Annotated in this window: 39 protein-coding genes, 4 tRNA genes and 1 pseudogene; 18 read left to right on the forward strand and 26 right to left on the reverse strand. The window is 67.5% G+C overall.

Going from position 1 to position 43,831, the window contains the following annotated elements; all coding sequences use genetic code 11:
• Positions 1-41: 41 nt before the first annotated feature.
• From ACFWF2_RS20540 to ACFWF2_RS20550, 3 genes and pseudogenes are all read left to right on the forward strand, one after another.
• Positions 42-503 (forward strand): annotated as a pseudogene (locus ACFWF2_RS20540) (carboxymuconolactone decarboxylase family protein); the annotation flags it as partial.
• Positions 504-518: 15 nt separating this feature from the next.
• Complete coding sequence (locus ACFWF2_RS20545; RefSeq protein WP_379029928.1) at positions 519-854, forward strand: GNAT family N-acetyltransferase; 336 nt, start codon at positions 519-521, stop codon at positions 852-854.
• Positions 851-1,840, forward strand: a complete 990-nt coding sequence (locus ACFWF2_RS20550) for a pirin family protein (protein WP_379309028.1) — start codon at positions 851-853, stop codon at positions 1,838-1,840. The genes ACFWF2_RS20545 and ACFWF2_RS20550 overlap by 4 nt, the downstream gene beginning before the upstream one ends.
• A gap of 36 nt (positions 1,841-1,876) precedes the next feature.
• Here the strand turns inward: ACFWF2_RS20550 and ACFWF2_RS20555 are convergent, their stop codons facing one another.
• Together ACFWF2_RS20555 and ACFWF2_RS20560 are read right to left on the reverse strand one after the other, a co-directional pair.
• Entirely contained in the window at positions 1,877-2,356 is a 480-nt protein-coding gene (locus tag ACFWF2_RS20555; protein ID WP_379309029.1) for an SRPBCC family protein, read from the reverse strand.
• Positions 2,353-2,685, reverse strand: a complete 333-nt coding sequence (locus tag ACFWF2_RS20560) for a metalloregulator ArsR/SmtB family transcription factor (RefSeq protein ID WP_189025626.1) — start codon at positions 2,683-2,685, stop codon at positions 2,353-2,355. The genes ACFWF2_RS20555 and ACFWF2_RS20560 overlap by 4 nt, the downstream gene beginning before the upstream one ends.
• Positions 2,686-2,810: 125 nt before the next feature.
• On the opposite strand from ACFWF2_RS20560, the gene ACFWF2_RS20565 reads away from it, so the two are divergent.
• The 3 genes from ACFWF2_RS20565 (at position 2,811) to ACFWF2_RS20575 (ending at position 5,642) form a co-directional block, all read left to right on the forward strand.
• On the forward strand, positions 2,811-4,067 hold the full coding sequence (locus tag ACFWF2_RS20565) for an FAD-dependent oxidoreductase (RefSeq protein ID WP_379309030.1): 1,257 nt from the start codon (positions 2,811-2,813) through the stop codon (positions 4,065-4,067).
• 175 nt (positions 4,068-4,242) lie between these two features.
• A complete protein-coding gene (locus ACFWF2_RS20570; RefSeq protein WP_379309031.1) occupies positions 4,243-4,887 on the forward strand; it encodes a hypothetical protein in 645 nt (214 codons plus the stop codon).
• 68 nt (positions 4,888-4,955) lie between these two features.
• A complete protein-coding gene (locus ACFWF2_RS20575; RefSeq protein ID WP_379309032.1) occupies positions 4,956-5,642 on the forward strand; it encodes a hypothetical protein in 687 nt (228 codons plus the stop codon).
• Here the strand turns inward: ACFWF2_RS20575 and ACFWF2_RS20580 are convergent.
• Positions 5,639-6,169: a CGNR zinc finger domain-containing protein gene (locus tag ACFWF2_RS20580; protein ID WP_379309033.1), complete on the reverse strand. Its 531-nt coding sequence runs from the start codon at positions 6,167-6,169 to the stop codon at positions 5,639-5,641. The two genes, ACFWF2_RS20575 and ACFWF2_RS20580, sit on opposite strands and share 4 nt — an antisense overlap.
• A gap of 38 nt (positions 6,170-6,207) precedes the next feature.
• Here ACFWF2_RS20580 and ACFWF2_RS20585 point away from each other — a divergent pair, with 38 nt between their 5' ends.
• From ACFWF2_RS20585 to ACFWF2_RS20595, 3 genes are read left to right on the forward strand one after another with little or no spacing between them, the layout of a single operon-like run.
• Positions 6,208-7,182 (forward strand): EamA family transporter, encoded by a 975-nt coding sequence (locus tag ACFWF2_RS20585; RefSeq protein WP_379309034.1) that lies wholly within the window; start codon positions 6,208-6,210, stop codon positions 7,180-7,182.
• 47 nt (positions 7,183-7,229) lie between these two features.
• On the forward strand, positions 7,230-7,601 hold the full coding sequence (locus ACFWF2_RS20590) for a type II toxin-antitoxin system RelE/ParE family toxin (protein WP_379309035.1): 372 nt from the start codon (positions 7,230-7,232) through the stop codon (positions 7,599-7,601).
• Positions 7,598-7,927: a helix-turn-helix domain-containing protein gene (locus ACFWF2_RS20595; protein ID WP_379309036.1), complete on the forward strand. Its 330-nt coding sequence runs from the start codon at positions 7,598-7,600 to the stop codon at positions 7,925-7,927. The genes ACFWF2_RS20590 and ACFWF2_RS20595 overlap by 4 nt, the downstream gene beginning before the upstream one ends.
• A gap of 27 nt (positions 7,928-7,954) precedes the next feature.
• On the opposite strand, the gene ACFWF2_RS20600 is transcribed toward ACFWF2_RS20595, so the two are convergent.
• The 6 genes from ACFWF2_RS20600 to rplJ all read right to left on the reverse strand — a co-directional run bounded on the left by ACFWF2_RS20600 (position 7,955) and on the right by rplJ (position 19,639).
• On the reverse strand, positions 7,955-8,998 hold the full coding sequence (locus ACFWF2_RS20600) for a DUF3558 family protein (protein WP_379309038.1): 1,044 nt from the start codon (positions 8,996-8,998) through the stop codon (positions 7,955-7,957).
• A gap of 237 nt (positions 8,999-9,235) precedes the next feature.
• On the reverse strand, positions 9,236-13,189 hold the full coding sequence (locus tag ACFWF2_RS20605; RefSeq protein WP_379309040.1) for a DNA-directed RNA polymerase subunit beta': 3,954 nt from the start codon (positions 13,187-13,189) through the stop codon (positions 9,236-9,238).
• A gap of 101 nt (positions 13,190-13,290) precedes the next feature.
• On the reverse strand, positions 13,291-16,791 hold the full coding sequence (locus ACFWF2_RS20610) for a DNA-directed RNA polymerase subunit beta (RefSeq protein ID WP_379309041.1): 3,501 nt from the start codon (positions 16,789-16,791) through the stop codon (positions 13,291-13,293).
• Between the two features lie 556 nt (positions 16,792-17,347).
• Complete coding sequence (locus tag ACFWF2_RS20615) at positions 17,348-18,433, reverse strand: ABC transporter ATP-binding protein (protein ID WP_379309042.1); 1,086 nt, start codon at positions 18,431-18,433, stop codon at positions 17,348-17,350.
• A gap of 228 nt (positions 18,434-18,661) precedes the next feature.
• Complete coding sequence (rplL, locus tag ACFWF2_RS20620) at positions 18,662-19,048, reverse strand: 50S ribosomal protein L7/L12 (protein WP_379309043.1); 387 nt, start codon at positions 19,046-19,048, stop codon at positions 18,662-18,664.
• Between the two features lie 60 nt (positions 19,049-19,108).
• The gene (rplJ, locus tag ACFWF2_RS20625; protein ID WP_189025604.1) at positions 19,109-19,639 is read right to left on the reverse strand and encodes a 50S ribosomal protein L10; all 531 of its coding nucleotides are present in this window, start codon (positions 19,637-19,639) and stop codon (positions 19,109-19,111) included.
• Positions 19,640-20,042: 403 nt separating this feature from the next.
• Here rplJ and ACFWF2_RS20630 point away from each other — a divergent pair, with 403 nt between their 5' ends.
• Positions 20,043-21,656, forward strand: coding sequence for an MFS transporter (locus tag ACFWF2_RS20630; protein ID WP_379309044.1), 1,614 nt, complete (start codon positions 20,043-20,045; stop codon positions 21,654-21,656).
• Positions 21,657-21,746: 90 nt separating this feature from the next.
• Here ACFWF2_RS20630 and rplA read toward each other — a convergent pair whose 3' ends face one another.
• From rplA to ACFWF2_RS20680, 10 genes are all read right to left on the reverse strand, one after another.
• The gene (gene rplA / locus ACFWF2_RS20635; protein WP_336084266.1) at positions 21,747-22,460 is read right to left on the reverse strand and encodes a 50S ribosomal protein L1; all 714 of its coding nucleotides are present in this window, start codon (positions 22,458-22,460) and stop codon (positions 21,747-21,749) included.
• A gap of 78 nt (positions 22,461-22,538) precedes the next feature.
• On the reverse strand, positions 22,539-22,973 hold the full coding sequence (gene rplK / locus ACFWF2_RS20640) for a 50S ribosomal protein L11 (RefSeq protein ID WP_019049397.1): 435 nt from the start codon (positions 22,971-22,973) through the stop codon (positions 22,539-22,541).
• A gap of 238 nt (positions 22,974-23,211) precedes the next feature.
• On the reverse strand, positions 23,212-24,018 hold the full coding sequence (nusG, locus tag ACFWF2_RS20645) for a transcription termination/antitermination protein NusG (RefSeq protein ID WP_379309061.1): 807 nt from the start codon (positions 24,016-24,018) through the stop codon (positions 23,212-23,214).
• A gap of 113 nt (positions 24,019-24,131) precedes the next feature.
• Positions 24,132-24,509, reverse strand: coding sequence for a preprotein translocase subunit SecE (gene secE / locus ACFWF2_RS20650; RefSeq protein WP_379309045.1), 378 nt, complete (start codon positions 24,507-24,509; stop codon positions 24,132-24,134).
• Positions 24,510-24,540: 31 nt separating this feature from the next.
• A tRNA-Trp gene (locus ACFWF2_RS20655) sits at positions 24,541-24,613 on the reverse strand.
• A 197-nt stretch (positions 24,614-24,810) separates the two neighbouring features.
• On the reverse strand, positions 24,811-25,878 hold the full coding sequence (locus ACFWF2_RS20660) for a fused (3R)-hydroxyacyl-ACP dehydratase subunits HadA/HadB (RefSeq protein ID WP_379309063.1): 1,068 nt from the start codon (positions 25,876-25,878) through the stop codon (positions 24,811-24,813).
• Positions 25,879-26,022: 144 nt separating this feature from the next.
• Positions 26,023-26,193, reverse strand: coding sequence for a 50S ribosomal protein L33 (gene rpmG / locus ACFWF2_RS20665; protein ID WP_019049401.1), 171 nt, complete (start codon positions 26,191-26,193; stop codon positions 26,023-26,025).
• Positions 26,194-26,229: 36 nt separating this feature from the next.
• Positions 26,230-26,305 (reverse strand) — tRNA-Met (locus ACFWF2_RS20670).
• A gap of 58 nt (positions 26,306-26,363) precedes the next feature.
• Positions 26,364-26,436: transfer RNA gene (locus tag ACFWF2_RS20675), tRNA-Thr, on the reverse strand.
• 330 nt (positions 26,437-26,766) lie between these two features.
• Positions 26,767-26,849, reverse strand: a tRNA-Tyr gene (locus ACFWF2_RS20680).
• Between the two features lie 177 nt (positions 26,850-27,026).
• Here ACFWF2_RS20680 and ACFWF2_RS20685 point away from each other — a divergent pair.
• Complete coding sequence (locus ACFWF2_RS20685) at positions 27,027-27,518, forward strand: YajQ family cyclic di-GMP-binding protein (RefSeq protein ID WP_379309046.1); 492 nt, start codon at positions 27,027-27,029, stop codon at positions 27,516-27,518.
• 15 nt (positions 27,519-27,533) lie between these two features.
• Here ACFWF2_RS20685 and htpX read toward each other — a convergent pair whose 3' ends face one another.
• Together htpX and ACFWF2_RS20695 are read right to left on the reverse strand one after the other, a co-directional pair.
• Positions 27,534-28,397, reverse strand: a complete 864-nt coding sequence (htpX, locus tag ACFWF2_RS20690) for a zinc metalloprotease HtpX (RefSeq protein ID WP_379309047.1) — start codon at positions 28,395-28,397, stop codon at positions 27,534-27,536.
• A 173-nt stretch (positions 28,398-28,570) separates the two neighbouring features.
• Positions 28,571-29,593 (reverse strand): polyprenyl synthetase family protein, encoded by a 1,023-nt coding sequence (locus tag ACFWF2_RS20695; protein ID WP_379309049.1) that lies wholly within the window; start codon positions 29,591-29,593, stop codon positions 28,571-28,573.
• Between the two features lie 145 nt (positions 29,594-29,738).
• Here ACFWF2_RS20695 and ACFWF2_RS20700 point away from each other — a divergent pair, with 145 nt between their 5' ends.
• Positions 29,739-31,004: a geranylgeranyl reductase family protein gene (locus ACFWF2_RS20700; RefSeq protein WP_379309050.1), complete on the forward strand. Its 1,266-nt coding sequence runs from the start codon at positions 29,739-29,741 to the stop codon at positions 31,002-31,004.
• Between the two features lie 51 nt (positions 31,005-31,055).
• Here the strand turns inward: ACFWF2_RS20700 and ACFWF2_RS20705 are convergent, their stop codons facing one another.
• Positions 31,056-31,553, reverse strand: a complete 498-nt coding sequence (locus ACFWF2_RS20705) for a DUF2505 domain-containing protein (RefSeq protein ID WP_379309051.1) — start codon at positions 31,551-31,553, stop codon at positions 31,056-31,058.
• Between the two features lie 39 nt (positions 31,554-31,592).
• Between ACFWF2_RS20705 and ACFWF2_RS20710 the strand changes: the two genes are divergently transcribed.
• The 4 genes from ACFWF2_RS20710 (at position 31,593) to ACFWF2_RS20725 (ending at position 38,415) form a co-directional block, all read left to right on the forward strand.
• Positions 31,593-32,033: a DUF3592 domain-containing protein gene (locus tag ACFWF2_RS20710; protein WP_379309052.1), complete on the forward strand. Its 441-nt coding sequence runs from the start codon at positions 31,593-31,595 to the stop codon at positions 32,031-32,033.
• 72 nt (positions 32,034-32,105) lie between these two features.
• Positions 32,106-33,248, forward strand: a complete 1,143-nt coding sequence (locus tag ACFWF2_RS20715; RefSeq protein ID WP_379309053.1) for a glycosyltransferase family 4 protein — start codon at positions 32,106-32,108, stop codon at positions 33,246-33,248.
• 26 nt (positions 33,249-33,274) lie between these two features.
• Complete coding sequence (locus tag ACFWF2_RS20720; protein ID WP_189025588.1) at positions 33,275-33,988, forward strand: demethylmenaquinone methyltransferase; 714 nt, start codon at positions 33,275-33,277, stop codon at positions 33,986-33,988.
• A 185-nt stretch (positions 33,989-34,173) separates the two neighbouring features.
• On the forward strand, positions 34,174-38,415 hold the full coding sequence (locus tag ACFWF2_RS20725; protein ID WP_379309054.1) for a molybdopterin-dependent oxidoreductase: 4,242 nt from the start codon (positions 34,174-34,176) through the stop codon (positions 38,413-38,415).
• A gap of 1 nt (position 38,416) precedes the next feature.
• On the opposite strand, the gene ACFWF2_RS20730 is transcribed toward ACFWF2_RS20725, so the two are convergent.
• The gene (locus ACFWF2_RS20730) at positions 38,417-39,460 is read right to left on the reverse strand and encodes an aldo/keto reductase (protein ID WP_379309055.1); all 1,044 of its coding nucleotides are present in this window, start codon (positions 39,458-39,460) and stop codon (positions 38,417-38,419) included.
• 82 nt (positions 39,461-39,542) lie between these two features.
• Between ACFWF2_RS20730 and ACFWF2_RS20735 the strand changes: the two genes are divergently transcribed.
• Positions 39,543-40,154, forward strand: a complete 612-nt coding sequence (locus ACFWF2_RS20735; protein WP_379309056.1) for a TetR/AcrR family transcriptional regulator — start codon at positions 39,543-39,545, stop codon at positions 40,152-40,154.
• Between the two features lie 70 nt (positions 40,155-40,224).
• Here the strand turns inward: ACFWF2_RS20735 and ACFWF2_RS20740 are convergent, their stop codons facing one another.
• Entirely contained in the window at positions 40,225-40,824 is a 600-nt protein-coding gene (locus ACFWF2_RS20740; protein ID WP_379309057.1) for a TIGR03086 family metal-binding protein, read from the reverse strand.
• A gap of 158 nt (positions 40,825-40,982) precedes the next feature.
• On the opposite strand from ACFWF2_RS20740, the gene ACFWF2_RS20745 reads away from it, so the two are divergent.
• Positions 40,983-41,228, forward strand: coding sequence for a hypothetical protein (locus ACFWF2_RS20745; protein WP_379309058.1), 246 nt, complete (start codon positions 40,983-40,985; stop codon positions 41,226-41,228).
• Positions 41,229-41,299: 71 nt separating this feature from the next.
• On the opposite strand, the gene menD is transcribed toward ACFWF2_RS20745, so the two are convergent.
• Together menD and ACFWF2_RS20755 are read right to left on the reverse strand one after the other, a co-directional pair.
• Positions 41,300-42,931, reverse strand: coding sequence for a 2-succinyl-5-enolpyruvyl-6-hydroxy-3-cyclohexene-1-carboxylic-acid synthase (gene menD, locus ACFWF2_RS20750; protein ID WP_379309059.1), 1,632 nt, complete (start codon positions 42,929-42,931; stop codon positions 41,300-41,302).
• A 226-nt stretch (positions 42,932-43,157) separates the two neighbouring features.
• On the reverse strand, positions 43,158-43,436 hold the full coding sequence (locus ACFWF2_RS20755) for a hypothetical protein (RefSeq protein ID WP_379309060.1): 279 nt from the start codon (positions 43,434-43,436) through the stop codon (positions 43,158-43,160).
• Positions 43,437-43,831: the final 395 nt, after the last annotated feature.

Consider the following 43,831-nt stretch of genomic DNA (forward strand, 5'->3'; position numbering starts at 1 on the left):
CGGTCCGACAGGCCGCGGCGCGCGGAGCTAGCATCGCGAGGGTGACCGAACGCCCCCAACGCGTGTGGATCGACAAGCAGCACCCTGCGATCTTCAAAGCACTCAGCGCGACCGCCGCCGAGATCCGTGCCGCCGCCGCGGCCGCGGGCATCGAGCGCAGGCTGATCGAGCTGATCAATCTGCGGGTCTCCCAGATCAACGGCTGCCCGTACTGCCTCGACGTACACGAACACGCGGGCCTGGGCGCCGGATTGTCCGCGCAGGAGATCGCGGTGCTGCCCGCGTGGCGGCGCGGCGGCACCTATTGCGCGGCCGACCGGGCCGCGCTCGGGCTGGCCGAGGCGGTCACCACCCTGCCCGACGAGGAGCGCACCGATCGGGAATACGAGATCGCGCGCGAGCATTGGTCCGATGAACAGATCTCGGTGATCGTCTGGATCGCCGTCGCGATCGGTGCGTTCAACCGCGTATCGATCCTGAGCGCGCACCCTGTTCCGGTGCGGAAGGAGCGCAAGAAGATGCCCGAGACCACCCCCGCCCAGCCCGCCTCGACCGAGCCGCAGCGCCGGGTCGCGCGCAACGCGGACAAGAACCGCTACGACGTGTTCTACGACGGCGAACTGGCCGGCTTCGCCGAGTACGTCGAGCGCGACAACGACACCGATTTCATCCACACCGAGATCGACGGCGCCTTCGCGGGCAAGGGCCTGGGCAGCGTGCTCGCCCGCCAGGCCGTCGAGGACGTGATCGCGCGCGGTCGCACCATCACCGCGCACTGCCCGTTCATCCGCGGCTGGCTGGACAAGCACCCCGAGTACGACGCGCATGTGGTCGGCAAAGGCATCGCGAAGTGAGTGACCTGGAGGCCGATCCCGCCGAGGCGCTGTGTGAGCCGTCGCCGAGTCCGGGACCGATCACCGAGTTGTACCCCGCCAGGGAGGTACCGCTCGGCGGCGTCCGCGGCGTGTACGTGGAACGCACACTGCCGCAACGTGATCTGCCGACCGTCGGCGCGTGGTGTTTTCTCGACCGGTTCGGCTCGCCGACCGTCACGCGGACCGGGGCCTCCCCCGATATCCTGCCCCACCCGCATATCGGGTTGCAGACGGTGACCTGGCCGTTCGACGGCCGGATCCGGCATCGCGATTCGGTGGGCTCCGATGTCGAGATCGAACCGGGTCAGCTGAACCTGATGACCTCGGGTCGCGGCATCGCGCATTCGGAGTTCGGCGTTCCCGGCGCGCACGCGGGCAACGGCCTGCAACTGTGGATCGCCCTGCCCGGCACCGCGACCGGTGTCGAACCGCACTTCGAGCAGCATCGCGAACTGCCCGTGTACGAGGAGCCGGGGCTGCGGGCCACCGTCCTGATCGGCTCGCTGGGCGGGGTCACCTCACCGGCGAAGGCCTACACCCCGATCGTGGGGGCCGACATCGTGCTCGATCCCGGTGCCGAGGTGCACCTGCCGCTCGAACGCGCCTTCGAGCACGCGGTACTGGTGATCGAGGGCAGCGTCGAGGTCGACGGGACCGAACTCACCCCGGGCCCGCTGCTGTACCTGGGCACCGATCGCGCCGACCTGCGTCTCTCGGCCGCCGCCGGTGCGCACTTCGCGCTGATCGGCGGCGAGCCGTTCGCCGAGGAACTGGTGATGTGGTGGAACTTCGTCGGCCGCAGCCACGACGAGATCATCGCGGCCCGCGAGGCCTGGGAAGCCCACGACACCAGCCGTTTCGGCGAGGTCTCCGGGCACGGCCCGGCGGAACGGATTCCCGCGCCGCCGCTGCCGCCGCTGCGCTTGAAGCCACGCAAGCGAGCCACCGGCTGCACCCACCGCTGATCCGGCACCGCCTTCCCCGCGGCGCCGGATCGGTGCTCAGCGAGCTTCGGCCAGCAGCGCGTCGAGGGCGCGGTAGCTGTCGTTGAGGCCGACTTCCATCCCGGAGGCGAGCATGCCCGCGCATTCGTCGGCGGTGTGGAAGATGCTGTCGGTGACCACGCGGGTGCGGCCGTTGCCCAGGTCGACGAAGGTCGTCGAGTCGATCGAGATGTGCGCGGGCATGCCGTCCCACTCGAAGGACTGCACGATCTTCTCCTTCGGGGTGATCTCCCGGAAGCGGCCCTCGAAACCGTAGGACTCCTCGCCCTCGTGCTCGACGAAACGCCAGTGCCCGCCCCTGCGGAACTCCCAGCGCTCGATGTCGAGCTCGTGACCGCGGCCCCACCAGCGCGAGAGCTGCTCGATCCGGCTGTAGGCGTTCCACACCCGGTCCAGCGGTGCGTCGAAATCGCGTTCGATGTGGACTTCGCGGTCCGATGTCGAGGTGATGACCGCGTCGTTGGTGGTGGTGCTCATTGCTCTGTCTCCGATCGTTGCAGGAATTCACCGAGACGGTCCATCCGGGCTTCGAGCATCTGCCGATAACCCTGCATCCAGGCCACCTCCCGATCGAAGACGTGCTCGCCGATCCGGCAGTACCGGACCCGCCCACGCTTCTCGGTGACCACCATGCCCGCGTCCTCGAGCAACCCGATGTGCTTCTTGATGCCGGTCAGGGTCATCTCGAACCGCTCGGCCAACTCGCTGATACTCGCGGGCCCACGACCGAGGTGCTCGAGTATCCCCCGCCGGGTGGGGTCCGCGAGCGCCCCGAACGAGGCATCCAGGAAGTCATACTGAACCATCTAGTTCAGTATTGCGCGCGCCGCGGCGGGCGTCAAGGGTCGCCGGAGATTTCCGAAAACCCTGGACTCACTCCAGGATTCACTACTACGCTTTGTCGTAGACAACGGCGTTCGAGGGGGATCTCATGGACAAGACCACGTGCTGCATCGTCGGCGGCGGACCGGCTGGAACGATGGCGGGCCTGCTGCTGGCCAGGGCGGGCGTGCAGGTCACCGTGCTGGAGAAGCATCCCGACTTCCTGCGCGATTTCCGCGGTGACACGGTCCACCCGTCGACCGTGCGACTGCTCGACGAACTCGGACTCGGCGACGACTTCGCCCGGCTGCCGCAGTCCGCGCTGACCAGGATGTGCATGTACGCGGGCGATCGCATGGTCGTCGCCGCCGATCTCACCCGGATCCCGGGCCGGTACCGCCACATCGCGATGGTGCCGCAGTGGGACTTCCTCGATCTGCTGGTGAGCGCCGCCGCCGTGGAACCGACGTTCACCCTGCGGATGCGATCGACCGTCACCGGGCTGCTCCACGAGTCCGACACGGTCACCGGCGTGCGCTACCGCGATGCCGACGGCGCCGAGCACGAACTGCGCGCCGATCTCGTGATCGCCTGCGACGGACGTGATTCCGTGTCCCGCGAGGCCGCAGGCCTGCGCCAGCAGCGGGAGGAGGTGCCGATGGACATGTGGTTCTTCCGCATCCCAAAGGCCGCTGACGACACCGAGGGCGGCGCCGTGCAGGCCCGCTTCACCAGCGGGAACTCGGCGGTGGCGATCGATCGGGGCGACTACTACCAGACCGGCTACATCATCGAGAAGGGTTGCGACGCAACGCTGCGGGCCGCCAACGACGTGCGGTGGCTGCGCGATCGGGTCGGCGAACTGTTCGGCTGGCCCGCCGAGGCGACCGCGGCGATCCGGTCCTGGGACGACGTCAAGCTGCTCGAGGTGACCGTCGGCATGCTCGACCGCTGGTACGTGCCCGGCCTGCTGTGCATCGGCGATGCCGCGCACACGATGTCGCCGGTCGGCGGTGTCGGCGTCAATCTCGCCGTGCAGGATGCCGTCGCGGCCGCGCGCATCCTCGCCAAGCCGCTGCTCGACGGCACGGTGCGGACCGCCGACCTGGAGAAAGTGCAGCGCAGGCGGATGCTGCCCGCCAGCTTCACCCAGCGCTCCCAGCGCGGCGAGCACGACATGCTCATCGCGCCCGCGCTCCGCGGTGAACTGCGCACCGCCCCGCTGCCGCTGCGGGCGGTCGACGCCGTGCCGATCCTCGCCGGACTCGTCGCCTACCTCGGCGGGATCGGCCTACGCCCAGAACACGCACCGGATTTCGCTCGCCGCCCACCGATCGGGGCAGACCGGCCCGCCACAACCCGCTGACCGCGCGGAACCGCCTCGGCGATCGGACCGAGGGGTCGACCGCGCCCTTGTGATCCTCGCGACGCCAGGGCCGAGCGGCCTCGCGACAACTTCCCGAAAACTGTTCCAGCGGTTAGGTTTGCCGCGATGAACGGGACGAATCGGTCCCGGGTGATTTCAGCGGGAGGCTTGCGGGATGAAGTTCGGCACTGTGGTTGGCGCGGCTTTGCTGGCAGTGGGAGTTACCTTGGCCGGCACGGGCGCAGGCGCCGCCGAGCCCGGACCCGTCGGCACCCAGCCCGGCAGCACGCCGCTGCCCACCCTGCGCAGTGTCGACAGGGGCGTGAACTACCAGGTCGGCGTGTCCGAGGATCGGCGTGCCGCGGTGACGACGCTCGACGCGGGACAGTTCCAGCTCGTGCACGACGCGAAGGTCGTCACGGTCACCGATGCCTCCGGCGCGGTGATCGCCGCGCTGCCGATGGTCGTGCGCCTCGGTGAGCACTCCGTGCCGCTCACCCCCGCGATCGACGAGTCGGGCACCCGCCTCACGCTCACCGCGGTCGGCGAGGCCGATGCGCCGGTGCGCGAGATCAGCGCCCAGGAGCAGTTCTACGCCGAGACGCAGCGCCTGCAGCCGCAGATCATCCAGGGAGCGGCGATCGGGGCCGCCATCGGCTTCGTTCTCGGATTCCCGCTCGGGCTGTTCGTTCTCGACTTCATCACCGTCCCGGTCGCGACCGTGGCCGGCGCCGCGATCGGCGCGATGGCCGGGTACGCGATGGCGGGCGGGCAGCCTGCGATCGATACCGCGCTCGCCTACGTCACCGGGGCGCCCTGAGCGCCGGGTAGCACCAGCACCCTCCGCTACCGTGGACAGGAGGAGACTCCGCGCGTTGTGAGTGGGTGGTGAGAGACGTGTTCGACCCGCTGGCCGATATCGATCGGGCCCTGGCCGAGCAGGCCGGATGGACGTGGTTCGACGACTACCTGCTGTACACGTGCGGGGTGGCCGAGCTGATCGCGAGCGGGCGGGTCGCACAGATACCGTCGACCGCGACGCGGGTCCGGCTGGAGCCCGGCGAGACATGCCTGGCCGACGGCGGGGTCCAGTGGTTCACCTGGCGTGGCGTCGGGGACGGCCGGTGGTCGCGTGGCCGGGTACGCGCCGACGGGCAGACGCCGCTCGGCGCTGTCGCGCACCTGGGCAATGCGGTGCGCAACGAGACCAGGAGGTCGCGCGCCGAGGCGGCGGCGCAACCGCGGTGGGTGGCCGAGCGGCCGGGGTCGGCGATGGTCTCGAACCGGCGGATTCACCTGGCGAATCCGGAGCGGTCGTTCTCGGTGTACTGGTCGGCGCTGGAGAGCGTCGACCTCACCGCGCCCGACCTGGTCGGCTGCCGGTTCCCTGACCGCAGCGGCACCATGCAGCAACTACAGATCCGTAGTGCGTGGGCGCCGCTGATCTTCGTCACCGCGGCGCTGCAGCACTTTCCGCATCATCCGCTGCTGCGGACCGGGACGTGGCTGCCCGCCGGTTTCGAGGACAAGTGTCATCTGGCAGGCAAGAAGTGCCCGAAGGTGCGCAGGCTCTAGCGTTGCCGCGCCCGGTAGGCCGCGACGGCATTGCGGTTGCCGCAGGCGGTGCTGCAGTAGCGGCGGGATCGGTTGCGGGACAGGTCGAGAACCAGCCCTTCGCAGGTGTCGTCGGCACAGATCGACAGGCGGCTCAGATCGTCGGCGCGGATCAGGTCGATCATCGCCATGGCTGTCTCGACGGCGATGCGGACCGGGAGCGCGGCCTCGGGCGGCACGGCGTGGACGTGGTAGTCGACGTCGCCGTGCCGGACCAATTGCGGGACAGCGCGATGCTCGGCGAGGGTCTCGTTCACCAGGACCACCGCGCTGTCCCGGTCGCTGGTGAGCATCCGGCGCAGCGGCGCGCGTAGGGCTCGCACCGCGGCCAGTTCCGCGGCGTCGCCGGTGTGCACACCCGTGTAGACGTGCCGCACGAAGAACTCGTCGAGCTGGTCGGTGCCGGTGAGGGTGTCGGGGTCCTCCGCGGAATTGACCAGTTCGACCGCCGCCAGCAGCGCCGCCTCGGTGTCATGAGCGAAAACCACGTTGACATATTACCGCAACCTGCTTACCGTCATTAGTCATGGCGACTTTGACTCATGACGGATTGGCGAGCAGCCGAATCCGCACCGGCCTGCTCTTCGCGCTGGCCTCCGCCGCCTCGTTCGGCCTGTCCGGTCCGCTCGCCCGCGGCCTGATGAACGCGGGCTGGAGCGCGGCCGCCGTGGTCGCCGCGCGCGTTCTGCTCGCCGGAGTCGTCCTGCTCCCCGTCGCCCTCCCGCAGATACGCGGCAACTGGAACCTGGTGCGTGCCAACGCGACCCTGATCGTGCTGTACGGACTGCTCGCCGTCGCAGGCACTCAGCTGGCCTATTTCAACGCCGTCGCGCACATGGAGGTCGGCGCCGCGCTGCTGATCGAGTACACCGCGCCGATCGCCGTCGTCGGCTGGATGTGGGCGCGGCACCGCCAGCAGCCCGGCGCGGCCACCCTGGCCGGCGCCGCACTCGGCATCACCGGACTGCTGCTCGTGCTCGACATTCTCGCCGGCGTGTCGACCGATCCGATCGGCATCACCTGGGCGCTGGCCGCGATGATCGGCGCCGCGGCGTATTTCGTGCTCTCCGCCCAGGGTGGCGAGCTGCCCGGCACGGTCCTGGCCGCCGGCGGTCTGCTGATCGGCGGGGTCACGCTGGTACTGGCAGGAGTGGTCGGCATCGTGCCGCTGCACGCCACCACCGCGACGGTCGTGTTCGACGATTTCAGCACGCCATGGTGGGTTCCGATCCTGGTGATCGGCATCGTCACCGCCGCCATCGCCTACGTCACCGGCATCGCCGCCACCCGTCGCCTCGGCTCCCGGCTGGCCTCGTTCGTCGCGCTCACCGAGGTACTGGCCGCGCTGCTGTTCGCCTGGGCCCTGCTCGGCGAGGCGCCCCGGCCGATCCAATTGCTCGGCGGGGCACTGATTCTCCTCGGCGTGATCACCGTCCGCCTCGGCGAACCCGAAACAGTCACAGTCGGCGATCCCGAGGCGCAGGCCGCCACCTCCAACTGACCACAAACACCACTCGCGCGACATAAGCCGTGGCTTATACTTGCTGGGTGGAATGGGAGATCGTGCTACTGGAACCAGTTGATCGCTGGTTCATGAAGCTGTGCGAGTCCGACCCGGCCTCAGCAGCCTTGATCGAGCAGGCGTTGGACCGACTCGCCGCAGTCGGTCCTGCACTGGGCAGACCTCTGGTCGATACGCTCGAACACAGTCGGCTGAAGAATCTCAAGGAACTGCGGCCAGGGTCACGTGGACGCTCGGAGATCCGGATGCTGTTCGTATTCGATCCGGATCGTCAGGCGATCATCCTGGTCAGCGGGGACAAAGCCGGGCGGTGGTCCCACTGGTACGACGACGCGATCCCGTTGGCAGAACATCGCTATGCCGACTACCGCGCCGAGAAGGCGAAGGAGGAACGATGACTGGCGCACGTAATTGGCGTGAGGTAAAGGAAGAAGCCCACCGGTTGCATCCGGAACTGGCCGACCCACAGGTTCAGGCAGCAGCTGCCTCGCAACTGGATGGCCGAATCGCCGGACACCATCTCAAAGAACTCCGCCAGACGATCGGCAAGACGCAGGCCGAACTCGCCGCCGCCCTGGGTGTCAGTCAGGCACGAATCTCGCAGATCGAGAACGGCGACCTCGCCGCCATGGAACTCGACACCCTCCGCGCCTACGCCCGCGCACTCGGCGGACACGTGGACATCAGCGTGAGCGTCGGACCGCACACGATCAAGGTCGCCTGATCCAACCTAGCGCCGATGCCGAAATCGCTAACGGCTCGGCGGGAGGTGGGGGACGAGCGATTCTGCGAGGCGGACAAGGTCTTTGCACACCGCTGTCGGTTTGCGGTCGGCGTCGTCCCACATTTCGATACCGACCGCGCCGATCGGGATGCCGTTCTTCGTGCCGAAAGGTGTATCGAAGCCGAGCTCGCAGTAGCCGTCATCGACCTCGGCGTCAGCGCCGCCGAAGGATTTGGCCACTTGTAGCGCCTGCCGGTCGCCGACCCTCACCGGTCGTGGGCGCGGGTACCAGCCGTAATGGCTGTAGTAGACCTGATGGAAGGCCTCGGCGGTCGAGCCTATTGCCAGGGTGTAGCCGTCACCTTTCCATTCACATCGGCTGCCACTGGCAGCTGACTGTTTCGGTGCCGGGCGCAGCCGCGCTTCCGCGATCGCGGATTCCGGTATCGAACAGGGGTCCCATACAGGCGGATCCGCTGTCGGCGGAACCGTGCTCGTCGCGACAGCGGGCGGGGTCGGAGGCTCACTCGTCGCTGTCGGCATGGCCGAGGGAAGCTCGCGGGCCAGCTCGGCGAGAATAGCTTCGGCGCCCTCGCTCAGGTCCTCCCGCATCGTCGGCGACCCCCAGACCGGCGGGGATGTGCTGCCACTCCAGTCCATCCCGGCCGTCACCACCTGGATCCTGACGTTTCCGATCACCGAAGTTGCCCAGCTTCGGATCGTTCCATCGCTGTCTTCGATCGCGATCATCGCGTCGTCGCCGATGCCGTCGAGCTGCTGCGGCGTGCTGAAGTTCGTACGTTGCGCGGCATTCGAAGCCATCGGAGCCCTCGTGGGCTGAAGCCCCTGCGGCACTACCGGACCACGGTCGAGTTCGATGGTCACCGTGCGCAGCAGCGGCCCGGCTTTGGGCATCACATCACCGTCTGGGACGGGGTTCGCATCGAAGTTCACCCTGCAGAAGATCTCGTTCGGCCCATTCGAGGAGCCCGTATCCGCGAGCAAACGGGTGTCCGGATTTTCGAGATCACCGGCGAACTGAATCAGCGACTCTCGCGCCGCCGCGTCCACGTCCGCACAGGACGAGGGCACTGACGCGTACGACCGCGCTTCGGGGACACCACTTCCCGTCACTCCGCTGTCTCCCATCGAGCAGCCTGCCGCAAAGAGCAAGCCGCACAGGGCTACCCGGGATGTACGCGAATGAGTGGACACCCGCAACAACTACCACACCCGGATCTTCCTCGGAGAACAGTTCGGCCCCGCTCCGGAAAGGAGCGGGGCCGAATTGTTTTGCCTGGCTACAACTTAGCGGTAGTCGCTGAAGCCGTAGTCGTCCAGCGGCACTGCGGCGCCGGTGGAGGTACCGAAGCTGTCCGGCGAGTAGTAGGTGTCGTCGTAGGACGGCACCGCGTACGCGGCGGCGCGGGCTTCTTCGGTCGGCTGCACCTGGATGTTGCGGTAGCGGTTGATACCGGTACCGGCCGGGATGAGCTTACCGATGATCACGTTCTCCTTCAGGCCGATCAGCTTGTCGGAGCGGCAGTTGATGGCCGCGTCCGTCAGCACTCGGGTGGTCTCCTGGAAGGAGGCCGCCGACAGCCACGAATCGGTGGCCAGCGACGCCTTGGTGATACCCATCAGCACCGGACGGCCGGAGGCGGGCTCGCCACCCTCGGCCACCACGCGACGGTTCGAGTTCTCGAACTCGGCGCGCTCGGTGAGCGAACCGGGCAGGAACTCGGTCGCACCCGAATCGATGATCGTCACGCGACGCAGCATCTGGCGCACGATGACCTCGATGTGCTTGTCGTGGATCGACACACCCTGCGAGCGGTAGACCTCCTGGACCTCGTGGACCAGGTGGACCTGCACCTGACGGGGACCCATCACGCGCAGCACCTCGTGCGGATCGGCAGCGCCCTCGAGCAGCTGCTGACCCACCTCCACGTGGTCACCGTCGGCCAGCAGGCGCTCGGTGCCGTCGTCGTGCTTGAACACACGCAGACGCTGACGCTTCGAGAGCTTGTCGTAGACGACTTCTTCCGACCCGTCATCGGGGATGATCGTGATCTTGTAGAAGCGGTCGTCGTCCTCGAGGCGCACCCGGCCCGAGACCTCAGCGATCGGCGCCTTGCCCTTGGGGACACGGGCCTCGAAGAGCTCCTGGACACGCGGCAGACCACCGGTGATGTCGTCACCAGCGACACCACCCTGGTGGAAGGTACGCATGGTCAGCTGGGTACCCGGCTCACCGATGGACTGGGCGGCGACGATGCCGACGGCCTCGCCGATGTCGACCAGCTTGCCGGTGGCCATCGAGCGGCCGTAGCAGGTGGCGCAGACGCCGGTGCCGGTGGTGCAGGTCAGCACGGAGCGGACCTTCACCTCGGTGATACCGGCCTCGAGCAGCGCCTCCAGGGCCGGGTCGCCGAGATCGGCGCCCTTGGCCACGACGACGTTGCCGTTCGCGTCGACCGCGTCGGTCGCCAGGGTGCGAGCGTAGGTCGAGGTCTCGACGTGCGCGTCCCGGATGAGCGAGCCGTCGGCCTGCTTCTCCGCGATCGGCACGACGATGCCGCGCTCGGTGCCACAGTCGTGCTCGCGCACGATGACGTCCTGCGAGACGTCGACCAGACGACGGGTCAGGTAACCCGAGTCGGCGGTACGCAGCGCGGTGTCGGCCAGACCCTTACGAGCACCGTGGGTGTTGATGAAGTACTCGAGCACGGTCAGGCCCTCACGGAAGGAGGACTTGATCGGGCGCGGGATGAACTCACCCTTGGGGTTCGTCACCAGACCCTTCATACCGGCGAGGGTACGAGTCTGGGTGAAGTTACCGGTCGCACCCGAGTCGACGATCGTGATGATCGGGTTGTCGGCCGGGTAGTGCGAACGCAGCGCCGTACCGACCTCTTCGGTCGCTTCCTGCCAGATCTTGACCAGGGCGTTGTTGCGCTCCTGGTGATCGAGCGCACCACGCTGGTACTTCTTCTCGATCTGATCCGCCATGGCCTCGTACCGCTCCATGATGTCGGCCTTCTCCGGCGGAACGAGCACGTCCGACATGGAGACGGTGACACCCGAACGCGTGGCCCAGTAGAAGCCGGCGTCCTTGAGCTTGTCGACGGTCTGCGCGACGACGATCATCGGGTAGCGCTCGGCCAGATCGTTGATGATCGTGGCCTGCCGCTTCTTCGGCATCGGCTCGTTGATGAACGCGTAATCCGCCGGGAGCAGATCGTTGAACAGCACGCGACCCAGGGTGGTCTCGGCCAGCCACGCGTCTCCGCGGTGCCAGCCCTCCGGGAAGAGCTCCGCCTCGATCTCGCGCGGCGGGCGCTGCTCGGTGAGACGCACCTTGATCATCGAACGCACGGTGAGCTCACCGCGGTCGACGGCCATCTGGGCCTCGGCGGGCGAGGAGTACACGCCGTACTCCGGCTCGTCCTTGCCGCCGGCCCGGTAGGTGCCGACGCCCTTCTCGTCGAGACGAGTCAGGTAGAACAGGCCGGTCACCATGTCCAGACGCGGCATCGCCAGCGGGCGACCCGACGCCGGGGACAGGATGTTGTTCGACGACAGCATCAGGATGCGCGCCTCGGCCTGCGCCTCCGCCGACAGCGGCAGGTGCACGGCCATCTGGTCACCGTCGAAGTCGGCGTTGAACGCCTCACACACCAGCGGGTGCAGCTGGATGGCCTTGCCTTCGACCAGCTGCGGCTCGAAGGCCTGGATACCCAGGCGGTGCAGGGTGGGCGCGCGGTTGAGCAGCACCGGGTGCTCGGCGATGACCTCTTCGAGGACATCCCACACCTGGGGACGCTGACGCTCGACCATCCGCTTGGCGGACTTGATGTTCTGCGCGTGGTTCAGGTCGACCAGACGCTTCATGACGAACGGCTTGAACAGCTCGAGCGCCATCAGCTTCGGCAGACCACACTGGTGCAGCTTGAGCTGCGGACCGACCACGATGACCGAACGGCCCGAGTAGTCGACACGCTTGCCGAGCAGGTTCTGACGGAAACGACCCTGCTTGCCCTTGAGCAGATCGCTCAGCGACTTCAGCGGGCGGTTACCCGGTCCGGTGACCGGACGGCCGCGACGGCCGTTGTCGAACAGCGCGTCGACGGACTCCTGCAGCATCCGCTTCTCGTTGTTGACGATGATCTCGGGCGCACCCAGATCGATCAGTCGCTTGAGGCGGTTGTTGCGGTTGATCACGCGGCGGTACAGGTCGTTCAGGTCGGAGGTGGCGAAACGGCCACCGTCGAGCTGAACCATCGGGCGCAGCTCCGGCGGGATCACCGGAACGGCGTCGAGCACCATGCCCATGGGCGAGTTGCCGTTGGCCTGGAAGGCCGCGACGACCTTGAGGCGCTTGAGCGCGCGCAGCTTCTTCTGGCCCTTGCCCGAGCGAATGGTCTCGCGCAGGTTCTCGGCCTCGGCGTCGATGTCGAAGTTCTCCATCAGCTTCTGGATGGACTCCGCACCCATGGCGCCGGTGAAGTACTCGCCGTAGCGGTCGACGAGCTCGCGGTAGAGCACCTCGTCGACGATGAGCTGCTTGACCGACAGCTTGGTGAAGGTCGTCCAGATCTCGTCGAGGCGGTCCAGCTCACGCTGGGACCGGTCGCGCAGCTGACGCATTTCGCGCTCGCCGCCGTCCTTGACCTTGCGACGCACGTCGGACTTGGCGCCCTCGGCTTCCAGCTCGGCCAGGTCGGCCTCGAGCTTCTGCGCGCGGGCCTCGAGATCGGCGTCGCGCTGATCGGCGACAGCCTTCTTCTCGACCTCCATCTCGGCCTCGAGGGTGCTGAGCTCGTTGTGGCGCAGCTCCTCGTCGACACCGACGATGACGTAGGCGGCGAAGTAGATGATCTTCTCGAGATCCTTCGGCGCCAGATCCAGCAGGTAACCCAAGCGCGACGGAACGCCCTTGAAGTACCAGATGTGGGTGACCGGTGCGGCCAGCTCGATGTGGCCCATCCGCTCACGACGCACCTTGGCGCGAGTCACCTCGACGCCACAGCGCTCACAGATGATGCCCTTGAAGCGGACGCGCTTGTACTTGCCGCAGTAGCACTCCCAGTCCCGGGTGGGGCCGAAGATCTTCTCGCAGAAGAGCCCGTCCTTCTCCGGCTTGAGCGTGCGGTAGTTGATGGTCTCCGGCTTCTTGACCTCGCCATAGCTCCACTGGCGGATGTCTTCGGCGGTGGCCAGGCCGATCCGGAGTTCATCGAAGAAGTTGACGTCTAGCACGTAACTTCCTTTCCCCTGTTCGGGTCGAATTCGAGCAAAAGTTCACTAGTTATCGATCGCGGTGTGCGGGTGGCTGTCGCAACAGCCACCCGCGTCACCACCTAGTTCGCCAAATCGTCGACGGTGGCCGCTTCGTTCCTGGACAGGTTGATGCCCAGGTTCGCCGCGGCGCGCTCCAGATCCTCGTCGTCGCCGTCGCGCATCTCGATCGCGGCGCCGTCCGAGGACAGCACTTCCACGTTGAGGCACAGCGACTGGAGTTCCTTGAGGAGCACCTTGAACGACTCCGGAATGCCCGGCTCCGGAATGTTCTCGCCCTTGACGATCGCCTCGTAGACCTTCACACGGCCCACCACGTCGTCGGACTTGATGGTCAGGAGTTCCTGCAGCGTGTACGCCGCGCCGTAGGCCTGCATGGCCCAGCACTCCATCTCACCGAAACGCTGACCACCGAACTGCGCCTTACCACCCAGCGGCTGCTGCGTGATCATCGAGTACGGACCGGTCGAACGGGCGTGGATCTTGTCGTCGACCAGGTGGTGCAGCTTCAGGATGTACATGTAACCGACCGCGACCGGGTACGGGAACGGCTCGCCGGAGCGGCCGTCGAACAGGGTCGCCTTGCCGTTCTCGTCGACCATGCGCTCACCGTCACGGTTCGGCAGGGTCGAAGCAAGCAGACCGGTCAGCTCGTCATCCTTGGCACCGTCGAAGACGGGCGTCGCGATGTTCGAGTCGGCCGGCGCGGCCAGCATCTCCTCGGGCAGCGTGGCCGCCCACTCGGGACGAGTACCGTCCGTGGCCACGTCGATATTCCAGCCGGCCTTACCGATCCACCCGAGGTGGGTTTCCAGGATCTGGCCGATGTTCATACGACGGGGAACACCGTGGGTGTTCAGGATGATGTCGATCGGGGTGCCGTCGGGCATGAACGGCATGTCCTCCACGGGGAGGATCTTGCCGATGACGCCCTTGTTGCCGTGGCGACCCGCGAGCTTGTCGCCGTCCTGGATCTTGCGCTTCTGGGCCACGTAGACCCGGACCAGTTCGTTGACACCGGGAGGCAGATCGTCGTCGTCCTCGCGCGAGAACACGCGGATGCCGATGACCTTGCCGGACTCACCGTGGGGCACCTTCAGCGAGGTGTCGCGCACCTCGCGCGCCTTCTCACCGAAGATCGCGCGGAGCAGGCGCTCCTCGGGGGTCAGCTCGGTCTCGCCCTTCGGGGTGACCTTGCCGACCAGGATGTCGCCGTCGCGGACCTCGGCGCCGATGCGGATGATGCCGCGCTCGTCCAGGTCGGCCAGCACCTCGTCGGAGACGTTCGGGATGTCCCGGGTGATCTCCTCGGCGCCCAGCTTGGTGTCGCGGGCGTCGATCTCGTGCTCTTCGATGTGGATCGAGGTGAGAACGTCCTCTTCCACGAGGCGCTGCGACAGGATGATCGCGTCCTCGTAGTTGTGGCCTTCCCACGGCATGACGGCGACGAGCAGGTTCTTGCCCAGCGCCATCTCACCGTTCTCGGTGCAGGGGCCGTCGGCCAGAACCTGGCCCTTCTCCACCCGCTGACCCTCGTCCACGATCGGACGCTGGTTGGAGCAGGTGCCCTGGTTCGAGCGGTTGAACTTGCGCATCCGGTAGGACTTGCGGCTGCCGTCGTCGGCCATCACGGTGACGTAGTCGGCCGAGACCTCCTCGACAACACCCGGCTTCTCGTTCACCACGACATCGCCCGCGTCGACCGCGGCGCGCAGCTCCATGCCGGTGCCCACGATCGGGGACTCGGAACGGATCAGCGGCACGGCCTGACGCTGCATGTTCGCGCCCATGAGGGCACGGTTGGCGTCGTCGTGCTCGAGGAACGGGATCATGGCCGTCGCGACCGACACCATCTGGCGCGGCGAGATGTCCATGTAGTCGACCTGAGCCGGCGTCACGAACTCGACCTCTTCGCCCGCACGGCGGACGAGGACCTTCTCCTCGAGGAAGCGGCCATCGGCGTCGACCGGGGAGTTCGCCTGCGCGCGAACGTAGCGGTCTTCCTCGTCGGCGGTCAGGTATTTGACCTCATCGGTGACCTTGCCGTCGACGACCTTCTGGTACGGCGTCTCGATGAAGCCGAACGGGTTGACCCGCGCGTACACCGACAGCGAACCGATCAGGCCGATGTTCGGGCCTTCCGGGGTCTCGATCGGGCACATGCGGCCGTAGTGCGACGGGTGGACGTCACGGACTTCCAGGCCCGCGCGCTCACGGGACAGACCACCGGGGCCGAGCGCCGACAGGCGGCGCTTGTGGGTCAGACCCGACAGCGGGTTGTTCTGGTCCATGAACTGCGACAGCTGGGAGGTTCCGAAGAACTCCTTGATCGCGGCGACGACCGGGCGGATGTTGATCAGGGTCTGCGGCGTGATCGCCTCGACGTCCTGAGTCGTCATCCGCTCGCGGACCACGCGCTCCATGCGGGACAGGCCGACGCGGATCTGGTTCTGGATCAGCTCGCCGACGGTGCGCAGACGACGGTTGCCGAAGTGGTCGATGTCGTCGATCTCGACGGGGACCTCTTCGCCACCGGGGGCGGTCATCGAGCGGTCACCGGCGTGCAGACGCACCAGGTACTCGATGGTGGTGACGATGTCTTCCTTGGTCAGCACCGAGGAGGTCACCGGCTCGTGCACGTGGATGCCGAGCTTCTTGTTGATCTTGTAGCGACCGACGCGCGCCAGGTCGTAGCGCTTCTCCTTGAAGAACAGGTTCTCCAGCAGGGTCTGCGCGGACTCCTTGGTCGGCGGCTCGCCCGGACGCAGCTTGCGGTAGATGTCGAGCAGCGCCTCGTCCTGGCCGGGCGTGCTGTCCTTCTCCAGGGTGGACATCATGATCTCGGAGAAGCCGAAACGCTCGACGATCTCCTCGGTGGTCCAGCCCAGCGCCTTGAGCAGCACGGTGACCGGCTGACGGCGCTTGCGGTCGATGCGGACACCGACGGTGTCGCGCTTGTCGACGTCGAACTCCAGCCACGCGCCGCGCGACGGGATCACGCGGACGCTGTGCAGGTCCTTCTCGGTGCCCTTGTCGATGCTGTGATCGAAGTAGACGCCCGGGGAGCGGACCAGCTGCGAGACGACGACGCGCTCGGTGCCGTTGATGATGAAGGTGCCCTTGTTGGTCATCATGGGGAAATCACCCATGAAGACCGTCTGGCTCTTGATCTCGCCGGTGTTGTTGTTGATGAACTCCGCGGTGACGAACAACGGCGCCGCGTAGGTCATGTCCTTCTCTTTGCACTCATCGATAGAGGCCTTGACCTCTTCGAAGCGCGGATCGGAGAACGACAGGGACATCGAACCGGAGAAGTCCTCGATCGGCGAGAGCTCCTCGAGCACCTCCTCCAAGCCGCCTGCGAGACCGACGTCGCCGCGTGCGGCCGCCTTCTCACGCCAGTCGGGGGTACCGACCAACCAGGCGAACGAGTCCGTTTGTAGGTCGAGAAGTCCGGGCACCTCCAAGGGCTCACGGATCTTCGCGAACGAAACCCTCAACGGGGCTCCGGGGATTCCAGCCTTGGTCTGGGTGGAGACTGCCAAGATGCGTCCTTCCAGCACCTCACGCGCGTCGCGTGGTGGTCCGCGACCGTCGCTTGTCTGCTACGAATTCCGCTGGTTACAACCCGAACGAAACCCGAACAGGCAGCAGCGGAAGTAACACCGGAAGGTGGAACTTACGAGTGCGAATCAAGGTGTGGACAGGAGGCAGCCAGCGCAACGTCCAAACTTACACCCACATACACGGGGGTGTCAACGTACCATCCGTGCGACCGCTCACACGGCAAACGCGCCGAACTCCCGTGACGCTGGCCGCGTCGGGTGTTCTGGGCGCTGAAGCCCCTGTAACAGCTGACGCTGCTGTGAATAGGGTGACGGTTCGCGCCCGCCTCGTCAAGTGGCGCGGCGCGGTCTGTCCGAGAAGTGAGATCGACTGGCGCGCTGCGCATCCCCGTCCGGAACCGCGGCCATTTTACTCGCGACACGCCGTGTGCGCCAACTCGCGTAACCGCCGCTCAGCGCCCGTTTTTCCGGTCGTGCCATTGCCGCGACCGCCCCTGAACGCACTACGAGCCCCGGCCGAGTGGCCGGGGCTCGTAGGGGGAGTGAAAGTCGCTCAGCTGTTGATCTGGCCGTGCGGAATCGTCTTGGTGTCGAACTGGGCGGTGGGGTGCTCGCTGCCGTAGGCGGCCATCACCTGGGTGTCGTCGGCGGACTCGTCGAGCGACTCGCGGATCGCCACCTGGGCCGCGTGCGGCAGGGTGTGCATGATCTCACGCACCCGCGCCTGGCGGCGGAAGACGGCCTGGCGAGCGGGCATGCCCGGCTCGGCCTTCATCTGCGGGATGATGCCCTCGATCTCCTCGGCGCCACCGTGGTGGTGACCGGCGTCGACGAGCGCCTGCTCGCGCGCCATCTGCGCCTCGTCCTTCTCCTCGGACATGCCGATCGGGCCGATCATGCGGCCGTTGAGGAACTGCTTGACGACCGGCTCCTCGCTGGTCAGCAGCACCTCGCGCGGGCCGAACATGACCAACTGGCGGCGGAAGAGCATGCCGATGTTGTCCGGCACGGTACGGGCCAGGTTGATGTTGTGCGTCACGATGAGGATCGTGGCGTCGATCTGGGCGTTGATGTTGAGCAGCAACTGCGCCAGGTACGAGGTACGCACGGGGTCGAGACCGGAGTCGGGCTCGTCGACCAGGATGATCTGCGGGTCGAGGACCAGCGCGCGGGCCAGGCCGGCACGCTTGCGCATACCGCCGGAGATCTCGCCGGGGAGCTTGTTCTCGGCGCCGAGCAGACCGGTCAGCTCGAGCTTCTCCATGACGATGCGCTTGATCTCGGTTTCCGACTTCTTCGTGTGCTCACGAAGGGGGAAAGCGATGTTGTCGAACAGGTTCATCGAGCCGAACAGCGCGCCGTCCTGGAAAAGGACGCCGAACAGTTTGCGGATCTCGTAGAGCTCCTTGTTGGAGCAGGTGGTGATATCGGTGCCATCGATGAAGATGGACCCGCGCTCCGGCCGCAACAGACCGATGAGCGACTTCAGGAACACCGACTTACCCGTACCCGAAGGGCCGAGCAGGGCGCTCACCTCACCCGAAGGGAGCGTGATCGACACGTCCTGCCAAATTCGCTGCGAACCGAAGGACTTGGTAACACCCTCGGTCCTGACCTCGACGCCCACGCCTACCTCCATTGTTCCCTGCGAGCACCCCACCCGCTGACCGCGCGCTCACATCACGGCGGTGCGTCACGACACTGTGGGTCCGGTCACTGTAACCCATGAGTGAGACGGGGCACACCCCTACATGACTGAAGAGTAACCCGCCCAGTGCTACAGCGCGTATCACCTTCCCATGTCGGGATAAATGACAAACGGGCGGCCCTCGAAAGGACCGCCCGTTCGCAAACGCGAAGCGCTGAATTACTTGACGGACACCTTGGCGCCGGCCTCTTCCAGCTTCGCCTTGGCAGCCTCGGCGGCCTCCTTGGCGACCTTCTCCAGGATCGGCTTCGGGGCACCCTCGACCAGGTCCTTGGCTTCCTTCAGGCCCAGGCCGGAGACGATCTCACGGACCACCTTGATGACCTGGATCTTCTTGTCGCCCGCACCCTCGAGGATGACGTCGAACTCGTCCTGCTCCTCAGCGGCCTCGGCCGGAGCAGCGGCGCCACCGGCAGCGGCAACGGCGACGGGGGCAGCGGCGGTGACCTCGAACTTCTCCTCGAACGCCTTCACGAAGCCGGACAGCTCCAGGAGGGTCATCTCCGAGAAAACCTCGAGCAGCTCTTCGGTGGACAGCTTGGCCATGATTGTTCCTTTCGGTGGTGAATGTCTTGTGCGCGCGGGCGTAATACCCGTGCGGGGGTATTACTCGGCAGCGCCTTCGGCCTGCTTCTTCTCCTGCAGCGCGGCGGCCAGACGGGCCACCTGACCTGCGGGAGCCGAGAACAGCCCGGCAGCCTTGGACATGTTGCCCTTCATCGCACCGGCCAGCTTGGCCAGCAGGACCTCGCGGGTCTCCAGGTCGGCGATCTTCTCGACCTCGGACACGGACAGCGCAGCGCCGTCCATGTAGCCGCCCTTGATGACGAGCGCCTTGTTGTCCTTGGCGAAGGTCTTGAGCGCCTTCGCGGCGTTGACCGGCTCACCCTGGATGAAGGTGATGGCGGTCGGTCCGACGAACAAGTCGTCCAGGCCCTCGACGCCCGCTTCCGCGGCCGCGAGCTTGACCAGGGTGTTCTTGGCGACGGAGTACGTGGCCTCGGCGCCGAGCGCACGACGCAGCTCGGTGAGCTTGCCGACCGAAAGACCACGGTATTCCGTGACAACAGTGGCCGTGGAGTTCTTGAACTGCTCCGCGATCTCCGCGACAGCGGTGACCTTTTCAGGCTTCGCCATACTTCGCCTCCTCTCTGATGTCGGTTCGTGAACGCGCACTACCGAATTCAGGGGCCGGCGACAAAACTAACGCCCCGGACGCAAGGCGTACCGGGGCGCGAAAGTATCGGCCTCAGCTCTCCCTGCGTGGGCCGCCGGCAATGTCGCCGGACCTTCGACCGACACCACGCAAGCGGCATCGACGACCAACGGTCTTCGGTAGAACGAATGGGTAGTCATCGAACATGTCGATGACCGGAGTCCACTGTACCGGCACCTGCCCCGATCTGCCAAAACGCCCCCGGCAGCGCCGGATTCGCCGGTTTCGATTGTGTCGTGGCTCACAGTTGACGGTCCGAAGTGGCAGCAATCTCACCGGAAAGGTGTTACGTTCGGTGACAGTAACCTGCTTCACTTCCTAACTATGGCAACCTCCATAGTCGCTCCACCAATGCTGCTGGACCGGCGTTCACAGCGATTCCTCGCACTCGCCGTGATCTGCCTGGCCGAACTGCTGGTGGTTCTCGACAACACCATCGTCAATGTCGCCCTCCCTTCTATCGGCGTCCAACTGCAGACCGGCGTCTCCGGCCTGCAGTGGGTCGTCGACGCCTACACCCTCACCTTCGCCGGACTGCTGCTCGCGGCGGGCAATCTCGGTGACCGATACGGCCGCAGGCGGATCATGATCGTCGGCCTGGTCGGCATCGCCGTGATGTCGGTCGGCGGCGCGCTCGCCGAATCGATGACCCAGGTCATCGCGGCCCGCGCGGCGATGGGCGTCTTCGCCGCCGCCGTCTTCCCCGCCACCCTGGCCCTGATCATCAACATCTTCACCGACAAGCGCGAACGCGCGCTGGCCATCGCCGCCTGGACCGCGATGGCCGGTTTCGCCATCGCCATCGGCCCGATCTCGGGCGGCTGGCTGCTCGAGCACTTCAGCTGGCACTCGGTGTTCTGGATCAATGTGCCGGTGGCGCTGGCCGCGCTGGTCGCGACGCTGATCTGGGTGCCGGAATCGCGCGCCGACCAGGTCGGCAAGCTGGATCTGCCCGGCATCTTCCTGTCGATCGCGGGCATAACGCTGGTGGTGTGGGCGATCATCGAGGCGCCGCACAACGGGTGGCTCTCACTCACCACGCTGTGCACCGCGACACTGGGCGTCGTACTGCTCGCCGCCTTCGTCGTCTGGGAATTGCGCACCGCCGCACCGATTCTCGATATGCGCCTGTTCCGTAATCGCCGATTCTCGTTGCCCGCCTTGGCAATTGCGATCGGGTATTTCTCGATGTTCGGATTCCTGTTCCTGATCACCCAGTATTTCCAGGGCGTGCGGGAATACACGCCACTCGAATTCGGTATCGCGTCCCTGCCGTTCGCGTTCTCGGTCGCGATCGGCGCGCCCGTCGCCACGCTGCTGGCACAGCGCGTCGGCACCACCGCGGTGCTGGTGATCGGCCTGCTGCTCACCGGACTCGGGCTCTATCTGGGCGGCCAGGTCACGGTGGACAGCAGCTATCTGATCGGGGTGCTGCCGTCGATGGTGTTCATGGCGCTCGGCCTCGGCATCGTGCAAGGGCCTGCGACGGAATCGATCATGTCCTCGCTGCCGCTGGACGAGGCGGGTGCCGGATCGGCGGTCAACGACACCACCCGGGAGATCGGCGGCACCCTCGGCGTCGCCGTCCTCGGGTCGATCGTGGCCTCCTACTACACCAGCCGGATCGGCGCCAGGATCGACGCGATTCCCGTCGGCATCATGAACGACCGGGAGAAGGAACTGGTCAAGGCCAGTCCGCTCAGCGTGCTCGAGCTGCGCAAACGCGAACTCGCCCCGTTCTTCGAGACCCAGCGCGAGAATCTGATCGTCGCGATGAAGTCGGCGACTCTGCAGGGTGCGCACGCCGCCTCGCTCGTCGCCGCGGGCGCGGTCCTGGTGTGCGCGGTGATCGTGGCGATATTCCTGCCGTGGAAACCCCAGCGCGGCGAGTCCGTGCTGCTCGGCTGGCGCGACACCGAACACGCCGACCCGAAGTAGGCGCTCGACCGACCCCGGAAAACCGCGAGGGTGGGAACGCAGTGCGTTCCCACCCTCGTGGTCGATCAGGAGCTACCTGTCAGGAGAAGCTCACGCATCCTCGTCGAGGAGGTTGCGGGTGCGGTTCGGGTCCACCGGGATGCCCGGTCCGGTGTTGGTCGAAACCGTGATCTTCTTGACGTAGCGGCCCTTGGCGGTCGACGGCTTCACACGCAGGATCTCGTCCAGCGCGGCGCCGTAGTTCTCCACCAGCTTGGCGTCGTCGAAGGACGCCTTGCCGATGACGAAGTGCAGGTTGGCCTGCTTGTCGACGCGGAAGTTGATCTTGCCGCCCTTGATGTCGTTGACGGCCTTGGTCACATCGTTGGTGACGGTGCCCGTCTTCGGGTTCGGCATCAGACCACGCGGGCCGAGGACACGCGCGATGCGGCCGACCTTGGCCATCTGGTCCGGGGTGGCGATCGCGGCGTCGAAGTCCAGCCAGCCGCCCTGGATCCGCTCGATCAGGTCCTCGGCGCCAACGGCGTCGGCACCGGCGGCCTCGGCCTCGGCGGCCTTCTCGCCTGCGGCGAACACGATGACGCGGGCGGTCTTACCGGTGCCGTGCGGCAGGTTGACGGTGCCGCGGACCATCTGGTCGGCCTTACGGGGGTCCACGCCGAGACGAACGGCGACCTCGACGGTCGCGTCGGTCTTGGTGGTGGAGGTCTCCTTCGCCAGGCGCGCAGCGGCCAGCGGGGAGTACAGCTTGTCGCGATCGACCTTCTCAGCAGCGGCGAGATACGCCTTGCTTCGCTTTGCCATGTTTCTCTGTCCTTAAAGTTGCGAGTTCAGATGTGGTTTCCGGGCCTGGCCGGCCCTCCCACATGGAGCGAGATTCGCTCAGCCTTCGACGGTGATACCCATCGAGCGGGCGGTACCGGCGATGATCTTCGCGGCCTGATCGAGATCGGTGGCGTTGAGATCCTCGGCCTTGGTCTTGGCGATCTCCCGGACCTGGTCCATGGTGACCTTGGCGACCTTGGTCTTGTGCGGCTCGGCCGAGCCCTTCTGCACACCGGCGGCCTTGAGCAGCAGACGCGCGGCGGGCGGGGTCTTCAGCTTGAAGTCGAACGTCCGGTCCTCGTACACCGAGATCTCGACCGGGATGACGTTGCCACGCTGCGACTCGGTCGCGGCGTTGTACGCCTTGCAGAACTCCATGATGTTGACGCCGTGCTGACCGAGCGCGGGGCCGACCGGAGGAGCCGGGTTCGCGGCACCGGCCTGGATCTGCAGCTTGATGATCCCGGCGAGCTTCTTCTTCTTGGGGGGCATCTTTCTTCCTTGGGTTTCGGTTCCTTACGGTTGCCGTAAGCCTGTTGCGGGATCGCTCCCACGCCGGGTCCAAGCCCGGCATTCGCGCACGACCGTCACACCGGGCGGAAACCGCCTGGCGCGGGTCTACACACGAACTGTCACACTCTACCGAACCGCGCCGCGGCGGCCGCAGCCGGGAGGGTCGATCAACGACAACGGCACCGCCGAGGCGGTGCCGTTGCGAAGCTGGTTCGAGCTAGATCTTGGAAACCTGGGTGAAGTTCAGCTCGACCGGGGTCTCGCGACCGAAGATCGAGACGAGCACCTTGAGCTTCTGCTGCTCGGCGTTGACCTCGCTGATGCTGGCGGGCAGCGTCGCGAACGGGCCGTCCATGACGGTGACCGACTCGCCGACCTCGAAGTCGACCTCGATGACCGGCTTGCCCGCGGCAGCGGCACCGGTGTCCGCACCGGACGCGGCAGCGGCGGCGGCCGCCTTCTTCTGCGCCTGCGCACCGGCCGGGACCAGGAACTTCACGACCTCGTTGATGGTCAGCGGGGTCGGCTTGGCGCCGGGGCCACCGCCGGTCATGCCGACGAAACCGGTGACGCCGGGGGTGTTGCGGACCGCGCCCCACGACTCGTTGTTCAGTTCCATCCGGACCAGGATGTAGCCGGGCAGCACCTTGCGGTTGACGTTCTTCTTCTGCCCGTTCTTGATCTCGGTGACCTCTTCGGTCGGCACCTCGACCTGGAAGATGTAGTCCTCGAGGCCGAGGTTCTGCACGCGGGTCTCGAGGTTGGTCTTGACCTTGTTCTCGTAGCCGGCGTAGGAGTGCACGACGTACCAGTCGCCGGGGACGCGGCGCAGCTTGGCCTTCATCGACTCGACGGGGTCGGCTTCGGGGTCTTCCTCGGTGGCGACGGCCTCGACGACGGCCTCGTCGGCCGCGTCGGCGTCAGCGAGCTCGGTGGTGGCCTCGACCTCGTCGGCGGCGGTCTCCGCCACGACAGTGTCGTCAACCGGGAACTCGGCGTTTGTTTCGTTCTCCGGGGTGCTCACTTCGGCACTCGCTTCCTGTGTCGTCACGTACATCGTCTGGGCCGGGTCAGGTGCGCGGAGGCACACTCCGCCGTTCCGGCCCGCGATCGGCTACCGGCGTGGGGTGTCGGCGATCAGCCGAACAGCCAGTCGACACCCGTGATGAACGCAATATCGATCCCGTAGATGAACGCGACCATGAAGACCACGAACACCAGAACGACGGCCGTATAGGTGACCATCTGCTTCCGGTTCGGCCAGATCACCTTGCGCAGTTCCGCGATGACCTCTCGCAGGAACTTGAGCAGCCGCTTGAACGGGTTGCCCGATTTGGCCTTCCCGGCAGTCTTGTCTGCCTTGCGCAAGGAGGGCCGGTCCAGCGTGGCCACCGAACCGGTGTCCGCCGGAGCATCCGACGTGCGCGCACGACGAGCTGTCCGCTTGCCGCTCGGCCGAGTGGCAGCGGCGGTGTCGTCGCCGTCTTCGGCGCGAGTATCCCGCTCGTCGCTCACGTCGATCCTTCCTCGTCGCTGGCATTCAGGGCAGGGGCGACAGGACTTGAACCTGCAACCTGCGGTTTTGGAGACCGCTGCTCTGCCAATTGAGCTACGCCCCTTCGGTTGAACCAGCCTGAGCTGCGTTGTCCAACCACAGTCGATATTCGATTATCGAGCTCTGGTGTCACACAACATGCGCGCCGCTTCCGTGGGGATCTACTCCCCGGGAAGATCAGCGCGCAGCAGCCGGTGACCCCAGAGTCCCGAGTGTACGTTACCGCGTGCGGTATTCGCCAATCCGGTACAGCCGACCAGGTCAGGACAGCTGAACGGTTGCCGTGGCGCGTCCGAAGATCTTCTTGCCCGCCGACTTCGCCGTGATGGCGACGACCGCGGTCCTGGTCTCCGGATCGACCGACTTCACCTTACCGGTGAACTCGACCTCGGCAGGGGACTCGGCGCCGACGAAGACCGGGCTGGTGAACCGGACGTTGTACTCCTTCACCGCACCGGGATCACCGAGCCACGAGGTGACGAAACCGCCGCCGAGGCCCATCGTGAGCATGCCGTGCGCGACCACGTCGTCCAGGCCGACCATCTTCACGATTTCGTCGCTCCAGTGGATCGGGTTGGCGTCGCCGGACACGCCCGCGTAGTTCACCAGATCGCCACGGGTGAGCCGGACGGTGCGCGGCGGCAGTTCATCGCCCGCGGCCACGCTGTCGAAGGACAGGGCGTGTGTGGGGACGGCAGGCTCCGGCTGCCTGGTGACCGGATCGGGGGTGAGCTCGGCGGGGAGCTCGGCCGGCGCGTGATGGTCGGGCTCCTCGAGGCCGTGCATGAGGATGTTGCGGACCGCGTCCGACATCGCCGGATCGATGTCGGCGCCGCTGCGGCCGATCAGCGTGGTGTAGGTGGTGAGCACCAGCTCGTCGTCCTGGGCGGTGACGATGTTCTTGGTGACGATGATGTCGCCGCCGAAGGCCTGCCGGAAGGAATGCAGGTACACATCACAGGTCAGCTGGTCGCCCACCCGGATCGGGCGGTGGAACTCCAGGATCTGGTCGGTCTGCATGATCTGGCTCAGGTCGTAGCCGGTGACGATTCGCTCGAACAGCTTGCGCTGGGCGAGGATGCCGACCAGCGAGATGAAGGTGAGCGGGGCGAGCAGGCCCTGGTGGCCGTACTCGCGCGCGATGTCTTCCTCCCAGTGCACCGGGTGGTAGTCCTGCACGGCACGGGCGTATTCGCGCACCTTCTCGCGGCCGACCTCGTAGAAGTCGTCGACACGGTAGTGGTGGCCGACCATCGCCGCCGCGTGTGCGGCGGGATCGAACGGTTCGGCGGCTGCGGCGGTGACCGCTTCGTCAGTTCCGGTGTTCAGTGTCACCACCTGGACCTTACTCACACGTAGACCGCTCACAAGCCGTCCGGGGGTGTAAACACCGCCCACCCGGGGTACTGTTTCGACCCCGGAAAAGCACAAAGGCCGGACTTTCGTCCGGCCTTCGGCAAATGTTCTGGAGAATCAGCGCGACTCGCGGTGCGCCCGGTGGGTTCCGCAGTTCGGGCAGAACTTCTTCAGCTCGAGGCGGTCCGGGTCGTTGCGCCGGTTCTTCTTGGTGATGTAGTTGCGATGCTTGCACTCTTCGCAGGCCAAGGTGATCTTTGGCCGGACATCGGTGGACTTCGCGGCCACGATATGCCTTCTTTCCGGTCTGGGCTGAGTCGTTATTGGTAGCGATGGCCGGACTTGAACCGGCGACACAACGATTATGAGTCGTTTGCTCTACCGACTGAGCTACACCGCCACGGCGGACCTGTTACGGTGGGCCGGCGGGAAAGTCGGTCACCACCGGCAATCCGGCGAGCCCCCTAACGGAATCGAACCGTTGACCTTTTCCTTACCATGGAAACGCTCTGCCGACTGAGCTAAGGGGGCATGACTACGTGGCACAGAGTCTGTATCGGCGGGCCGATCAGCGCGACCCCGTGCTCCGGCGTCCTGAAGAAGATTACACACTACCCGCCAGCACTACCAAATCGCCAGCTAGGACCCACTTTTTCCCCAGGCAACCCACTGATCACCCGAGAACATGGGTAACTCCCCACCCGCCTCCGAGCCACCACGAGCACAACGTGAGCCCGAGAACGAACAGTCGAGCTACCGGACGACACGCAGATTCGCGGAGAGGCGGGCAAGCTAGGCGGGCAAGCGAGGCGGGCAAGCACCAAAGAACCCCGCCGATCTGATGATCGACGGGGTTCGATGTGGCAGATGTAGGATTCGAACCTACGTAGGCTTTCACCGACAGATTTACAGTCTGCTCCCATTGGCCGCTCGGGCAATCTGCCTTGTGCGCCGTTTCCGGTGCGCTGAGCAGCTTACAACGAACCCACACCCCCAATGCAAACCGCCTGCACAACGACCCTGCGAGCACGGTCGGACCAGGCATGCGGGTACAACTGTCTCGGTGGCCGGCACACCTGTCGGCGCACCCATTGTCAGACCGTGAGGGACAGGAGCGCAGTGTGGCCGATTCGTCATTCGACGTGGTGAGCAAGGTCGATCGCCAGGAGGTCGACAACGCGCTGCACCAGGCGGAGAAGGAGCTGAACTCCCGCTACGACTTCAAGGGCACCGACGCGTCGATCGCGTGGTCGGGCGAGGAGGCCATCGTGCTGACCGCGAACGCCGAGGAGCGGGTCAAGGCCGCGCTCGAGGTGTTCAAGGAGAAGCTGATCCGCCGTGACATCTCGCTGAAGGCGTTCGACGCCGGCGAGCCGCAGGCCTCCGGCAAGGTGTTCAAGATCACCGGCACGCTGGTGCAGGGCATCGATACCGAGAAGGCGAAGAAGATCTCCAAGAAGATCCGCGACGAGGGCCCCAAGGGCGTGAAGGCGCAGATCCAGGGCGAGGAGCTGCGGGTCAGCAGCAAGAAGCGCGACGACCTGCAGGCCGTGATCTCCCTGCTCAAGGGCGAGGACTTCGGCATCGCCCTGCAGTTCGTGAACTACAGGTAGGGGGCGGGGCGGCGCTCAGTGCCGGTGGGTGCCGCCCGCCATTTCCTCCAGCCGCCTGATGCGCTCTTCCATCGGCGGGTGTGTCGAGTACCAGCGGGCGATGCGGTCGCCCGCGCGGAACGGGTTGGCGATCATCAGGTGCGATTCGCTGGTGAGCTTGGGATCCGGCGGCAGCGGGGCCACCTGGACGCCGCGTTCGATCTTGCGCAGGGCCGAGGCCAGTGCCAGCGGGTCACCGGTGAGTTCGGCGCCGGACTGATCGGCCTGGAACTCGCGCGATCGCGATACCGCCATCTTGATCAGGCCGGCGGCGATCGGGCCGAGCAGCGAGACGAGCAGCACCGCGATGACGTTCGGGCCCTGACCGTCCCTGCTGCCGAACGAGCTGGCGAAGAACGCCATGTTCGCGAGTCCGGTGATGATCGAGGCCATCGCGCCCGCCACCGACGAGATCAGGATGTCGCGGTTGTAGACGTGCGACAGCTCGTGGCCGAGAACCGCGCGTAACTCCCGCTCGTCGAGCAACTGCAGGATGCCGCTGGTGCAGCAGACCGCCGCGTGCCGGGGGTTACGACCGGTCGCGAACGCGTTGGGCGCGTTGGTGGGGCTGATGTAGAGCCGCGGCATCGGCTGGCGGGCCGTGGTCGCGAGTTCGCGCACGATCCGGTACATGACCGGCGCTTCCAGTTCGCTGACCGGTTGCGCGTGCATCGCCTTCAGCGCCAGTTTGTCGCTGTTGAAGTACGCGTAGGCGTTCATGCCGACGGCCAGCACGATCGAGATGATCAGGATCGTCGGGCTGCGGAACATCGCCCCGATGGCGACGATCAACGCCGACAGCCCGACCATCAATCCAAACGTCTTGATCCCATTGGGCATTTCCGCCTCCCCGCGCCTTTTGCCGGTTCTCGGGCGCTTGGTTCGTCAGGCGTCGGGCCTGCGGTCGACCACGTGAACAGTTCTGGGCGTACCCGGCGAGTTACCCATGTTCGCGCGAAATCTGGTGTTGCTTCGCGTCAGGTCAACGAGTGCGTGGCGGCGATAGTTCCTGGTCAGCCCACCCGCTCGATGGTGTAGCGAACGAGGCGGCTGAGAGCTTCGTTGGCCGGGCCCGCGGGGAGGGCGGACAGTTCGGCGTCGGCGAGGTCCGCGTACTCCTGGAGCTTTTCCTTGGCCTTGGCCATGCCAGGTGAGCGACGCAGCAGCTCCAGCGCCTCCTCGACCTCGGCATCGGATTCCAGCGGGTGGTCGAGCAGGGTGCGCAGGCGGTCGCCGTCGGCGCCGGACTCGCGCAGGGCGTAGAGCACGGGCAGGGTGTGCACGCCCTCGCGCAGGTCGGTGCCGGGGGTCTTGCCGGACTGTTCGGCCGAGGAGGAGATGTCGATGATGTCGTCGGAGATCTGGAAGGCGGTGCCGACGGCGTCACCGAGGCGGGCCAGCCGCTCGACGTGCTCGGACCCGGCGCCGGAGAAGGTGCCGCCGAAACGGCCCGCCGCGGCGATGAGCGAGCCGGTCTTCTCCCAGACCACGCGCAGGTAGTGCTCGACCGGATCCTGGGACTGCTTGGCGCCCATGGTTTCCCGCATCTGGCCGGTGACCAGCTCGGCGAAGGTCTCGGCGATGATCCGGACCGCGTCGGGGCCGAGCGTCGAGGTGAGCCGGGAGGCGTGCGCGAACAGGTAGTCGCCTGCCAGGATCGCGATGTTGTTGCCCCAGCGCGCGTTGACGCTGACCGCGCCGCGCCGCTGCGTGGCCTCGTCCATCACGTCGTCGTGGTACAGCGTGGCCAGGTGCACCAGCTCCACGACGGTGCCCGCGGTAACCAGCGCCGGGTCGGTGGGATTGGGGCCGAGCTGACCGGTCAGCACGGTGAACAGCGGGCGGAACCGCTTGCCGCCTGCCCTGGCCAGGTGCAGTGCGGCTTCCTGGAGGAATTCCTCGCCGTCGGAGAGTTCGTCGACGAGCAGTTTCTCGACCGCGGCCAGGCCGTCGCGCACGGTGGCGGCGAGTTCGGGATCGACGAGATCTACCCCGGCAACCACGGTGCTCTCGTCGCTCACAGCCGATGTGCTCATTATCTTCTCCCAGCGATGCGTCCGACCCCGACGGGTAGCAACCTAGCGTGTTCCGGCGCCCACGCCGATGAACACCGTCACACAGTGACTATTCCCGGTGTACCCGACACTCTCGCACAGCGCCCTGGGGTGCCAGTATTGAGCCATGGGTTCACCGGACTTCACCCCCGCCGACCGCGCTGTCCTGCCTGCCGCCGTCGAGGTGCTGGTCGTCGGTGCCGGGCCCGCCGGTTCGGCGTCGGCGGCCTGGGCCGCGCGCGCCGGACGCGATGTGCTGCTGCTCGATTCCGCGGTCTTCCCGCGGGACAAGACCTGTGGCGACGGGCTGACGCCGCGCGCGACCGCCGAGCTCGAGCACCTCGGCCTCGGCGAGTGGCTGCGCGCGCACACGGTGAACCACGGCCTGCGGATGGCCGGTTTCGGCAGGGAGGCGTTGCTGCCGTGGCCGAACGGGTCGTTCCCGACGTACGGAAGCGCTGTTCCCCGAACCGAACTCGACGACAAGCTGCGCGAGACCGCGATCAAATCCGGTGCCAGGATGGTCGACGGCGCGAAGGTCACCGAGGTGCTGCGCGAGGGCGAGCGGGTCACCGGCGTGACGGTCCGCATCGGCGATGCCACCCACTCGGTGCGCTGCCGGGTGCTCGTCGTGGCCGACGGCGTGCGCTCCCCCATCGGAAAACAGTTGGGCCGCACCTGGCATCGGCGCTTCGCCTACGGGACCGCGGCGCGCGCCTACATCAAGTCGGGACGCAGCGACGACCAGTGGATCTCCTCGCACCTCGAGCTGCGCAACGCGGCCGACGAACTGGTGCCCGGCTACGGCTGGATCTTCCCGCTCGGCAACGGCGAGGTGAACATCGGCGTCGGTTCGCTGGCGACCGAACAGCGGCCGTCGCACATCGCGCTCAAGCCGCTGATCGAGCACTACACCCGGCTGCGCCGCGAGGAATGGGAGCTCGAGGGCGAGCTGCGTGCCGTCGCGTCGGCGCTGCTGCCGATGGGCGGTGCGGTGTCGGGGGTGGCCGGGCCGAACTGGGTGCTCGTCGGTGACGCCGCGGGTTGCGTGAATCCGCTCAACGGTGAGGGCATCGACTACGGCCTGGAAGGCGGGCACATGCTCGCCGGGCTGCTGGACGAGCCCGATCTGAGCCGGGTGTGGCCGCAGCTGCTGCGTGACCGGTACGGCCGCACGTTCTCGGTGGCGCGCAGGCTCGCCGGCCTGGCCACCCACCCGAAGATGGTCCCGCTCGGCGGGCCGCCGGTGATGCGCTCGAAGTACCTACAGCGCACGGCCGTTCGGGTGATGGGCAATCTGGTGACCGACGAGGACCTCGACATCACCGCGCGCGCCTGGCGGGCAGCGGGACGCGCCTCGCTACGCGCCGACGACCTACCCCCGTTCAGCTGAGCTCACCCGTCAGGTGCGGTGCCGCCCGGGTCGACGGCACCGCCGTGGGTGTCAGTTCTTGGCGAACCAGCCCTCGAGGAACTTGCGTTCGCTGTTGAGGACGCGCTGGTGCAGCTGCTCGGCGAGCGGCTCGATCGCGCCGCCGACGAGCGGCACCTTCACGGTGACGGTGCCGACGACCTCGATCTCGCTGCCCTCGGCGGTGGGGCGCAGTTCGTAGGTGCCCGACATCTCGGTGGTGATTCCGCCGGTTTTGCCGGTGAAGCTGCCCTTGGCGACCTCACCCTCCAGCGGTCGCCAGTTGTCGGTGCGTGAGAGCACCAGGTCGCTCTTGAGGACCTTGCGCACCAGGCCGGGAACCTTGTCCCGACCAGGGGTTTCCGTCATTTTCAGGAGAATGGAACCCGGCCCTTCGGGATGGGACAGTTCGACAGTTGCGGTGTCGGCGGCGGCGAAGCGCTCCTGCCAGACCGCATCGTCGACGAGTGCCCGGTGAAGCTCTTCGACCGGGACGGTGTAGGGCACGGTGAAGCTGAATTTTCGGGACATGGGCGACACGCTAGCGCAGCATCCGACTAGGGTGGCGGCGTGTCGGAAACCAGCCAGTCGGAGAGGCGGACGAAGCGCCTGCGACGGGTGAGCACCGGAGTGCTCGGTACCGCGACGGTGATCAGCGTGCTGATGGTGCTGCTGGTCCTCGCGGCCTGGCGCAACGATTACGAGATCGAGAATCATCGTGGCGTCACCTCGGGCGAGGTGCTCTCGGCGGGCCGGTTGCGTTCGGCGGTGATGTACGTGACGCCCGACAGCGTGACCCACAATCCGAAGGTCGGCATCCTGTATCCGACCAATCTGACCGCGGGCCAGCGGATCAATGTGGAGTACAGCGTGCGTGACCCCGATCTGGTCCGGGTCGCCGGGCGCGATGCGCGGGTGGCGATCATTCCGGCGGCGTCGGTGATCGTGGTGGTCTGGGCGCTGGCGCTGCCTGCGCTGTGGCTGGTGCGCCGCAAGCAGCGCGCGGCGTAACTTCGTCTGCTGTTCGTCCCTGCTTCACGTCGGTGTGGGTGTGCCGCGCGGTGTGGCGGTCACCCTGAGAGAGTGCGCGTAGCCATCGTCTCGGAGTCTTTCCTGCCGAACATGAACGGCGTCGTCAACTCCGTGTTGCGGGTGTTGGACCACCTGGACCAGCACGGGCACGACGCGATGATCGTGGCGCCCGACACCCTGCGCGGCGTGCCGCCCGCCCCGCGCTTCCACGGCCGTTTCCCGGTGCACCGGGTGCCGGCGATGATGGTGCCCAAGGTCAGTTCGCTGCCGGTCGGCCTGCCGCAGCCGGGGATCACCGCCGCGATCGCCGCCTTCGATCCGGACGTGGTGCATCTGGCCTCGCCGTTCCTGCTCGGCGCCGGTGGGCTGGCGGCCGCGACCCGGCTCGATCTGCCCTCGATCGCGGTGTATCAGACCGATGTGGCCGGCTTCGCCAAGAGCTACGGTCTCGGGCTGGCCGCGCGGGCGGCCTGGGCGTGGACGCGCCGGATCCACGAAGGCGCGACGCGCACGCTGGCGCCCTCCTCGGCGGCCGCGCGGGACCTGGCCGACCACGGCATTCCGCGGGTGCACCGCTGGGGCCGTGGCGTCGACATCGACCGGTTCAACCCGGCCGCGCGCAGCGCCGAATTGCGGGCGAGCTGGCTCGGCTCGCAGGACCGGCTGGTCGTCGGTTTCGTCGGCAGGCTCGCGCCGGAGAAGCACGTCGAACGACTCGCCGCGCTGGCCGGTGATCCCTCGATCCAGCTGGTCGTGGTGGGCGACGGGCCGGATCGGGCACAGCTGAGCCGGCTGATGCCGGACGCGGTGTTCACCGGTGAGCTCGGCGGCAGCGAGCTGGCCACGCATTACGCGAGCCTGGACGTGATGGTGCATCCTGGCGAGCACGAGACGTTCTGCCAGGGTGTGCAGGAGGCGCTGTCCTCCGGTGTGCCGGTGATCGGTCCCGATGCGGGCGGGCCGCGCGATCTGATCGCGCACTGCCGCAACGGCTATCTGCTGCCGGTCGACCGGTTCGCCGAACTGCTGCCCAGCGCGGTCTCGGCGCTGCGTGATCCGAGCCAGCGCGCCCGGTTCGCGACGGCGGCCCGCAAGTCGGTGCTGCATCGCACCTGGCCCGCCATCTGCACCGAGCTGATGACCCACTACGCCGATGTCACCGGCATGCGCGACCGCTTGCCGCGCTCGGCATAGCAGGACGCGGCCGATAAGCTCGATTCGTGGCGACAACAGAGCAGCGGGAACCGATTCGGGCTTCGCTGGACAAGCAACCCCACGAGGTCGCGTCGATGTTCGACGGTGTGGCGAAGCGCTACGACCTCACCAACACGGTCATCTCCGGTGGCCAGGATCGGTACTGGCGGTGGGCGACGCGGCGCGCGCTCGGGCTGCGACCGGGTGAGCGGGTGCTCGACCTGGCGGCGGGCACCGGGGTCTCGACCGTGGAGCTCGGCAAGTCGGGCGCCTGGTGCGTAGCCACCGACTTCTCCCAGGGCATGCTCGCCGCGGGCCGGTTCCGGCAGGTGCCGATGGTGGCGGGCGATGCCATGGCGCTGCCGTTCGCCGACAATTCCTTCGACGCGGTGACCATCTCCTTCGGCCTGCGCAATGTCGCCGATATCGATCTGGCGCTGCGCGAGATGCTGCGGGTGACCAAGCCGGGCGGCCGCGTGGTGGTCTGCGAGTTCTCCACCCCGGTGTTCGGGCCGTTCCGCACCGTCTACATGGAGTACCTGATGAAGGCGCTGCCGCGGGTGGCGCGGGCGGTCAGCTCCAACCCCGACGCGTACGTGTACCTCGCCGAGTCGATCCGCGCGTGGCCGAACCAGCGCAGGCTGGCCCGGCGCATCGCCGACGCGGGCTGGGACTCGGTGCAGTGGCGTGACCTCACCGGTGGTGTGGTGGCGCTGCATCGCGGCTACAAACTGGGCTGAGACCCCTCGATCCCGGAGTGAATCCGGTCACTCCGGGACAGCGCGCGGCGGGCGCTTCCCTGTCGGAACATGCCCTGATCAGGGCCGATATTCCGGTCTCGACCTCACAGTGAAAATTTTGACGTGTGAGGTCGATTGTCACCTGGACATAACGTTCGGTAAATCGAGCGCAACGACAGGTGCGGATGATCGGAGACATGACAGGGGAAGCTGACATCCGCGACACGGGCGCTGTGCGTACACAGTGCTCGTACTGCGGCGTCGGCTGCGGCATCAGCGTCCAGACCAAGACTGATCAGTCGGGCGCGCGGTTGATCGCGAAGGTCAGCGGCGACAAGCTGCATCCGGCGAACGCGGGCAGGCTGTGCACCAAGGGCGCGACGCACGCCGAGATGATGGCCGCCCCAGGCCGGATGGAGTCCGCCTATCACCGCCCTGAGCGCGGTCAGGTTCCCGTTCCGCTGCCGGTCGACGAAGCCGTCCACGAGACCGCCACGCGGCTGCGCGCGATCCTCGACGAGCACGGGCCCGACGCGATCGCCCTCTACGTCTCCGGGCAGATGTCGCTCGAAGCCCAGTACCTGGCGACCAAGCTGGCCAAGGGCTACCTGCGGACCAAGCACATCGAAGCCAATTCCCGGCTGTGCATGGCCAGCGCGGGCACCGGCTACAAGCAGTCGCTCGGCGCCGACGGTCCGCCCGGCTCCTACGACGACTTCGAGCACGCCGACCTGTTCTTCGTCTCCGGCGCGAACATGGCCGACTGCCACCCGATCCTCTACCTGCGGATGGCCGACCGGCTCAAGGCGGGCGCCAAACTGATCGTGGTCGACCCGCGCCGCACCGAGACCGCGGCCCGCGCCGACCTGTTCCTGCAGATCGCGCCCGGCACCGACCTCGCGCTGCTCAACGGCCTGCTGCACCTGCTTGTCGCCGACGGCGCGATCGACACCGCCTTCATCGCCGAGCACACCGAGGGCTGGGAGGCGATGCCCGAGTTCCTCGCCGACTACCCGCCCGCCAGGGTCGCCGAGCTCACCGGCCTGGCCGAGGCCGACATCCGCACCGCGGCGATGATGATCGCCGAGGCGGGCGAGTGGATGTCGCTGTGGACGATGGGACTCAACCAGTCCACCCACGGCACCTGGAACACCAACGCGCTGGTGAACCTGCACCTGGCGACCGGCGCGATCTGTCGCCCCGGCAGCGGCCCGTTCTCGCTGACCGGCCAGCCCAATGCCATGGGCGGCCGCGAGATGGGCTACATGGGACCTGGTCTGCCCGGCCAGCGCAGCCTGCTCTCCCCCGCCGACCGGACCTTCGTCGAGACCGCGTGGGACCTGCCCGCGGATACCCTGCGGACCGAGGCGGGCCCCGGCACCATCGACATGTTCCGCGGCCTGGCCGACGGCGAGATCAAGGCCGCCTGGATTATCTGCACGAATCCCGTCGCCACCGTGGCCAATCGCAAAACGGTGATCGCGGGACTGGAGGCGGCCGAGCTGGTCGTGGTGCAGGACGCGTACACCGAGACCGCCACCAACGCCTACGCCGATCTGCTGCTGCCCGCCACGCTGTGGGCCGAAGCCGATGCGGTGATGGTGAATTCGGAACGCAATGTCACCCTGCTGCGGCAGTCGGTCGATCCGGTCGGCGACGCGCGGCCGGACTGGTTGCTGATCGCGCAGGTCGCCACGGCCATGGGTTTCCCCGGTTTCGACTTCGCCTCGAGCGCCGAGGTGTTCGCCGAACTGCGGCAGTTCACCAACCCGGCGACCGGCTACGACCTGAGCGGCATGAGCTACGAGCGGCTGCGCGAAGGCCCGATGCAGTGGCCGTGCCGCGACAGCGATTCCCCGCGCAACCCGATCCGCTACGTCAACGACGGCACCAACCAGCCGCTGCACGTCGAGGCCGACGGCACCACCCCTCGACTCGCGTTCGCCACCCCGAGCAGGCGCGCGGTGTTCTTCGCCCGCCCGCATCTGCCCGCCGCCGAACTGCCCGACGACGACTACCCGTTCCTGCTCAATACCGGCCGCCTGCAGCATCAGTGGCACACGATGACCAAGACCGGCAAGGTCGCCAAGCTGACCAAGCTCAACGGCGCGCCGTTCGTCGAGGTACACCCCGAAGACGCCCGGCGCCTCGACCTGAAGCCCGGCGACCAGCTCGAAATCGCCTCGCGCCGTGGCCGTGCCGTGCTGCCGGTGCAGATCAGTGATCGGGTGCGGCCAGGTGATTGCTTTGCTCCTTTCCACTGGAACGACGAACAGGGCGAATATCTGACGATCAACGCCGTCACCAACGACGCGGTGGATCCCGCCTCGCTGCAGCCGGAGTTCAAGGCGTGCGCGGTGGCGCTGCGCCGGGTCGGCCCCGCCGCCGCACCCGAGCAGGCCCCGGCACAACCGGTCCGGCAGCCGGCGCAACCTGCCACCCACCCCCTGGCCGGGATTCTGGGCCTGGACGCGGCCACCTCACCGACACTCAGCGAGACCGAGCGCATCTACCTCGGCGGGTACCTCGCCGCACTGCAATCGCTGCCGGTGACCGGGCAGCCGGTGCTGCCCGCGAGCGCGCCGCTGTCGGCGCAGTCACGGCTGTGGGTCGACGGGCTGCTGGCCGGCATGTACTCGCGCACCGCCGGTGCCGCGACCGAGGTCGCGGGCGCCGATGCCGCGACCGCCGCCCCGGTGACGGTGCTGTGGGCCTCCCAGACCGGCAACGCCGAGGAACTCGCCGCCACCGTCGCCGCGCGGCTGTCCGCGGCAGGCTTCCTGCCGTCGCTGCTCGACATGGACTCCTGTGAGCTGTCGGCACTCACCGGCGACATCCTCATCGTCACCAGTACCTTCGGTGACGGCGGCCCGCCCGACAACGGCGCCGACTTCTGGACCAGGCTCGAAGACAGCATCGTGCGCCTCAACGGCGTCCGCTACGCGGTCTTCGCCCTCGGTGACTCCTCCTACGACGACTTCTGTGGACACGGCCGCAAACTCGACCGCCTGTTCGCCGAGCGCGGCGCCAAGCCGCTGGTGCCGCGGGTCGACAGCGAACCCGACTTCACCGATGCCGCCGAGCAGTGGCTCGACGACGTGCTCGCCGCACTGGGCGGCTCGGCCGCAGGCGACGCCGGACCGTCGGACCCGACCGGAGGTGGCGCGACCCCGGCCCCGAACGGTGCTGCGTTACACCAGGGTTCCGGTCCCTCCCTGTCCATGCCCTCGGGTCGCGGTGGAGCCATCGTGCTCGACCGTCCGCTCACCGCCGCGCCGAGCCGCGTCCAGCGCGCCGCCCCGGCGCCTTTCACCCGCCAGTCGCCGGTCCGGGCGACCCTGATGCGCAATGAGACGCTCAGCGCGCCCGGCTCGCCGAAGGAGGTGCGGCGCTTCGGCTTCGACCTGCACGACCTGGACGCCAGCTACGAGGTCGGCGATTCGCTGGGTGTCCTGCCGGCCAACGGCACCGAGCTGGTCGAGGAATGGCTCACCGCCACCGGCCTCGACGGCCGCCGGGTGATCGAGCTGGACGACCGCGAGCTCACCCTCACCGAGGCCCTGCGCACGCACTACGACATCACCAAGGTGAGCCAGGATCTGCTCGGCTTCATCGCCGAGCGCAACCCGCACCCGCAGCTTGCCAAGCTGCTGCGCCGCGACAACCGCAACGAGCTCGCCAACTACCTGTGGGACCGCCAGGCCGTGGACGTGCTGCGCGACTTCCCGGTGCGCACCGATCTGGTGGACTGGCTCGGCGCACTCAAAAAGCTGCAACCACGCCAGTATTCGATCTCGTCGAGCCCGCTGACCACCCCCGACGAAGTGCAGCTGACCGTGGGTGTCGTCCGCTACGGCGATCCGGTGGGCGACTCCGCCCGGCGCGGCGGCGTGTGCTCGACCTTCCTCGCCGACCGGGCGGGCGCCGAGGTCCCGATCTTCCTGCAGCGGGCACCGCATTTCCGCCCACCGCTGGACCCGAACGCCCCGATGATCATGGTGGGACCGGGCACCGGTATCGCTCCTTTCCGTGGGTTCCTGCACGAGCGCCGGGCCGTCGGCGCGACCGGACGCAACTGGCTGTTCTTCGGCGACCAGCACGCCGCCCAGAACTTCTACTACCGCTCCGAGCTCGAGGACATGTTCCGCTCCGGCTTCCTCACCCGCCTCGACCTGGCCTTCTCCCGCGACCAGCGCGAGCGGATCTACGTGCAACACCGGATGATCGAGCACGGCGCCGAGCTGTGGTCGTGGCTACGCGACGGCGGCCACTTCTACGTCTGCGGCGACGCGGCCCGCATGGCCAAGGACGTCGACGACACCCTGCTACGCATCGCCCAGATCCACGGCAAGCTGGACGAAGCAGGCGCCCTGGCCTTCAAGAAGCAGCTCGTCGCCGAAAAGCGCTACGTCCGCGACGTGTACTGACTCACGCCGCCCGCACAGCAGGCGGGTTCAGCCGGGTGAAGTCGGGCAGCCGGTGATACGGGTAGTACGGGTACGGGGGTGTGGTCGAGCTCGCCGCGTCGAGGGCGGCCAGGTGCTCCGGATCGAGCTGCCAGCCGACGGCGCCCAGGTTCTGGCGCAGCTGTTCCTCGTTGCGGGCACCGATCAGGACGGTGGCGACGGTCGGCCTGGTGAGCAGCCAGTTGAGGGCGATCTGCGGGACGCTGCGACCGGTGTCGGCGGCGATGCGATCGAGGACATCGACGACGTCGTAGAGGTGTTCGTCGTCGACGGGTGGGCCGGCCTGCGCGGTCTCGTGCAGCCTGCTGCCCGCCGGAAGTGGCTGGCCGCGACGCACTTTGCCGGTGAGCCTGCCCCAGCCCAGCGGGCTCCAGACGACCGCGCCGACGCCCTGGTCCGCGCCGAGCGGCATCAGTTCCCATTCGTAGTCGCGGCCGACGAGGGAGTAGTAGACCTGGTGCGCGACGGGCTTTTCCAGGCCGAGCTCCTCGGCGGTGGCCAGTGCCTTCATCAATTCCCACCCGGCGTAGTTGGACACACCGAGGTAGCGGATCTTGCCTGCGCGCACGAGATCGTCCAGGGCCGTGAGGGTTTCTGCCAGCGGGGTGCCCGCGTCGAAGGCGTGTAGCTGGAACAGGTCGAGGTAGTCGGTGCCGAGGCGGCGCAGGGAGGCGTCGACGGCACGGATCAGCCTGGCGCGGCTCGCACCGGCCTCGTGCGGGCCGGGGCCGGTGGGCAGGGCCGACTTGGTCGACAGCAGCACCTGCTCGCGCCTGCCCTTGATCGCCGCGCCGAGTACCTCCTCCGAGGCGCCGTCGGAATAGACGTCGGCCGTGTCGAACAGGGTGACACCGGCCTCGAGGCTGATGTCGACCAGGCGCCTGGCCTGCGCCGCATCGGTATCGCCCCAGGCGCTGAACAGGGCGCCGCGTCCGCCGAAGGTGCCCGCGCCGAAACCGAGCGCGGGAACGAGCAGACCCGATGCGCCGAGCCGCCGGTACTCCATGAGAACTCCTAAAGGGTCTATAGTTCCGTTAACACTTCGGACAGTACACCCGATGCGCGCTAAATGAAACAGGAGTTCCGTTATGAATCACGATGTCGCCTGGCCTGGGTCTGTTCGCCCAGGTGGGCGCACTGCCAGGGTCCGCGAGTCCGTCCTGCAGGTCGCCGGTGATCTGCTCGCCGACCGCGGCTTCGCCCACCTCGATCTGGCCGAGGTCGCCGCGACGGCCGGGGTCGGCAAGACCACGGTCTATCGCCGCTGGCGCACCCCGGCGGGGCTGGTCGCCGACCTGCTGGTCGACATGGCCGAGCAGTCGCTGCCCCGCACCGAAACCGGCACCCTGCTCGACGACCTCACCGCCAATGCCCGGCTGGTCGCCAAGACTCTCGCCGACCGACGGCAGGGCAATCTGTTCCGCGCCGTCATCACCGCGTCCACCTGCGACGAGGGCACCGCCGCGGCGCTGCACACCTTCTACGACACCCGGCTCACCGAATGGGCGCCCTGCGTCGACGCCGCCGTCGCGCGCGGCGAAGCGCCCGCAGGCACCGACGCTCGGGCGGTCCTGTCCGCGGTCTCCGCGCCGCTGTACTACCGGCTGCTCGCCAGCGGCGACCCCATCGACGAGGCCGCCGCCGACCAGTCGGCCAAGGCAGCCGCCCTCGCCACGATCGGCGGCGCCTTCGTCCGCTGAGTGCCTGCTTCGAGACGAATTCGCCCAGCATGCGCTGGTATTCGGCGAGGTCGACCGTGGTGCGACCGGATCAAACCTGGCGGTCCGCTGCGCTCACGGTCGCCCGCCACCCCGGGTCGCGACCGGTGAGGCCGAGCAGGCGATCGAACGCGGGCGCATCGTCGGGAACGGCGATCACCGGGCCGAACAGACCGGGCGTGCCGGACGGGTCGGTGTCGCGCAGGAATTCGTGCAGGATCGGCAGATAGCCGGGGTCGACCGTCACGGACTGCCCGGTGGCGACCGCCAGATCCCAGGCGTGGATGGTGACCTCGTCGAGGGCGACCATTGCCATCACCGCGGCAGGCAGCACGACGCCACCGGCCTCGGCGTCACCATCCCAGGCCGCGGGCGCACGCCACGCGGCGGTCAGCGCGTCGAGCTGCGCGGGGATCAGGGCGCGCCAGCCTGCGGGCAGCGGGTCGTCGAGGCTGGGCGGCGCCGACCGGCCGTCGGACTCCTTGGTCGCGGCCTGCCGGAACGCCTCGGTCAGCCCGACGACGTGGGAGAGCAGCGTCCCCACGGTGGTGTCGACGCACGGCGTCGGCGCGGCGAGCTGGTCGTCGGCGATGCCGGCGACGACGGTGGCGAGTGTGCGGGCGGCGGGGGCGAAGTCGAACTGCGGTTCCATGTGCGCTCCTGAGCGAGGACGGACTGCCTATACCTGTACAGACGGACCGAGCACCGGAAACTCATCGCCGCGCGGGTTGCCGAGCGGCCCGAATCGGCGCACGCTGGATGGCGCAACGATCAGCGACATACGTGCGAGGCGACGACCGAGGAGCACCGATGATCGACCACGAAACCGCCCGACCGCTGGACGAGGTCCCCGAGGCCGATCGGATCGAACAGGAACAGACGGCCTTCACCGCCGGCGACCCCGACGACCCCGCCTTCTCCGATGCCGCCGACTACTCCGACCAGATGGCGGCCAATGTCGACCGCGATGCCTTCACCGCGAACCCCGCCGACGTGATCGAGCAGACCATCCCCGTCCCGTTCGACGACGAGTTCGTCGAGGGCGAGGAGCCGTAGACCCTGATGGGCGCTGTCGGCGAAGCCGCCGACAGCCCAGCGCACGGCCGGAGCGAATGCGGAGGTACGCCTCAGCGCGCGATCTTCGCCCGGACGGTCGCGTGCAGTTCGCGCAGGCTGGAACGCTCGGTCGCGACCTCGAGCACGCGCAGCCCGTGCGCGTCGCCGACCAGCTCCACACCCAGCTCGTCGGGGTCGACCTGGCGGTGCGGGATCCGGTAGGCGGCGCACAGGGCGGCCAGATCCATGCCGTGCGGTGTGCCGAAGACCCGCTCGAAGACGCCGGCGTACTGCGGGTCGCCCTGTTCGAGCAGTTCGAAGATGCCACCGCCGTCGTCGTTGGCGACGACGATCGTGAGGTTGTCCGGGCGCGGTTCGCCGCGCCCGATCAGCAGGCCCGACGCGTCGTGCAGGAAGGTCAGGTCGCCCATCAGCGCGACGGTGCGGCCCTGGTGGGCCAGCGCGGCACCGACCGCGCCGGAGACGGTGCCGTCGATCCCGGCGACACCACGGTTGGACAGCACCCGCACGCCTGGCCGCGGATGCGAGACCAGCGCCGCGTCGCGAACCGGGTTCGACGCGCCGAGCAGCAGCTGGTCACCGTCGCGCAGCGAGTCCATGACGACGGCGGCCACATGCAGGCCGGTCGCCTTCGGGTGCGCCGACAGTTCGTCGCGCACCACCGATTGCGCCTGCCGGTTCAGCTCCGCGCAGCGCGCCAGCCACTCGTGGCGCGGTGCGCCGGTGGTCACCGCGCGGGTGCCGGTGCCGACGACATTGCCGGAGACATCGGGCCAGCGCGGTCCGGTGGTCAGCGCGAAGACGGTGACATTCGGATCGGCGAGGACCCGCGAGACCTGGCGGTGCAGGGTCGGGCGGCCGGTGATGATCGCCTGCGTCGGCTTCAGCAGCGACAGTGCGAGCGGGTGCAGGGCGGGACCGTGCATCGGCGCCGTCGGCTCGGCCACCGTCGGCAGCTCGGCGAGTTCGGGCAGCAACCGCGCGCCGTGCCCGGAGATGACGACGGTGTCGGGAGTGAGGTCGATGTCGAGCGGCACGTCGAGGGTGGCGTACTGGGTCGCGGTCCATGGCCGTTCGTCGGCACGGCCCGCGGGCAGCGGATCGTCGGACAGCTCGGGGACCAGCGGCTCGCGCAGCGGGATGTCGAACTGCACCGGACCGGCGTTGCCGGAACGGGTTCCGCGCGCCGCGGCCAGCACCCGGCACACCGAGGAGCGCCACACGCTGTTCTGGCGCGGATACGCCGACTCGCCCGCCTCGGCTTCGGCGAGCCCGAGACTGATGGTGGCGCGGACCTGGCTGCCGAACAGGCCGAGCTGCTCGACCGTCTGATTGGCGCCGGTACCGAGCATCTCGTAGGGCCGGTTCGCGCTGACGACGATCAACGGCACCCGCGCGTAGTTGGCTTCCAGCACCGCGGGCCCGAGGTTGGCCACCGCGGTACCCGAGGTCATCACGACCGGCACCGGGCGCCCGGACGACACCGCGAGCCCGACCGCGAGGAAGCCCGCGGTGCGCTCATCGATACGCATGTGCAGCCGTAGCCGCCCGGCCGCGTCCTCCGCCTGCAGCGCGAAGGCCAGTGGGGCATTACGCGATCCGGGGCACAGCACCACCTCGCGGACGCCGCCGCGCACGAGCTCGTCGACGACCACTCGTGCCTGCGCAGTTGACGGATTCACAATCCCAGAGTGTCAGACGGGGGCACACCCGTCTGCCCCCGGCCCGCGTTGGCTACGTCACCGCGCCGAGTTGCGCACTGCCGTCAACGCCGCCGGAGCCGGCACAGGCGGGTTCTGCCCGATAACTAGATCAACAATTCAGAAATGAATCTGGCGACGGGTTTTCACGCCCGTCGCCAGATTTCAAGACCATCTCGAAGAGGAGCAGGTCGTTATCTCGATCAGATCACGCGGCAGGCGCGGTGAGTTCCTGGATACCGGTGATCGCCTCGATGATGTTGACCACCGCGGAGGTGCCGCTGTCGATCGCGCCGCTGCCCGACTCGAGCACGCTCGAACCGGCGGCCGAACCGCTGAGCACGCCGGCCGAGCCGGTGGCCACACCGGCGAGCTCGGCAGATCCGGTGGCCGAGCCCGTGTCGGCGCTGGCGACGGCCGGGCCGAAGAACATGACAGCGGCGGCAGCGGTGACACCGGCGGCGGCGAGAGTCTTGCGAGAGATCATGATCGACTTCCTTTCGACCTGCGCAATGCAGTCTTTTACGTCAGTACCGAGCGGAAGGAGTATTTCGGGAATTTCTATTTCCGAATCCGCTCGATTGGAAAGGTAATCGATACAGGGCTGTGATAGCCAGTCGTTCGCTGTATCCACGGAAGGTGGGGAATCGACGGCCACTCGTCCTTTCCCTGCCGTTCATGTACGGAGTGCCGTGGCTCACACTTCGCAGCGCGGAATTTACCCGCGACCGGGGATCGATGTGGCCGCGCACTCACCACACCCCCGTTACGTGAGTGTGGTCACACGGGCACGCGAAAGGCCGGTGCGGGTGGGGGTAAAACCCGAACCCACCCGCCCCCACACACAAAAAACCGGGGGGGGGCCCCCCCAGGGGCACAAGC

This window comes from Nocardia sp. NPDC060259, from assembly GCF_042728775.1.
Lineage (GTDB): Bacteria > Actinomycetota > Actinomycetes > Mycobacteriales > Mycobacteriaceae > Nocardia.

What these genes read in the sequence shown, in the direction of transcription:
- ACFWF2_RS20755 (WP_379309060.1), bottom strand. Translation starts at nt 43,436, where the DNA reads ATGATCTCTCGCAAGACTCTCGCCGCCGCCGGTGTCACCGCTGCCGCC.
- ACFWF2_RS20730 (WP_379309055.1), bottom strand. Translation starts at nt 39,460, where the DNA reads ATGGAGTACCGGCGGCTCGGCGCATCGGGTCTGCTCGTTCCCGCGCTC.
- ACFWF2_RS20565 (WP_379309030.1), top strand. Translation starts at nt 2,811, where the DNA reads ATGGACAAGACCACGTGCTGCATCGTCGGCGGCGGACCGGCTGGAACG.
- rplA (WP_336084266.1), bottom strand. Translation starts at nt 22,460, where the DNA reads ATGGCAAAGCGAAGCAAGGCGTATCTCGCCGCTGCTGAGAAGGTCGAT.
- ACFWF2_RS20725 (WP_379309054.1), top strand. Translation starts at nt 34,174, where the DNA reads ATGATCGGAGACATGACAGGGGAAGCTGACATCCGCGACACGGGCGCT.
- rplL (WP_379309043.1), bottom strand. Translation starts at nt 19,048, where the DNA reads ATGGCCAAGCTGTCCACCGAAGAGCTGCTCGAGGTTTTCTCGGAGATG.
- ACFWF2_RS20570 (WP_379309031.1), top strand. Translation starts at nt 4,243, where the DNA reads ATGAAGTTCGGCACTGTGGTTGGCGCGGCTTTGCTGGCAGTGGGAGTT.
- ACFWF2_RS20630 (WP_379309044.1), top strand. Translation starts at nt 20,043, where the DNA reads ATGGCAACCTCCATAGTCGCTCCACCAATGCTGCTGGACCGGCGTTCA.
- ACFWF2_RS20745 (WP_379309058.1), top strand. Translation starts at nt 40,983, where the DNA reads ATGATCGACCACGAAACCGCCCGACCGCTGGACGAGGTCCCCGAGGCC.
- rplJ (WP_189025604.1), bottom strand. Translation starts at nt 19,639, where the DNA reads ATGGCGAAGCCTGAAAAGGTCACCGCTGTCGCGGAGATCGCGGAGCAG.
- ACFWF2_RS20735 (WP_379309056.1), top strand. Translation starts at nt 39,543, where the DNA reads ATGAATCACGATGTCGCCTGGCCTGGGTCTGTTCGCCCAGGTGGGCGC.
- ACFWF2_RS20545 (WP_379029928.1), top strand. Translation starts at nt 519, where the DNA reads ATGCCCGAGACCACCCCCGCCCAGCCCGCCTCGACCGAGCCGCAGCGC.
- ACFWF2_RS20615 (WP_379309042.1), bottom strand. Translation starts at nt 18,433, where the DNA reads ATGGAGGTAGGCGTGGGCGTCGAGGTCAGGACCGAGGGTGTTACCAAG.
- ACFWF2_RS20555 (WP_379309029.1), bottom strand. Translation starts at nt 2,356, where the DNA reads ATGAGCACCACCACCAACGACGCGGTCATCACCTCGACATCGGACCGC.
- ACFWF2_RS20560 (WP_189025626.1), bottom strand. Translation starts at nt 2,685, where the DNA reads ATGGTTCAGTATGACTTCCTGGATGCCTCGTTCGGGGCGCTCGCGGAC.
- ACFWF2_RS20595 (WP_379309036.1), top strand. Translation starts at nt 7,598, where the DNA reads ATGACTGGCGCACGTAATTGGCGTGAGGTAAAGGAAGAAGCCCACCGG.
- ACFWF2_RS20705 (WP_379309051.1), bottom strand. Translation starts at nt 31,553, where the DNA reads ATGTCCCGAAAATTCAGCTTCACCGTGCCCTACACCGTCCCGGTCGAA.
- ACFWF2_RS20695 (WP_379309049.1), bottom strand. Translation starts at nt 29,593, where the DNA reads ATGAGCACATCGGCTGTGAGCGACGAGAGCACCGTGGTTGCCGGGGTA.
- htpX (WP_379309047.1), bottom strand. Translation starts at nt 28,397, where the DNA reads ATGCCCAATGGGATCAAGACGTTTGGATTGATGGTCGGGCTGTCGGCG.
- ACFWF2_RS20740 (WP_379309057.1), bottom strand. Translation starts at nt 40,824, where the DNA reads ATGGAACCGCAGTTCGACTTCGCCCCCGCCGCCCGCACACTCGCCACC.
- ACFWF2_RS20585 (WP_379309034.1), top strand. Translation starts at nt 6,208, where the DNA reads ATGGCGACTTTGACTCATGACGGATTGGCGAGCAGCCGAATCCGCACC.
- rplK (WP_019049397.1), bottom strand. Translation starts at nt 22,973, where the DNA reads ATGCCCCCCAAGAAGAAGAAGCTCGCCGGGATCATCAAGCTGCAGATC.
- ACFWF2_RS20700 (WP_379309050.1), top strand. Translation starts at nt 29,739, where the DNA reads ATGGGTTCACCGGACTTCACCCCCGCCGACCGCGCTGTCCTGCCTGCC.